Source organism: Ammoniphilus resinae (assembly GCF_017873965.1).
Taxonomy (GTDB): Bacteria; Bacillota; Bacilli; order Aneurinibacillales; family RAOX-1; genus Ammoniphilus_A; species Ammoniphilus_A resinae.
In genome coordinates this window covers 230,687-283,712 of sequence record NZ_JAGGKT010000004.1, presented here as the reverse complement: position 1 = coordinate 283,712, position 53,026 = coordinate 230,687, and the positions used below count along the sequence as shown (strand labels likewise).

Here is a 53,026-nt window from a genome sequence, read left to right as displayed (position 1 = left end):
GAACTTAAAAAAGATGACCCCTATTCAATACAGGAATCATCTTTTAGTGGCTTAATCTCTTTTTTTATAGTGTCCTTGACATAGGTGCCAGTTTATAGCATGTTTCTTTTTTTATTTAAGTCTTATATACAAACCCTCCTGCATAGGTAATTAATAGTGAAAAATTGTCAACAATACTATTAAGTGTCCTACTATAATCGAGGAGAGGTTCAAATGTTTGGTATGTTTAAGAAAAGAGTTACTCCTGCTGAATTATATCGAAAAGAAAAGAAGAGCCATTCAGGAATATCTCCTGATCGGTTAAAACGTGGAGCAGATCGTCAGTGGAGAAGACTCCATGATCCCGAATTTCAAACGAAGGAAATGATAGAAACCCTTAATCGTGTTGTACCTCCTAAAAATAAGAGATAACACACCTACAATCGTATCATTCGAATTTACCTAATTTCTCTCGTAATTTAATCATCATTTGAACCCAACGATCATTCCATACCTTACTAGGTCGTTCAAAAGGATTTTCACAACTCCAAAAATCATCTAGTCCCAATGGATAAAATGGTCTTGTTGTTCGTTTTAAGTTTTGGCTTTCGAAATTTTGAATAGGTTGCTGAATTTTCCCAAATGGATCCTTATTTAAAACCCATATTTCATGTTCTTTTTCATCACCAGTAGTACATGTCGGATAATGAAGTGCATCGTAATGAATTAGAATTTGATCAAAGGGTACATCCATGGTTAATAATACATTCTTTAAGTAAGAACCGAGCCAATTCTTATCTGCAAATGATAGAATTATATTAGTTTCAAATTCAATTACTGGTTTTTTGTCTAGTATTTGATTAGTTACCTGTGCTTCCTCTTCAATATTTAAACTTCTTTTAATTTTAATTGATGATTGACCAGAATATGTTTTATGTAAATATTGTTGAGTAAATTGATATAGATCTTCCAATTCTTTTTTTGCCTGTTGAAGCCGTGCAGGTGGAAGCGTTGAAAAAGCTTCTCGCATACGGGCATGATATCTATTACGATAAAATTCATCAAAGCCAGAAAAACGGTGAATTGAAAAAAGCTCCTGTGTTAAGTAGGTTAATAGTGCTCTGCCGAGGCTAAATTGATCCTTATTTATGTATCCATTTATATTTCTATCAGCAAGTAATCCACCGAAAATCGCCAAGTTTAATATATCATCAGTTATTGGAATTGACCGTTTATTATTTTCCCCAAGTGTATTCTCCTAACCGCTATATCTGAGTGCTATGCTTTATTAATCGTGTTTTTTCATCTATTTAAAATATTATATCATTATAAGGTTTATTTTGGGAAAAATGTCTCCCTAGATAATCAAACCGATTGACTTAGTACAAATTTCTTTTAACATTTTATTCAACATGGTAAGATAAGGTTATATTGATTTTGACTTCTTTAATATACTCTTGCCCATGCGGACGAGAGGATTAATCCTTTGGAAAAAAAACTCGCTGAGTGACTAATTCTACCTTGGTAGAACATGCCTATTTTAGGTTCTTAGTCATTGGGCGAGTTTTTTTATTTATAAAAACTCCCAATACCAAACCACCAAAAGGAGTGATCATTTTGAAATTAAACGCTGCAGCAATGTTAGAGGTTATCAAACCTGAAACAGAGGAATTCGATCGTATTCTATCTCAATTAGGGTTAAGTCACTTGAAGTATTTATCACAACCAAGCTGGGAGAAATTCATTATGACTTTACCGGATCGGGATATTGATGGTTTTAATCAAAAACTTCAAGCATGGTTGTTTGATTTCGGAAGTGCTGGTCCTATGGAGCTGAAGCTGTATAAGATCCCCGGGAATAACCCACTCAGATGGGCTAGAACCGCTTACGAGGTCATTTCGGATGTTACGTGTTCAGATTCTTCCAACCTTCTCATGCTGGCCATTTCCAATGTATTAGCTCAGTTGGAGGAAAGGTAAGTATGGCAGACGTAAAACTGATTCGAAATATTTCCATGTGGTGCTATGGAGTAAACTAGGAGTTTCCCTCTTTATCATAAGGGAAGACTCCTTTTTTCATTAAGAGGAGGGAAGATCAATGGTAGCTATTCCAGCTATAATGATCGATGAGAAGTTTGAACTAGTGAAAGAAGAAGAGGAATATTATCAATTTAGGGACGTGAATACAAAAATCGCCATTCAGGAACAAATGAAAAAACAGACCAATACCACTCGGAAAATTTGGTCGTACCTTCAAAAGAAGGGATTCCATTTTCATGGTGTGGTAAGGGATTACACAGCGATTTTTTCGAATTCCACGCATTACCTAGTTATTCACCATTTCATAGAGAAAAAACCTAGAAGAGAATTGATGGGGGAACGATCTCCTTATTTGTGGGGGGATGTTTTAATTGAGGATGAGGAATTTCCAATTTGCCTTTTTCTATACGGATTGGAAAGATTCATGGGTTTTCGGTCCTATTTACCAGAGCAGGTGTATTTGGATGCATTTGAACAATCGATGATTCGGAAAGAAGTAGATTGGCACTTGCATTCACCAAAACACAAGCTGCTTGTATGGATGGAATCGGAGGAGGTTACACTTCTTGTAGAGACCTATTTCAACCACCAATCCCTTCCACCCTACGGAGTGAAAGATCCATTAGAATGGCCAAACCTAGAGTTGGAACGTGAATTTGAGCAATACGCCTTGTTCGATTTCCCTTCACCCATTGAAAATGAGCCGCCAACCTCTTTTTCAGGTATCACGGCAGGAGAATTTATGGGGATTGAAGAAGAATTACGTAAAGGTATATTGGAGGAAACGGAAAAAGCTATTGACCGGATTTTCCGTGAGCAAAATAAGGTTGTATGTGCTTGGTCCGGTGGTAAAGACTCAAGTGTAATCTTGCAAATTTGCACAAATTACTTGTTAAATCATCCTGAATATCAAGATAAATTCTATATTATTTCGGCTAATACAACGGTAGAAAATCCGTTAATTTACCGACATATACAGAGTATGAAAAAGGCAGTGGTCGGACATCTCAATGCAGCATTTGAAAAAGGATTTTCGAAGGATCGGTTTATTATTGTTGAGCCAGATCCTGATCAAACCTATGTTGTTAATTTGTTTGGTAAGGCCTACGCTCCACCTTCCGCACAGTTTAAGCACTGTGTTCGTCGTTTAAAGATTGATCCTGCAAGGAAGGTACTATCTTCGTTTGTTCAAAATGGAGAGAACGTATGCCAGATCTTAGGAGTAAGAGAGAGCGAGAGTACCACCCGCGGAAATTCAGTTCGTAACCACTACGGTGAAGATGAGTTTTATGGTCTTCACGATGTACAGGGAATACGGACCGCGGCACCCATTAGACAGTGGACAGCAACGGATGTAGCCACCTATCTGGTTCAAGTTCAACCGATTTGGTGGAAAGAGTATTCCAATTACCAATTAATCAATCTTTACGGCCACGCAGCTGGACAAATGGAGTGTCCCATCGGCGCAATGATTTCTAATGAAAATGATGCAATTAAAGGATGTTCTGGTTCTTCAGCTCGCTTCGGATGTTGGGCTTGTACCGTCATCTCGGAGGACATCTCCCTGAAAAACCTTGTGGCAACTTATGATGAATTGGGTCCATACTACGAAATGAGGCAAATCCTAAAGGAGGCCCAGGATATTCGTTACGGTGGGATGACCGGTTATCAACGGAAGCGAACATTCGGGGTATTCGAGCCCGGAATTGGTGACCTGACCATTGATATTCGGACGATCCTATTAAAGCATTGGAAAAGACTTGAGATACCCATGGCTGAAGAGGATGTCATGATGATTGATACCATGGTTAAAGATCGGGAGATTAAAGAAGGGATTGCTATTTCAAATCGATTCCGTGATGCCCTGTATGCTTTACTCCCTGTTCACCCAGGTGTTATATCTTCTATGAATCATCCCATTTGGGACCCTTGGGGTTGTGGCGTTGACCGTTTTACCCAAGAGGATATCGAGGTTCTTACCAGATTGGGAGTATGGAATAAATAAAGAGTTGAAACGAGCCTGCTTATTAAGTGGGCTTGTTTTCTTTTCAAGAAGGAGTGTATGGAATTGATTATACCACCCGAAGAAGTCATTGAAAACATCAAACAATACGCTTTGCTGCCGCTACTTTTATCGGTGTTTGAAAAGGATAGAAAGTTAATCTATTCATCTGGAATTAAAACGATGGAACCATATGTGAGCCTTATGGAACAGACGATCAAGAGGGTAGAAGAGGATTTGAATGAAACCAAAAGATACTTTTATAAAAATGGGGTTAAGGTTTATGAAGAAGAACGAACTTCCGATGGAATACAATTAAAATACTTGTACCGGGGCTACCAACATACAGCGAACTACCCATTAGAGAATCAAAAAGGGCCTTTTATTTTGTTGATGAAAAAATATCTTGGGGTAGAATAAAAGCTATTTCATCGTATATCGTTTCCATCTTTCTCATATTTACTTATTAGCCACCCGTGTTACGCTTTAATTGGGTGATTAATTTGTTAAATACTCCGATTAAACCAATGCTTCTTCAACCATCCCCTATACCACCATCTGGTGATGATTGGTGGCATTCTGTCAAATTTGATGGATTTCGCTGTACACTCCATTATGTGAGAGGACAAGGGCTAAGACTGTGGACCCGCCACCTTACTCCGTGCCATCTCCAATTCCCCGAAATTCAAGGGATTACTCTCAACGCGGCGAATGCAGTGCTTGATGGAGAAATGATTTGTCTTGATGAAAATAATACCCCATGTTGGGAAGACGTTTGTGCTCGTTTGAATACATCTAAAGCGGATAGTATTAAGCGGTTATCTCAGACAAAACCATGTTTGTTTATGGCTTTTGACGCTCTTCTGGTTGATGGTAGGGATATCACTAGAAAACCGTTAATTGAGAGGATCGAGCATTTGAATAAAGTGGTTGTTCCTTCGGATCACATAGCCGTCGTAGACAATTACTCCGATGGTGAACAGCTATTTCAGGCAACGAAAAAACTCCAATTGGAAGGTATAGTGAGTAAGAAAAAAGGTTCCATCTATACCTGCAATGCCAGGCCGCAGAATACATGGTATAAGATAAAAAATTATACTTACGATATCGTTGAAGTAGCAGGAATAAGGAAGAATTCTTTCGGTTGGCTTTTGACACAGGATTATGGGAACAAATACGTGGGGGTTTGTGAGTTTGTACCCCCTCAAGAGAGGGTTGCTTTTTCGCGTATTTCAAAGCAATTGATCAAAAAAGAAGATAAAAACTATATTTATCTTGATCCATTGATCCGTTGTCAAATTAAATTTCAAGGGCGTACAAAAAACGGACATCCTAGGACACCATCATTTGTTAAATTCGTTTTTGATTAAGGGCGCCATGGCTCCCTTTTACATACTACGTTCCATGTTAGCCCAGTCTAATCATTAAGTTATTAATTGTTTGTAATTAAACGGGAGATCTTTGTTTAGGAGCATTTTACTTGCTCTTTTTTTATGGGATTTAGGGTGCATTGCTTGGGGGAGGAAATAGAAGCGTTCTAGTAGAAAACAACTTATAGAACAAAAATGATACTTATTGGAGATATTATGAGTGACTTTCTTAAAGAAATAAAGCAATGTTATCAATCGCATGACCATTCGGGTTTCATTAAAACACTAGCAAAGTATGATTATCTTCCAGGTACAGTATTACCGTTTAAGGTGTTGGATTTAGCCTTTGGGTACAGGAAACTGGATTGGGCCGACTACATCATGGATACCTACCGTATTGATAACATGAATGACGAGAAGGATCCGATCATCACATCAGCAGCATATTGCGGGAACAAACAACTCTTCGAGAAGCTCATCACATTGGGAGCCAACATTAATGCATTAAACCATGTTAAAAATTCAGCTGTCGGTGTGGCCCTTGCTTTCCAAAATTACAGCGGAATTTATGATTTATTAGAATTAGGTTTTCAGATGAAGTCGTATGCAGGAGGGCAAGCTCTCCGAAGTGCAGCCTGGGAGGGGGAATTTGAATTTGTCCGTTTGTTCGTCGAGCATGGCGCCGACGTGAATTTCAATGGCGCGGATCAAGTATTTCCTTACTGCACAACCCCGGTCCAAATGGCCGCGTCTAAAAATCATGATGAGATTGTCAAATATTTAGTAGATCATGGAGCGGATGTTACTATAAAGGATAAGTATGGGAATCGAGCGTATCTAGAAGCAAAAAGAAATAAGAATAAGGACTTGATGGACTATCTGAAACGATTGGAACCACCAAAATGGCATGAAGCAGACAAGCGTATGGCGGAACTTAAAAAGTGGGGCTTACCAACTGAAATCATGAAATGGTTAGGTATTGAAAATAGAAAGATAGAGCTTCCTGATACTTGTTCGTCTGCGTTCGTTGAATTTGAAACGATTTTTGATTTGAAAAGGATAGAATGGCAGGATAGAGTCTTTATTGATCTTGTTAAAGAAATTGAAGGATACGATAGCACCGGTTTTCTTGTATGGATTAAAGACCAGAAATGTTTGGGGAGCTTAGATGTGGAACATGATAATCTATTCATTTTTGAAGGAACGAAGTGGAATAATTTTATTAAGAAACTCCCGATCGTGGTTAACCATGTTTTAGATGGAACACCTATAGATGAACTGTACAAGTGACTTGGTAGTAATAATAGGGTATGTGCTTTTTTATTTTGATAAAAGCTCAATTTATGAAAAAGTTTAAAAGGTAAATTTACATCTTCATTAGGCCAAAAATCCCGACTCGATCTCCGATCTTCATCCCTATGAAAGTCTTTGTCGGAGAGTATTGGAAAAACTATATGAAATGTTGGGTGATGAACAGCAGCGGCTCACTCAGGGCAAGCCGTTCCCTTTTTACAATTGGCTTGAATATTATAACGAGCAATTAATAAGATTAGTCGATTCAAAAAAATTAACGCGTTAAAATCGATCCTACAGCAAATAAGGAGGGAACGGTCTTTGTACGAAGTTCAATCATTTGAGCCAATCATAGCCAATGAATCAGAAGTTTTAATATTAGGAACTATGCCGGGTGAGCAGTCTTTACAAAAAGGGGAATATTATGCGAACACGCGCAACCAATTTTGGAAGATTATTTATTCCATTTTTGATATTAAACCGGATGTCGAATACAAGGAGAAGATTCTATTTTTAAAATCTAAAAGAATAGCTTTATGGGATGTTGTTGATATGTGCGAGAGACAAGGTAGCCTTGACTCAAATATTAAAAATGAAAAACCAAATAATATAACGAGCATCATTTCTCAATACCCTAACTTAAGATGTGTTATTTTTAACGGTTCAAAGGCCCATGAATTGTTCAAAAAGCATATTGGATTGAAGGTTTTAGAACCACTAGTTTATAAAACATTACCTTCTACTAGTCCAGTACCAGGGAAATATGTTAAATCATTAGATGAAAAAATTGATCAATGGAAAGTAATTAAAGACTATTTGAGTTAATTCAACAGACATGCCTAAAACGCGCATAGTAGGGATCCGCGACAATTTATTAGGAATATTGCATCATTTGAACCATGCTATTTGCCCCTTTCATCTAAGAGTGGAAGTATACTCGTTTTTCCTGACAGTGTGCAATCACAGCTTCGGATAGAGGTTCTTTGGTATGCTCATCAATAAACGATTCTGTTACATAAGGATTGTAATAAGCTACCCGATTGGCAGTAGATGGGATGGGTTCATCAGCGCAAACAAATTCACCAATGACAACCGCATGGACATTTTTTCTTCGGTCTCGCAGAACTCGGTTACGACCAGCTAAGGAGACCTTAAAAATAGGCTTTCGCAAGGTGACGGAAATGGCATATCCAATAACTCGACCTATTTTGGGATCTTTAATTGAGAAGCAGTTTCGATTGAGATTTTTATATACAATAACCTTCTGGCCGATGGCTATCGAATAATCATTCAGGAATACCATGTCTTTCACCCTTCCTCCTTCAATTATTCTAGTTCTATTATCCGGGCAGCCGGATGATGGAGCAAAAAATAGGATAGTAAACTATTAAATATATTGAATTCATTGCCAATATCTACTAGAATAAAGGTATGATTTATCCTGATTTCTTTGATTACTGTCGTCCATGCGGACAAGGCAGGATTGATTAGCTGTTTTGCTAACGTACTATACCTTTTTTACAGGATAGGTCTGATGTTTTATAAACAACGCCCCTTGGGGTGACTGATGATTTGATTGACTTACTGTCAAATCACATGTCACATCCAAGGGGCTTTTTTGCGTTCCCAAAGGAGGTGAAAAGGAAAGGGAACGTTTTTTGAATACTTAACCCAACCATTACTTTATTAAAAGGAGAGATTGTGATGTTTAAAATTCAATCAGGAGTACTTCAAGGTGTTGTTTCTCAGTTGGCAAAAGGGGCAAGAAAAGCCAAGTTAGGAGAACTCCTTATTTTCATCCGTACCCAAGGTGAGCATGTGTCTTTTTATTTCAATGGCGAAGATGTTTCCGTTGAAAAGCGAGTCGCAGTGGACATTCAGGGTTCTTTGGAAGTAGCCACTTCTGTAAGAGAGTTATCGATAAAGGTATCTGCACTCCCTTCGGATGAAGAAATTATTTGTCAGTTAGAAGGGAATTTGTTGAAACTTTGTTGGGGAAGAAATTCCGAGATTTCCGTTGAATTAGTTCCAGAAACGTCACCGTTAATTGAACTCCCTTCCATTGTGGAAGAAGTGAAATGGGGTGCAGGGACGCTTCACGGTATATCCAGATTAATGCCACCGTTTACGGCAAATGGGAATAGCCAGCAAGCAAAAAGTATTCCGTGTGTAACGGGACCTAATTTTTCAAAGGATCCCGATACGGGGGAAGTGTTTGTTAGGGCTACCGATGCTTTTAAAGCAGTTACGGTTCGAGCAGCAAAGATTGATTGGTTTTCTGAACCTTTCTCAATCGAATCTGGCACCTTAGGAGCTATTGCAGATGTTCTACCAGAGGATGCAGAAATTACTGTAGGACTGAATGAAGTGAGAACGATGGTGGTCTTTAAATCGGGTACAACAACGGCAGTTGCTCGGACTTTGATTGGTAATTTTCCAAACATCGATCGTAACTATTTGACCGATGCAAAATCCAAATGGAGATTTGATCGTTTGGATTTGATCGATCTGTGCCGACGTGTTCGTATTCTTTCTCCTACGAGACCTGTCATCGAATTCCGCTTAATGAAGGGCAAGGTTCATGCTATGATTCCTAAGGCCTTAAATCAACAAGTGGGAGTTTGTATTGAAGGAGATCCTATCGAGTTTTCCGTCAATGCTACTTATTTAGAAATGGCCGCTCAGTTATTCCGGTCAGAGGAAATTATTCTTTATGTGAATGCTCATGACAAACCAATCTCGATTTTGCAAGAAGGTTCTATGGATATAAGATCCTTGGTCTTGCCGACTCGATTAGTTTAGAGCAATTTAAAACACAAGAGAGTGAGGTGAATTCCTCCACATGATTGAATCATGTGGAGGTTTTTTATTATGAGATTAAACTACAATAGCGAAGGTTTAACTTTTGAGAGCCAGGATATCCATGAGGCTTTGTTAAAGAGTGAATGTTTTAAAGCAGAATATATTCATGAAAACCATATGACATGGCATAAAATGATTGTTCATGATATGGATATTTCGGAGTTAGAGGCATTGGAAAAACTTCGTATATGGGGAATACCACCCGAAGAAGGAGTAAACCAAGCCCAACATGTTCTTCGCTCCCGACAAAGGCAATATCAGTGGCATATCATGTCCATTGAAGAGGTAAAGGAGACACCTCAATACACTAGGGCATTACAGTTAGTGAAAGATTGTTTTGGTGGACCTTTGTTGGACGGAAGTACACTGTTTCCCTATCAGATGGAAGCAGCAGCGGTCATGATTGCCAAAAAACGCCTTCTACTGGCCCTCGATATGGGGCTTGGTAAAACGCGCACCAGCCTAGTTGGGATGTTAGCGGACCCGTCTAATAAGAAAGTCCTTGTGATTACTATGTCCAGAAATATTAACGATTGGGTTCGAGAGGTTAAAGTTCTTGGATACGAGGATGATTACATCATTTTGAATAGCCCTTCTGATCTTCATTCAGAGAAGAGGGTTCATATTGTTTCTTATGAAAAATGGAGTGCGGATCGAATTAAATTCAGACAAAAACCGCTTCTTGATTGTCCTTCTTGTGGAACAAAGCATCATTCTTTGTGGATCTCCCATTTGGGATACTGCAAAGTGTGTAAGAAATCTCACCCAAGGCTTCAGGAAGATACAAGATGGTCAGAAGATGATCTGCCAAAAAAGTGTCCTGCTTGCCGCGAGGATTGGAAGGGACATTATTCCTGTGAATGTGGTTTTTCCATCATAGAATCACGTAAGAAAGCCCTTCACTCTTATTTTCACCATGGGTATGATGCGGTTTCAGTGGATGAAGCTCATTACATGAAGAATGGACAGTCCAAGCGAAGCCTCTCTATCCAACGTACCAAGACGGATAAACGCTATTTATTGAGCGGAACGCCTGCAGAAAATGGGGCGGAGGACTTGTACTGGTTACTTGGATGGTTAACAGGGTTTACAAGCCGATTTGAGGATCCTATTCTATCTGTTCCCTTTCGTGGTTATGGAAAGGTAGGAGAGGAACATTTTCGGGAGCATTATTCTGGTGGGAAAAAACGCCGAGTTCTGGACATTGACAGCATCGAGGCGCGGGCGAGTCATCATGAGGAGTTATGGAGAATCTTAGACTCATTAATGATCCGCAAAAAGAAGTCGGATGATGATGTTCAGTCTTTGATTGAAGTCCCGCTTCCTCAACATCACCGGGTCCATTTAAATCTCCATGATGCAGAAAGAGAGCTCTATGATCAAATCATGGAAGATTTCAGGACATGGTATGAGTTGGAATTGGCAAAAAAGGAAGCAGCCGAAACGCGCGGTGACACCTACCGAATTAGTACAATAGAGATTTGTACCTGGATGGACAAGCTCAGAAAAGCAGCGAGTAGTCCTTGGCAATTCGAAACCTATGACTATAAGAAATCCAGAGGGACAACAGCGAAGCTGGAGTATGTTCGTAATAAGGCTAAGGATTTACTGCGTCGTGATAAAAAGATTTTGATCTTTAGTGGACATCGTGAAACGGTTGAGCAACTGGCTTTGCTTTTGGAAGGAGTTCTTCCAGGAAAACAGGCTGGATATATCCATGGTGAGGTCAAAATGGCTCATCGTTGGGATCTCATGAATCGTTTTCAAGATCCAAACGATCCGTTAAGTATATTGATTATGTCACATCGTACTGGTGCAGAATCCTATACGTTGACCGAAGGAAAAGCTGTCTTTTTGTTCGATTTGGATTTTAACCCCAAAAAGATAGAGCAATGCTATAGCCGTGCGGTTCGTCTAGGGCAGAAGGATGTCGTGGATATCTATTGGCGTGCGACACGTTCGCTTATAAGCTCTACGCATAGAGCGAAGTTGCGGGTCTCATAGATTATGAGACACAACTGATAGAAGGATATTGGGAAAGAAAGCCGTCATGTTGAGCTGAAACCAATGCCTAATACTCCTACGTGCGCTGCTTTTTGTTAGAAGAGTGGGGTACGAAGCTAGGTGAAGTCGGCTGAAGATAAGCTTCTCAAAACTTGTTTTGAAAGGTTATTGATAGGCCGGGGTGCTATAAAATACCTATGGTGAGAATGACATTAGAAACCCTAGTGTCCGACGAACTTGCGAATGAAAGTGCCTAGAAGATGACTGCATAGAAATATGTAGACCGCGGACGCGGGGTGAGATACCGATGAGTAAAACTGCCAGTTATGAAAATCGGGATAGTCAACAATGAGACTATAAGGCTCACAGGCATAAAGTAAGCACCTAAGGGTATATGTACAGCTACTTCTATCGGAACGTGGAAAGCGGTGAACCTTCATACTAAACGACTAACATCGGAAGGATCGCTATAAGGAAAGCAATTTCTGAAATGCGTTTATCACCGTGATAGTGAGGTCATGTTACCTATGATACGGCTAATCACCGTTGAGGGAAGGACCTTAGTCTACAAAAGTTGTTAATCACTTTACTTTCAACTGCGGTTCATCTTTCGGGTAAGAAGGTGAGTTGGAATCCCTCGAAAGGAGCGATTCTGCACCAATGGACGCAAAGAAAGCAAGACAGAGAGTTTACTATAATTTCAGTCAAACACAAAACGGATTATACCAATCGAGTAAAAACGGCAAAAAGAACTTCAAAAATCTAATGGAACTAATCTTAATGGACGAAAACATCCTCCTTGCCTACAGATCCATAAAAAGCAACTCTGGATCAAAAACAAGGGGATCGGACGACGAAACTATTGTCAACTTGGCAGAAACAGATCAAGTTGATTTCATCTCTAAGATGAAATCAATGGTTTCAGACTACCACCCCAAAGAAGTCAGAAGGGTATGGATACCAAAACCCAACGGAGAAAAAAGACCATTGGGAATACCGTCCATAACCGATAGGATAATCCAACAGATGTTTCTAAACATTCTAGAACCTATCTGTGAAGGGAAATTCTATGAACACTCCTACGGGTTCAGACCATTAAGAAGTACACACCATGCCATATCAAGAGTCCAAACGCTAATGAATAAGAAATGGCATTACACCGTGGACATTGACATAAAAGGTTTCTTTGATAATGTCAACCACAATCTTCTCCTTAAACAACTATGGAATATAGGGATTAAGGATAAGAGGGTAATCGCTGTTATTGGTAAAATGCTAAAAGCAACCATCAAAGGAGAAGGAATCCCTTCTAAAGGAGTTCCGCAAGGTGGTATTCTCTCACCTCTCCTGTCCAACATCGTACTAAACGATCTAGACCAATGGGTTGCTGGCCAATATAGTGATTTTCCAACCAAAAATGCTTATTCATGCAAGGATGCAAGAATAAGAGCTATCAAAACTACGAACCTCAAAGAGGGTTTCATAGTTAGATATGCCGATGATTTCAAGATAATGGCAAAGGATTACGACACAGCCACTAGATGGTTCTATGCTGTCCAAGACTTCCTAAAACATAGGCTTAAACTTGACATATCCCAAGAAAAATCGAAAGTTAAAAACCTTCGCAAGAAGCACACCGATTTCCTTGGGTACAAGCTAAAAGTCTATATAAAGGGTAAGAAACTCGTAGCAAGAACTTCCATGGCAGACAAAAAGGTTGATCAAATAGCCAAGAGCTTGAGAGACCGAATAATAGCCATACAGAAGAATCCTATACGAGAAAATGTCACTCGATACAACGCATTCGTCCTTGGAATACAAAACTACTTTAGATTCACTACTTCAGCATCAGTAGTATTCAGGGACTTGCAATATAAAATCCGTGGAACACTTAGATTCCGTCTTAGGAAAAGAGGAAAATATGGATATCCTACTGGATTAACAGAAAACTCACTATACACGAAGCATTACACCACCAACGTGAAAACATACACCATAGATAAAATACCAATGTTTCCTGTAAGTCAAGTCAAAACTGTTAATATCAGGAATTTCTCACAGGATAAAAACCCTTATGAAACAGAGCTATTTGCATGGGACACAGAGATTTATAAATTGATGATCTCTCGCTTGCCAAATCGATCTGTCGAGTATATGGACAATCGGCTTTCTAGGTACTCCATGCAAAAAGGGAAATGTGCAATAACTGGCATATTCCTATCTGCCGAAAACGTACATTGTCACCATAAAGTCCCTGTTCACCTTGGAGGAACTGACAAGTTTAGCAACCTCATTATTATTCATAAGGAAATCCATACTCTTATCCATGCCAGCTAAAAAGAGACAATTGACAACTATCTAAGTAAACTCGAACTCAATAAGAGTGAAATAAAGCACCTAAACCAACTCAGAAAACTTTGTAAGTTGGATAAAGTGGCTTAACAACCTAGTAGATGGGGAGCCGTGTGCGGGGAAACTTGCACGCACGGTTCTAGCCGGGGGAAAAGGTAGAGATTACCTCAAAACCTTACCTATCGGAATTACTTGGACTAGATACGATTGATATCAATCTTCACGGCTTGGTTTTATCAAAGGCTTCGGGAGTAGATCTTGCCATTGACCGAAAAGAGCTTGATTTTAGTGAAATTGCAAAAGAGTTTGAGGGCGACGGCTCCAGTGGTACAGCTGCACATGCGTTTGACTATGAGCAGTTTGCAACGGATATGTTATCTCGGGGTAATAAACGCTCCGAAATTGCCTAAATAACCAAAGGGAGTGACGAATATGCATCCTCATTATGAGCAGAGCACCAAACATTTAATCATAGATTGGTATGAAAAGAAGAAAGACGGGAGCGGAAAGGTGACGTCCTCCTCTCCTATCCATCACTATTTTTCTGGTATTCCGAGTGCATTGCAACTCCATCCAAAGGACCCTAAAAAGGTGGTTCGGGCGACTTTTACCGGTGATACGCACGGGAAAATGCCTGGATGGATGGAAAAATACGCAAAGGAACATGACTTCCAATGCCAGCAGGTCACTCGGAACGGGGAAGTAGGATGGTGGATTGCGAACTGGCGAATCTATCCAACGGGAAGTAAGCCATTAACCTCTCCTCATCTAGAGGGAGCAATAGCCCAAATGTCGCACTTTATTCCTGAGGTGTGCGAGGATTTAAGGGAGAAATTGTTGGAAAATCGCGAGGTTATCAAAATGAATCTTCGCAACTACCCCGACATTTATAATCCTTTTGGTTTGTATTTTCGTCCGGAGGAGATAAAGGGAGAAGGGGGAAGCCTTTTAATAGAGGAAGATTTTATCCTAAAACGTGAGGATGAAGAGTCAGATCATGATTACCGGTTGCGAATCGAAAAGGATGGCCGTTTAGAAAGGTTGATTTACGAATTAATTACGCCATTACCGGAGCCGGTTTCTGCTCAACCAGAAGTGATCGGAGAAGATATCTTGAATGATGAATGGACCTTTGATTTTGATGAACTAGGCGAAATTGAAGATGAATCACCAGGAATACCAAATGATCAAGTCGATGAAATCCTTGATTTTCAGTTTGAAGATATTGAGGAGGATGAGCTATTCGACCTGGAGGAAATCGTCTTCGAAGATGACCTGTCAGCCAATCAATTAGATGAATTGGTAACGGAAGGAGTCAAAGAATTACCAGAGAAATTGCCAGAAAATGAACTGTTCACAAAGGGTAACGATGATTCCAGTGACCATATTCCTATGGTCGAAGAACTAGAAGAGGAAACAGATCCCGAAAACGTTGTCGAAGTAGAGGAAAAAAGTCTTGGGGATGCAACCGATGTTGGATTGGATTCTGAGGACCCTGGTTCCATTGTCCTCCCAGCACCTACAACCCCAGAGAAACGTTCGAACCTAAGGGTAATGGAAGGGAGAGACAAAAAAAGCGGAGCTTGTGATGGTCAATTCGCTTTATTCTAATGCAAAATAAAGATACAACATTTCGTTGTATCTTTATTTATATTTCTGCAAGGGATTGATGAAACTCTTTTAAAATGTTAATATAAACATATATTTATTTATGATTTCCATTATTTTAGTCCTCCGTCACGCGACATGAGGATTTTGTAAGAAGAGCCACGCGGCCTTTCCATTCATGCTTGTTTTTATGGGAATTGTATGCCCACATGACCTTTGGGTTTTCTATTAATTTTATTTAAAATTCAAACGCCTATTGGCGGAGTTATAGTGATTTTTAAACTATGATCTCCCGCTAATAGGCGTTTTTTATATATATACGCCTAATACTACTAATTTTTAGGGAGAGATGGGGAGTGCACATTTCGAGGGAGTTAACTGAAAACTATTCTATTTATAAGGGGCTTAATGAACTTCAAATTCACTTTTTACAGGAAGAATTGAAAAAAGATCACCGGCGCTCTCAGCTTACACTTCGGAGAATTGCTAAGAAAAGAGCCATCGGACAACGCATTAAATGGATGTTTGAAGAGACTCTTATAATGTTTAGTATTGTCGGCTTTTTTGCTGCGTGTGTTTTATCCATAGTGGTTTGGAACCTTTAAGGGGGAGAACAATGGCTATTCAAATCATTGTCGTTGCCTCGATTGTTCTAACACCATTTGTTATCGGGATAATTGGCGGAATCTTCTCGTGGGGAAGAGATGCAACTCACATGCCGTTGGCATGGAGAAGTCCGGTAGATCCGGTTTTTAATGAGGAGAAAAAAGGCGAGAAACTTGCAATGGATCAAGTGGATGAACTTCTTAAAGAGGCAAGTTCTACTACTCCTTTAGTTGTAGACTATGGAAATAGTACCCCAACACCTGAAATGGATAAAGGGATTGATGATTTATTAAAAGCTGTCTTAAATGATGGTGGAATTGAGGAAATCAAAACTGAGGGGGATGAAGGCTTATCCTTGGACAATCAGGATACGGATTCTTCAAAAGGGGACTCCACTAAGGATTCTCTACATACCTTCAGCTTGGAAAAGACTCAAGAACCCATTGTTTCAGAAACCAAACTGGTTGAAAATGGGGAGGATTGCAACGAAGAACCGAGAAATTCTCCTTCTCAAGGTTCGGAGGAATTGCAAATCACTGATTTGAAAAATAGTAATGTGATTCCGTTTAACTCGTCGGTTTCTCCCAATGTTCAATCTTTAAACACTCAAGAGGATGATCGATTTGTTGAACCGATAGACATGGATTTTCCGATGGATTATGTTCCAATATCCATTCCTATGAAGGACTACCAGGCAATAGCAAAACGGTACGGTACATCTATCGCTTCTCAAGTTACGACAACACCTGGGAATGGAGCGACGGGAACAATGGACGTAATGATTGGTCGGTTAGTAAAGAATGTGGTTGGATATGTTCTTAAGTACGGGGATTATCACATTCCGTTAAAAGGGAAATTCCCTGTCGATCAAGAAGGGAATGTGTTATTGGTCATGGGCCAATTCCAATCTCCTGATCAATTTTACGTTTCGCAATCCATTGATCCAGAATCTCTTATAAATTCGAACCTTCCAGTTTTCGAAATGATTGTTTAGCAAAAGGGACGAAACGGAGGAAACTCTCCTCTGTTTCTTTAGGGCTACTATTGGAAGTTTATAGTAGACCTAAAGAAGTAGAGGAGTTAGTGAGATTAAATGCAAAGTTCAAGAAATAATTGGTGAATTTTGTCGAATAAACCCACTTTTCACAACTCTGTAAAAATATTCTTGTCTAATTTTATATTATGTAGTATGTTGGAACTACCAAATGAACAGTTCATTTTTATGAGCACTTATATGCCATTTTGACATTAATACGTGTACATCTATTGCAAATATATGGCGTTTCCAAAAAAACTCTTGCTGCTTCATCGAAAATATATTGGAGGGTACTGTATGAAGAAGGGAAATGCGGAATTAATTGACCAAATCAAAATGCGAATTATAGATACCTATGCGGATCAGTTGAAACGGAACAAAGAGGATTCGTTGGAATTTTTTATTCGTGAAAATAAGGTTCAAAAGGTTTTTCCCGAAAAGACGGTATACTATGAGCGTGGTATAGAGCAAAAGATCAAGGAACAAGGGATGAATCGTAAGCAACTAAAAAGTTTTTTGGACATGGTTGATGAGGCCATAACACGAATGACAAATCAAGGCTGGGAATTATATTATTGCACCTTAAACATCAATTATGAGATTTATGGTGGAGGAGAAAAGGAAATTAATTTTTATGTAACTTGCCGAGACGAGAAGCACTTCTCCTGGAAATAAAAAGATTGACATCTAAACCCACCAGAAAGATAATAGGATTAAAGATTAATAGATTCATAGAAGAGGGAGCACCTCTTAGTCTAATAGGATAACTATGTCCATTAGTGCTAAGAAGGTGCTCTTTTTGCGTTGGGGGTGATTTTCTTTCCGTGTTTAAGTTAGGACATATGAAAATGGAAAGGGGTATATAGTTTATGATATTGACAGTGACAAAGAGGTTTAAATCCTTCATCCCTATTATTGCATTTATGCTCATTTTGAATGTGTTCGCACCAATGGCTAGTCCTTTTGTTGATTCAGCCTCGGCAAGCACTATAGGGAGCGAAATCTACAATACGGATGGGGACAATATTTTAGCTAAAAAAGTTGAGAAAATCGTAAAGATTGTTGGCGGTGTTGGAGGAGCAGCATTCGTATTAGCTATCTTAATTGTTGCCTTGTTTATTATTTTCGGTTCAATATCTGCTAATCAAATGGGAACCTATTGGAAAGCACTATTTTCGTGTATGGCAGGGGCTTTTATTTTCTTTAGTGCCTATGCGTTTGCTCCAGCCATTGCAAAGTTAGCTCAAGGGTAGTAGGGAGGGGATACCCTCCCTATTTTTGTAGGAGGAATGATGAAATGTACGAGATAATCGTCCCTGTCGATATTACAGGTGAAGAAAAAGATATTCTAGCCATTTTTAGTAGAAGGCAGTTCATGTTGATTTTTCCACCAGGGGTGGTTAGCCTGATCTTTTTATTATGGGGTAACATCCCTTTCATTCCCCCATGGCCAGATTTTTTTATACGTTTATTCCTCTTTGTTGTCATGATGGGAACGATGGTTTGTTTAGCTTATGTAAGGTTGGATAAATACCAACAATATCTCAATGAATTTATTGTTACTCAATGGAAGTATCGAAAAAGCCAGAAGACCTATACCTACTTGTGAGGATGAAACTATGCAAATATTTGACATTTTTATTTACATAATGATTGGGATTTTTGGTGTGATGATGATTTTCCTATTCTACGCGAAGAAAAGGATGGACAATAATGAACCTATTTTCGGATCCCAAAGAAAACAATTTCTTGAAGAACAAGGAGGGCCGCAAGATCCCTCAGCTAAAAAGGATAAAAGAAAAAAGAATCGTAAGGAAAACAACAGAGAATCTTTAAAAGATTTAATTGGAATTAAAGATATCCGCTATGGAATATTTGAGAAGGAAAGAAATGAGTATTGTTTGATCATCGCTACTGACTCTGTAAATTTTGATTTATTAAACGAGACGGCAAGATCTTCTATTATCATGGGATATCAATCTTTATTCCGTGTCGTTCGATTTCCGGTCCAGCTCCTCGGTCAGGCTGTTCGTCAGGATCTTCGTAAGGATGAGCAACGATTCATGAAAAACTTAGAAAAATGCAATCCTCAAACAAGGGACTATTGTATGAGGGTGATCAGTCATATTAAAGAGCGTTCAGAAAAGGAGTTTCGAATTGCTAGGAAAGCCTATTATGTCGTGACATATATTTACCAATCGAGCAGAATTGCTCAGCTAACACCGGAGCAAAAGGAAAAGAAGATTGTTCAAGAGCTATATATGCGTGCAAGAACGGTGGTACAGATGCTTAAACGTGCCCGAATCGAATCAGAAATCCTCGACTCTCTTTCGGCTATGGAAGTGATGAAAAGAGCGTTAAATCGGGATCGTATGTTGAGTAACCCCATTGAAGGGGTGGTAGAGCCGGGAAGAGAAAAATTGTCCGCTTATGTTTCGGCTGATGTGACGACTTTACCAGGTTATGAGGACCTAATTAACGTTAGTGTAGAGGAGGTAAGGGGAATTGTTCAAGAAACTGAGAGAGAGTTTAAAGAAGAAAAAATCAGCTAAGGAACCCATTGAAAAAGAACAAACCGGTGAGATCAATTTAGATGAATTAGATCAAGGAAATAATCGACCTCTCACGTTCCCTACTCTTATAGATAATATGTTGAACGATGGTTTGACCTTTGAAAAAGATCACTTTGTCATACAAACCGGACTGGGGAATATCCGATATGGTCGATCCTTTTTTGTGAAACCTTCCGGATACCCGAGAACGGTGCGAATTGGTTGGTTGGAAGGATTTTTTTCGGGGGATGATTTAGACGTTTCGGTTCATATCGACCCGCTCGATAGAAACTCCGCCATCAAATCATTGCAGGAAAAAATTGATGAGTTAGACACCGTGATATACTCTGCTGCTAAGAGGGACGACCAAGGTAAACTTGAAGATGCCTATCAGAAAAAAGCGGACACCAAGGATCTTCAGCAACAAATAAAAAATAATGTAAATGGACTTTATTACGTGTCTGTACAAGCTACAGTGTATGCCGAGAGCATTGAAGATTTGAATGAGAAATGTGTGGAGCTGGAAGGAATCATGGGTGGGGAATCCATCGAATTGGTTAATGCTTATGGAAGGCAAAAAGAAGGTTTTTTATCTACGTTACCACTCGGTAAAAATTATCTGGAGAAAACGAATCGAAATCTGGATCAGCGAAGTTTAACAGCTATTTTCCCTCACTCCTCAAGTAAACTAAACCACACTGGCGGTATGCCTATTGGCCGTTACGGTCGCGAGTATGTGTATTTCAATCAGTTTGACAAAAGACTGAATAATTACTCAATGGGCATCTTTGGGGAATCTGGAGCGGGTAAGGGAGTTTTTGTAAAGCAGATCATTGGTCGTGGACCAATGGATGGGATTAATCGGCATATCATTCTGGATGTAGAGCCTGAATACCTAGAACTCACCAAGGCTTTAGGAGGAATATGTATTCCCATTCGTGCAGAAAAAGGAGATGCAGCAGTAAATCGTATTAATCCATTTGATATTTACCCTGAGAAAGAAGTGATTAATAAAGGGGAAGCAGATGAGTATATTCTGGAAAGAATTAACCTGAACGAAAAAATAAAAGAGTTGATTGAATTCTTTAGGGTAATGAAAGAAAGTTGTAGCCTTGATTCCAAAGGACTTACTCCTATTGAAATCGGAGTTCTTAACGACATCCTTGAAAAGTTATATCAAGATAAGGGAATTACCGAGGATCCTGAATCAGTCTTTCGTCAAGCTGAAGCCATTAATGATACCGGAAAGATTATATGGCAACGGCATTATATTGAAATGCCTACAATCTCCGATGTCTACAGAGATCTAGAAAAGGAAAGACAGTCTGGTTATGACGAACTGAAAGAATTGTGTATGGTTGTAAAATTATTTACCCGCGATAAAGCGTTCGGGATGTTTGATGGCCAGACCCGCATCCAAACGGAAAGTGGTGCGTCTTTGGATGATGCTCCCATCATTACTTTTGATATTTCCAAGTTAAGTGCCAACGGGATTGAACGTCCTCTTGCACAACACGTGATTATGACTTGGGTGTGGAACCGATTTATTGTCGGCAATCCAAAAGCGAAAAAAAGGGTCATTATTGATGAAGCATGGATGATGTTGAAGTACAATGCCATGATGGAATTTTTAAAGCTCCTTTCCGCACGGGGGAGAAAGTGGAATACTAGTTTGACGTTGGTCAGCCAGAGGTATGAGATGTTTTCACGTAATGAGGCCTCGCGCGATGTCATAGCCCAATTGAATACGGTTTGCTTCCTCAAACAATCGGATGAGGATATAGAACCTATCTTAGATACGTTTAAGTTTTCCTATGAGGTTGGAGAGATGATCCGGACCGCTGAAACGGGTGACGTTGTTATGAAAGCGGGGAAAGAGATCGTTGCTTTTCGTTCTGAACCTACTCCTGATGAATGGGTCTATCTGAATACGAACCAAAACATTGAAATTCCAAACACGAATAAACCAAAAAAATCCAGGGAAGATGAAATTTATTTCCTTGAAACCCCTGTTGAGGTCCCTGAAGAAGAAAAGGTGGTAGCAGGATGAAATCAGGGTCCAAAATCCTCGTTACTTTTTGTTTGATCTTTGTTCTCGGATTACTTCCTGGGAATGTTAATTTCGCTGCTGCGGAAGGGGAAGTGGTAACTCCAGAATTTCAATCCAAGGTCAAGGAACTGAAGGACAATTCGGGAATCTTGGATGGGTTTTTAATTGGGCAGGCGGAGAATCTCTTTTACATTAAAGGTATCAATTCCATTCAGAATCTAATCTTTGGGAACCCTTATCAGGTTTGGATGGATGGGGATGGGAAAACCGAAACTGTTCACTATGGACTTTTCTATGATAAGGAATGGAATGACGTAATTAAGCCTTTAATCAATTTCTTTTCTGCTTCTTATGTAGGGTTTGTTACGTTGTCGATACTTATTGCTTGTCTTAAATTCGGCTTAAAAGCATATTCCCCTCAAGCGAAGGCAGACTTTTGGACAGATATTAATATGTGGGTCTTGAGCGCTTTCTTTATGGGGACTTTTGGATTGATCAGTGAAATCATGTTTGGGTTAAATGAGGGAATCACACAAGGGTTAAAGGAGTTGCTCATCTCTAAGGGAGTGGATGTAGGAGGTTTGTCCATAATCGCCTTTGCGGATGGTTTTACGGTAGGGGATATCTTTGTATTTCTTGCAGAATGGGGTCTAGCTTTATATCTGAACATCGTGTATATCGCTAGAAAGATTATTATCTTACTATTGTTAATCCTTGCTCCTGTGGCTGCAATATCCTTGTTGTATGCGAAAACAAGAAGCTTTTTTGGTAGCTGGATCAAAGAATTGGCAGGAAATGTGTTTTTACAATCCATTCATGCCGTAGTCATAGGAGTATTTGCTGGACTTGCTACATTAGGTGCTGGAACTATATTTAAGCTTGGATGCATCATCATGTTTATTCCAGTGACAGGTCTGGTTAGCAAGTGGTTACAACTTGGAGATTCTTCAACAGCTCTAGGTAGGACAACGACGATGTTAGGGTTGGGCGGTGTCGCTGGTGCTATGATGTTAGCACGATCCGCAGGATCGGTTGTAAAAGGTGGAAAAGCTGGAGGTTCAGCTGTAGGAGGGGGATTTGGTGATCTCTCTTCTGACACATCGGGAACCAATATCTCGGAAGGCGCAACTGGTTCAAATTCGAAAGGATGGCAATTCGCTAAAAAAGCGGTAGGTGTTGCTGGCGGTGTGGCAGGAGCTACGATGGGACTTCCTTTTGGTGCAGGTGGGGTTGCTGCAGGTGGCCTCATTGGAAGTAAAGCTGCTCAATTCGTAACTCAAGGAACACGAAATTTGACATCAGGAGGAATGAATTTCGGCAGGACATTGGCCCGAACCCCTATGGAGTATTCAGGGGCTGATCCGGGCAAAAAGTGGAATTTCTCGGATTACAAGCGAGGCACCCAAGCGATGTGGGGGAACTTAGCGGCACGTAGACAGTTTATGGGGAATTTAGGTGAATCGCTCGGGAGTGTAGTTGGTTCCGGAGAGATGGGGCGATCCATAGGTCAAATGGCATCGGGTGTGAGCCGAAATCGTATCCAAAAGGAGCAGTTTGGTGGAAAAACACTGGACGACTATGCCAAAGAACGCCCTGGTGCAAATGTGGAGTGGAGGCAAACGAATCAAGGTTCAGCTTTCTATATGGACCACGGTAATGGGGAATGGAGGCAAATAAGCGCTTTTGGAGCGGCAGACTCTTCCCTAAAAAGAGGTGAGGTTCGTTCAGTTGGTTATAAATTGAATGACGGAACGCCTTGGGTTCGGCAGGAAAACGGCACGTTTATATCCAAACCGACAAATAATAGTGCAACAAACGGATCAACAACTTCTCAAACCCAAGATAGACAATTAGTGGGATTATCGGGATCAACATCACACCTTGGAAGGACATCGGGGGTTCAAATCGTAGGTGCGGATGGGAAAAGATACGAAGATCCTCGGGTAGAAGCTAAGAACATCAATCCTGACCAGTATTTTTCTCACAACGTAGCAGGAGCAAGCGCGCGCCGTTCAACGACTGATAAAGGGGCGGATCTTGTTCATGGTAGTGCCAAAAGAGCCCAACCCGTTTTAAGCCAGTTTAATTCCTGGAGAACAAACTCTGTGATGAATAAAAAAAATAATCGTCATAGCGGGGTAGTTTAAGATGATGTCTCTTTCTGTTTCTAAGGAGGTGACAGCATGGATCAGAATGCTCAAGATATTGGAAAACAATCCGCAGACCAAATGGCATCAATGGGGAAGTCTGCTGGTGGGCGATTAGCTCGGTTAGCAAAATCTAAAGCTGCTAAATGGATGAAAAAGATACTCCTTGGTTTCTTAAAGGCGATGGTTACCAGTATCGGAAAAATCCTATTAGCAACGATCGGTCCATGGGGGATTGCTATTCTAATTGCTGTTTTATGTTTTCTAGCCGTTTTAGAAAGCATCCCCGGAGCGGATTGGTTTCTTCAAGGAGGAAGTCGATCCGCAGAAATGCTTGGAATTGATGTAGAGTATGAAAATAAATTCAAACAACTAGCTGAAGAAAGTGTCAAAGAGGTTGAATCTTATCGGGCCGATGAAGATTGGCGAAAAGAGTTTAAGGAGCTCATCAAGCCTAGTTGGGGTATTCCGGCTGCATTGGCTCGGTATCAGATCATGAGAGCAGATCCTAGCCCTTCCGTTGGGGGAGCAGGAAGCATTCCGGCATATAGTCCCTCCTTTCCAACGGGTGAGAACCCATTGTCATCTATGATCATGGTTGCCACCGCTTATGGGCCTGACTGCCCGGGGTGTTCAGGAATCACAGCCACAGGGATTAATGCAAAAAGCAAACCTACACCAAGAGTTATTGCTGTGGATCCAAGAGTAATCCCATTACATAGCCGTGTTGAGTTAATTGTAAACGGATCGAGTTTAGGTGTTTTTTCCGCAGAGGATACAGGAGGGGCGATTAAAGGAAATCGAATTGATATTCTTTATCCCTCCCAAGCAGATGCAAGATATTTCGGAAGAAAAACAGTCACTCTAAATGTTCTCCAATGGGGAGGAGCTTTTTCGGGACCTGTCGGAACCTGGACTCCTTCTTTAGGGGTTGGGTTGGAATTACCTGATGTGAATGAAATGTATCAAGAACTTAAACCTAGGTTGACATACAAAACAATAGCGGATGACGTAGAACGATGGAAGACGGTGGTTAGAGTCTGCTCACCAGGAGGCGGTTGTAGCGAATATATTTCTTATCGAACAGAAACCCGCCCGTCCCATCAGGTATTAGATTGGGTTTGGACTCCTTATGGAGATATTACCGTTCCTTCATTAAAAAAATATTGGACAAGTCCACAATTAATTGGAAGGAAGATTGTACATCCGCAAACCAAGGAGGAAATTAAAGGCCCCCATACAGAAGAGGAATGGAGAAATAATAAAGGAAGTACAAATAGTGAATCCTACCTTCATTTATGGACGATATGTTCAGAAGATGGCGATGGAGGGGGTAGTAGTTGCACCTCTGAATACTACCAATTTGAAAACACGGAAGTGGATGATCGGTCCATGCCTCCCTATAGTATCAATACTGATAGATTACATGACATTCTAGTAGCTAGAGGGGTTAAAGAAGTCGATGTTCCTATTGTCTATCAATGGTCTGCTGCTACGGATCCATCGGACAAAGATGCCTTCTTTTATGCCGGTCAATTTAAAGGAGCAAATATTCGATCGCGTTTTACCGATTACACCAATATTTCAACTGCACTTGATTTTGAGTTTTCAGGGGAAATAAAAAATGGATGGGCCTGGCCGATCCAAGGAAATCAAACGATCACCTCCACTTTTGGAGCTCGATGGGGAACGTTTCATTATGGTGTTGATCTTGGTGGACGTGCAGCGAATGGACTTCCTGTTGTGGCAGCTAGAGAAGGTAGAGTAATACGCGCGGAGTATTCATCTTCTTATGGCAATGTTGTTTACATTGCACATGATAATGGGTTACAGACCCGTTATGCCCATATGAATTCTTTATCTGTAACAGCTAATCAAATTGTGACTGCGGGCACGATGATAGGAACTGTAGGATCGACTGGTGACTCCACAGGCCCCCATCTTCATTTTGAAGTTTTGAAGCCAGGAAAAAAATCAGCTTTTTTAAGAGCGCGGGATATGGAAAGAGCTTATGATCCTATGGTATTTTTAGGACCCCTTATGTAAATAAGGATATTCGGAAGGAGGTGATTCGTTTTGGTCAATACCCATGCGGTTCAAACGGTGATAGAACAGGCAATCCGTTTAATTCAACTGGTCGGATTACCTGTGATGGGTGTCCTTTTAATTATTGGCTTAATGATTCTACTCACATCTGGGAAAAATCCACGGCGGAAAAGGGTAGGGTATACCTTTACGATTGGATTTACAATTCTCATACTTTTGGTTGCGTTTATTCCTGCTTTTTTCTTCTTTTATTATGGAGATGGACCTAAAGCGGCTACAGGCAACGAGAGTATTGAAGGAATGGTCAATGATACGGCGGGAATAGGGGGGATTCTTTTTAAGGCTGTACAGTATATTGCCTCACCGCTTACTTTCTTTGTCTTTGTGTTAGGTATTTTGATTGTTCTCTGTGCCGGGAAAAATCCTCAAAGGATACGTTTAGGTTATGGAATGATGTTGTTCTCTCCGATCGTACTAGGGGTGGCATTCGCTATTCCATACCTCATCTCCATCTTGTAAATTTGTGATTTTTCATTCTGGGTGAGAAATATTTCATTTCAGGTGAGAATTTTGTTTCAATTTAATTGATAAAACATGATTACATTCATAAAGATAAATAATTATACAATACCTAGCTGTTCATTAATCAACTTTTCAAACCATGAAATGGATGATTAGTAGTGTTTAATAATGGCTAGGTTTTTTATTAGTTATTGTTTTAGCGAGGAGATCATCAATCGTTCTATCCTGGCTACAGATAATTACACAAATAAGGTAAACTAAGAAAATCTGGTTGACCCGATAATACGACGGAGATCTATAATGTATAGTTGTTATACATGGCAGCCATTTTTTCGTTACCCTACATTTGCAGAATAACTCAAAATATGTGATAAGATGTTGTAGGGAAGTCATGACATAAGGAGGGAATGATCATGTCATTTACATATAGTCTACCGTTCGAAAATGAAAAGTTATTAGATGGGATCCTTTTTGAGCTGAAAAGAAGAAAGGAATATGAGTTATCTCAACTTTTAAGAGGTTCTAGAATATCAATTGAAGAGGGAGGTTATTCATATTACGCTGGTGGAGGAAGACACAATGCCCATGCAGCGTATGTTACTTTATATGTGAATCCAATGAATATCGATATATTAGAGGATGACACAACCAAAAAGCTATTAACCTCTATTTGTGATACTTTAATCCCTGCTGAAGTAGGATTTGATGTGAAATCAGTATCGTTTTCAATTGATCTAACCAAGGACTACGAATTGGAAGACGATCTAATCATTGACTTAGAGAAACAATCTGATCGGATATCCGGAAAAATTTTAGCCAAAATATTACCACAAGATGTAAAAGAAAAAGGCTATTATATGTCAGAAATTTATACTTATCTTTATGCTGTTGAAAACTCATTAAGATTGTTTATTGAGGATGTTTTCAAAACTAAATATGGGGAGGATTACTTTGAAAAAGTCACCGTCCCCTCTGCGCTTAAACGTACATTAGAACAAAGAATAAATGACGCGGAATCGAAAAAGTGGTTAAGTGTAAGAGGAGAATCCAAACTTTTTTATTTAGACTTTAAGGATCTAGGTACCCTAATTAGTAATAATTGGGACGTATTTAAAGATGCTTTTCCAAGCCAAGAATTCATTTTATCCAAAATCAATGAGATGGCGGATTGCAGAAATTTGATAGCACATAATAGTCTTGTTAATGAGACGGAAAGAAACGTTATAAAAACATACTATAACGTGATACTAAAACAAATTTCACAATTTTTGGACAGCTAACTCTCTCCAAGTGTCCTACTGTGGATCTATAAAGTGAGCAGTACTTGGTAGTATGCGTAAAGATGAATAATATAAATTGCTTTTTTTCTCAAAAAATATGAAATAAATTTACGTGTATGGTTTTCTTTTTAATTTTTTCTCAATCAATTTGAAACAAGTGAGATGTGTCTATAGGATTTTTCAATATGTTATTCTCACCTAAGATGAAAAATCACAAAATTTGTGATTTTTCATTCTGGGTGAGATAAATTTCATTTAAGGTGAGAAATTCGTTTCAATTTAACTGATAAAACTCGATTACATTCACAAAGGTGAATAAATTTTAAAGTCCTAGCTGTTCCTTAAACCGATATTTTCCATGCCACGAATGGATGATGATTCGCGTTTAAAGATAGCTAGTTTTTTTATTTTCCCGGATTTAAATTTTCTTTTTCTGAAAATGATTCTACCGAGATTTTTTCTGAACAGTGTGATACCTTTGATAGATTAGTCTTACCAATATAGTGAAAAAATTATTGAATTAAATGAATCCATTGGTAGAATAAAATGGTATTGTCACTTTTTACTAGAAGAGGGAGAGGTTTGGTTGAAAAAGAGAATAGTCTATAAAATATTTAATAACTTGCTTTTAAGTGGTTTGTTAGCTTTGTCTTCATTTTCGTTGAGTGCCCTTGCAGCAACTCCTTTAGCTGATATCAACAACTCTTACGCTAAAGATGCTATCCAGGGGTTAGTAGAGAAAGGTATTTTAAATGGTAAAGGTGATGGAAAGTTCGATCCCACGGGGAAAATTGAAAGACAAGATTTTGCAATTATTTTGGCAAAAGCATTGAACTTTGATGTAACTAGTGCCCCAGCAACTGCAACGTTTTCCGATGTACCTAACACACACTATGCCTTTAAATATGTAGAAGCTGCAGCCAAAGCAGGTTTAATTAAGGGTACTGGGGATGGAACATTTGGAATTGGAGCCACTCTTTCTCGCCAAGATATGGCTGTTCTCTTTGTACGAGCATTAGGCATAGAAGCAACTGGTAAGGGAGCTAACTTAACTTTCTCTGATGCGGGTCAAATTGCTGATTACGCTAAGGATGCCGTTGCAACCGCTGTTGAATTAGGGTTGATTAATGGTATGGGAGATGGTCATTTTAATCCCCAGAATAATGCAGATCGTCAAGCTGTAGCACTCGTTGCGTCAAATTTTTTAAAGGCTCAAGATGAAATTAGTCCGAAAATAGGTACTGTTACACAGATTGACAACAAAACCATAACAGTATCTTTTACAAAAGAACTTCTTGAGTTATCTCCTGAAGACCTAGTTTTTATAGACGAGAACGGAAAAGTTATCACCATACAGAATGTTACTCTTTCTGAAGATAAGAAAAGCGTTACTATTAAAATAGAAAACCTGCCTTCTGAAGGTAAAATCCGCGTAGAGTACAAAAAGAATAAAACTTCTAATGGATCTTTTAAAGAGATTAAAACCGAAAAAATAAATCCTTCATCACCTTCGAGCGGTGGTTCAAGTTCTGGTGGGGGAGGGGGAAGTAACGACAGTAATGACAATGATAATACACCAGTAAATCGTTCTCCTCTAGTGGTTAGCGGATTTACTGATCGGGAACTACTTGTAGGGAGTATAAAGTATGTTGAAATAGACAATCACTTTAGTGATCCTGATGGAGATGTATTATCTTATTCTGTAGTTTCAGATGATGTAAAGATCGTTACAGCAGACGTTTTTTCGGAGAATGGTTTGAACAAGATTAAACTTACACCTCTTAATCAAGGGGAAGCAACCATAACTGTAAAAGCAGATGATAAAAAGAATGGTACGGTATCCGCTACATTCCGTGTTTATGTCGGCTTTTCACAACCAGTTAATCATGATCCTAAATTTATAGGGGATGAAAGCACAGAACCAATATTATTAAGTATCGGTGAAAATTACCTTATAACTGATGATTTAAATTCTCTTTTTTCTGATGAAGATGAAGATGATCTTCGTTATGAGATCATTTCAAGCAATGAAGATGTAGTTAACTTTTATAATGACGGTGGTTTTTTCATTAGAGCTGTAGGTGAAGGGACAGCTTCAGTTAATGTTACAGCTTATGATGGTAACGGAGGGGAAGTAAGTGTTTCATTTAACGTAAGTGTTCAGCAAACACCAAATCAGGCTCCAACAGCAACAGATATAGAAATAAGTGGAACACCGCAACTTGGACAAACATTAAATGGGATCTATACATATTCAGATACTGAAAATGACACACAGGGAATATCAACATTTAAATGGATACGTGCCGATGATTCAACAGGAACAAACAAGGTAGCCATAGATGGGGCGACATCAAGTGAATATACTTTAATAGCAGAGGATGTAGGGAAGTATATCAGCTTTGAAGTGACCCCGCTGGCAAGTACAGGAACTCTACAAGGAACACCCGTAGAAAGTAATCCAGTAGGTCCTATTGAGAATCTTGCTCCGCCAACAGCAACTGTGTCACTTGGTAGCACTTTACCACTCAATGTTTTTTCATCTAAGTCTCCTGGTAGTATCGATTGGGAAAATTGGCGTTTAACAGTAGATGGAGATGTCTTTAAATCTAGCCTTATAAATGAAGAAACTATTGTATTCGGTGGTGATTTTTCCGGATTAACTTTTAATGGATATTCACCTCCTGGTAATCCATTCTTCGAACAAGGTCAAAATGAAATTATTTTAACAAACGTAACTGGAACAATTACTAATTTGCAAGGACAAGGAACGATTACTATAAAGGGAGAATTGTTAAGTCGAGATTCAGATGTAACGATTACTATCACGACGAACCCAGTGGCTCCGGATAATCACGCCCCAACTGTTGAGAGTATGATTTATGAACAAGTTTTAACGCCCGATGTTACCAATTCACGAACATTCGACCTTACACAATTGTTTGGTGATGAGGACGGCGATACATTGGAATTTACTGCTACTTCAGGCTCAGCTGCGTTTGTTAACGTTTTTGTGAATGGCAATGATCTGACGCTCTCGCCGGGCAATGAGGCGGGAAGCACGACGGTTACAGTCACTGCTAATGATGGTAAGGGTGGTGTCACACCTTACACGTTTACCGTACGCACTGCACCACTTATCCCCAATGGGATGATAGTGGTTCGCAGCGGGGATCCGTTATATTATGATCTGTCGTCTTTCTTCCCTGGGCAGACACAGTTCAAGGTGTACATGGGAACTCCAGATAATACATTTAATGGCCCGACAGAATTAAACGGTATGGTACTTTCACTCCACGCAATCCCTATTTATACGTGGGTAGTCGGAGCGGATGGAAAAGCGGCGGTCTTTCAAGTGGTTTACGATTAAATTAAAGAAAATTTCATAATGGGGTCTGAAATATGTGTAAAAATGGGTCACAGCGCGGATTTTATTTCCAGTTTGTGACCCTTTTCCAAATGACTCTCCATTGAATAGTGGATAACGCTCCTCATCCCACTAATAAATTACCCTCCAAATTTTTTCAAGTACTCCACATCAAACCATTCTATTCCTGGGACCTCAATTTGTATTGATTTGGTTTCCGTTACAATTAGTTGCGCGTTATTCATGATCGCTGTTGCTACAAAGACAGCCTGGTCAAAAGTTAATTGATACTTTCTTTGAACATTTGCGGTTTGTTCGGCAGCCTTAAAGTCAAACGGGACAATCGTAAGGTTAGGGAAATGAGATAAGAGCATTAATATTTTTCTTGCCACTTCTTCATTATCATAATGGCCAATAATTTTCGCATAAGACAAAGCGGAAAGATACGCTTGCTCAATCTCTCCTTTCTCAATTCGCTCCAAAATCTTCAATGATCCGTTGCCGTAAGTTTGATCTCGTTCCAAAGCAAAACAAAAAATAGACTCATCCAACATAATTCGATCATATTTCATTATTTCTTGATTCTCCACGTTCATTTTCTCCTCTCTTTTACTTTGTCGTATCCAAACCATCTTTGTTTAGTAGTGATCCCAATTCCCATAAGCTATCAGAAAAACTCTTTGGCTTTTTAATTATTCGAATCTCATCTTGCTCTTTATCATACGACCAAAGTAAAGAATCTCCGATTTCCAGCCCCATCTTTTCTCGTATATCTTGGGGTACTGTTGTTTGATACCTCTGTCGAATATCACTTTCAGATTTTAGATTTTCACTCATTGTCAAACTCCTTCAAATTTCTTCTTACATAAATTCATCATATCACTAAATCTATAATTTGGAATTAACATGTGTAACTTTTGTCCAAGGACAACATAGTGATTTCTTACAATTATTGATAAGCGTTTAGAAAACAATATTTTAGGAAATAATGTATTCATTTTTTTGTCCTTAAAAAGAGACACCAATATGGTTCATTAATTTAAAAGTGACAAAAAAGTGTTTCTATAAATGAGAATATAGATATTAAATCAATGGCGAAAATTCCATTAAAAAGTACGGGAAGGCATGTCCTAGCTCTTGCTTTGTTACAAATGTTTTGTATGGTTTAAATTCCTAAAATTATAATTACTATTCATTTTATGATCTGCATTGCTTGGTGAATTGAGGAATCGCAAAAAATGAGGGGACCTGTATGTTGATACAGCTATACATATTAAGGATAATGATACATTCGAAAATGTTAGTAAAACGTAATTCATACCCTTTCTATTTTGGTCAAACAATCAATAATAAACAATGTAATTATTGAAGTAATGGTATTCAATAGCTGAATAAGCAATTAATGGCTGCTATACAGGCGGCTTATTGTGTGATTGGGATAGCTGAGTAGTTTCAGTGTCTTGTGTTAAAATGTAATTGTAGGTTGTAGAAATGGTTAACTTCAGAGAAAAAGGATTACATTATATCTTTCGGGATTATCCTCATAATTTTGGTTATAAAATATTATTCATCAATAAAACATTGTTGTAATACTTAAAGTTATATTTGCAATTATTATTAGTGCAGTTGTAAGCTTTTTGTTTCGAAAGAATTATTTCTAACTAAATGGATCGTTCGTTCTTTTTTTGCTGTTGAAGTATTGGCCAATATGCATACAAGGAAGTGTAAATATTGAAGAATGTTTTTTTTGTTGTTTTGGTAGCAATATTGATGATTTTTGCAGCTTGTTCTAATTCTATAGATCAGAGTGTTCAGTCATCTATTAATTCATCGACCACAAATAAACAGGAAGATAATACGGCTTTTTATGACTCATTCAATACAGACAATAATAATCATGAAAATATAAACGAATCACAGTCCATAAAAGCGGATGATGAGTCAGAACAAGAAAAAAATCAGAATACAAATTCGATTGAGTCTGATAATAGTGACTTAAATGTAGGTGGTAAGGAAGATAAAGACCCGCTATCCCAGTATTCGAGTAGACAAATTGAATATGCTCGAGTTTGGTTGCAACTGGGGTCCAATCAAGACATAGATAGATTGAATGTTCAACATATTTCAGCTGGCACACCACTGGATACTAAATACTACACGAGTGTTATGTATCCTGAAGATGTTATCCAGTTAACGGGTGATCGCTTATTAGATGGGTCGGTGACCTATAGTGGTAATGGGGATGGTACGATTAATGTATACAACGTTCCATCACGTTGGTACGGAGGTTTTCCCCCTCCTGATAATATAGATAAAAACAAAATTATAGAAGAAATGAAGGATATAATTAAAAATACAAAATTATTATATGTTGACCCAGGAGACGATGAAAAAATAATAAAGTTAATCAAATTGCTACGTTTATTAAGCTAACGACTCAGTGCAAAGGGAACAGGACCCGCATCATTACTTAACTGGCAGGTTTCATCAAAAAGGAGAATTGTCTTTTTTAACTGAAGTATATCATTAATTTGAGGAGATGGTTTTTTGGTTAATCTATTGGAAAACATATTCCAACTTTCGGCAATAATTCTACTCTTATGTTCATTTTATTATTATAGACATTTTAAAAAGGTTAAAAGGGAAAGAAAACTAAATTCACTTGAACTTTCAATTTATATTATAACTCGAGTAGCATTTTTTCTTTGTGCAGGCAGTTATCTACTCCTGTTTTTGGATAGAAATTATTAAACAAAGGGCGCGTTTATTTGCCAAAAAAATTTAAATAACAGGTGTTGATCTCATATAAAAAGTGAAGGAGATGGAGATTCTATCATGGGGTTAGTCATGGCGATTGTACCTGTTGTAATAGTGGGGGTAATTGTAGTATACGTAATTGAAAGGCTGAAACAGAAATATAACCAAGGCAGCCTAGGTAAGAAAAAGTCAAAAACCACTCATATTTATTTAAATAGTTTGATACCAATAGGAATGCTTTTTGGTTGCACCCTCGGTATAATCTTAGGCATATTTTTTTCAGTCTCTCCAGTGGTTACTATTAGTCTAGGAGCTGGAATAGGCTATTTATTTGGATTTTTTGCTTATGAATTTTATTGTAAGGAAGGTAACAATTCTTCATAAATAACTATTATCAGGTGCGGTCGTTGAACGAGAAAGGGTGGTACATATTCGTTATGTATCACCCTTTCTTTTTAAAACCTCTTCCAAAATAGGTCTTAATGAATTTCAAGACAACGATTGATTGTAATATATAGTTTACATATTGTAATGTATGTGTTACTCCTAAAAGGATACGCTATGAAAAATAACGTAAAGCTTGCCCGTGTAAAGCTGAGTTAACCCAACAGGAGCTAGCCAACGAGGTAGACATTACCCGATAGACGGTCAGCCTAATTGAAAAAGGAAAATATAATCCAACATTACAATTGTGCCTGCAAATTTGTTATGTTGTAATGCTATATTGGACGAAATTTTTTGGATCGATAGGGAGGACGTGGAATGAAAAAAATCACAGATGAACGACTGATAGTACGGAATCTACAGCATATAAGAATAGCTTATATAGTACAAACAACAGGAATTCTCTGTATTCTTGGCTATGAGGTATTTAAGGATGGGATAGAGGGAATGACGAATAACCCGCTATGGTTTGTCTTCATGCTAACTACGATTGTCTACGGTTACCTAAACATGAGTGTAAGTGTGGAACAAGAAAAAAAGCCAAAAAAACCGGTAAGGTCGCTTATTATAAGTCTTGTTGTAGTAACAATCATTGCCGTTGCTTTTGCCATCCTTACATCTATTACTCCAAACTTCAACTGGAGCGATGGCATACTGATCGGGGGAATTATATTCATTTGCGGGATTATTCCTGTTTCTTATGTGTATCGTCTCAGAATAAAACAACAAAAAGATTTGGAAGAAGATGAGTAAATTAGTTGGACTGGATGATCTTAATTGTATCTAAATTTGTTTGCTATTAAGTCAGAATGTAATAAAAAGCTTACTCAGTAATCGGACACTTATCTGGAATAGGGATCCTTTTTAGAAAAGGGCCCGATTGCGGTACAAAAGAACTGAACAGAAGGGAATGAGTATTTCTATGTTATGGATTGCTACACAAGACAAACAAAGTTTGATGAATGTGAAAGAAGTTACTATAAACGGGAAAAAAATAGATGGGTTTATCGGCAGTGGATTTTTAGATAGTAAAGTTTTGGGGAAGTATGATTCAAATGAAAGGGCATTAGAAATCCTTAATGAAATCCTTATGAAAATTGAAGAAAGCAATGGATATTCTGTGACATTTACAATGCCTCAAAATTAAGGCATTTTAGGATTAGGCGTACTTATCTGCGGAACAATAGGAATCTTTAATATAAAGTGATCTGTAAAACAAAAATGAGGGTGGACGGATTAAACAAATGGACACGATTATTAAATAACATTATTTTTTCTAAAGGTCTGTTTTGCTAAGGCATTCTTTAGAAAATTTAATACTTTAAGTTACCCCCCATCCAAAACAGGACAGGGGTATGCGTGTTAAAAGTATTTAAACTTAAACAATTTGATTGTAGTCTTGACATTTCCTTATTGTGGTAGGTGACAACTTCGCTGGTATTTACCCCCTATATAAAAAATAACAAATAAAATACTTGATTTAGAAAAGAAAATGATTTCGGATACCCTGGTAAAATTGTTGATCGATGGGAAAGAAGCATTATATTAGTTACCTTTTTATGCACGTTTCCGCTTTTTATTTCAAAGGATAAATGTTCAAAAGTGGTATTGGATACTCTATTTTGTTATAACAATGGCATTTAAATCAATTCTGGAGCGGAAGTATTTGAAGAAGTCAAAACAATATGTCACAACACTTATTTTTCTATTGATAAGCATAGCTATTATACAAACGATTTTTCTTGCTGTAATTATTTAACTTTCTAAGCAACGTAGAGGGCAGCACTTTAAAGATAAGGGGTCTCGAGAAGTTATGCAGAAGACCTAATCAACCGGTAGTGTAAAAACATTTTGACACGCAATAGTTGGATATTTATAATTATGGTGTAAAAACATTTTTACAGGGGGTCACGCTTAAATTCTAATGGAAAATAATATACGTGAATTACGTGAATCAAACGGCTGGTCGCAAGGGGAGTTAGCAGAAAGATGCAATGTCACTCGCCAAACAATAAATGCTATAGAAAATAACAAGTATGATCCTACCTTACAACTAGCATTTCGATTGGCAAAAGCTCTGAAGGTAAAGGTCGATGAGTTATTTTATGTTGATTGAGGAGGAATAAATAAGTGACAAAGAAGCAAAAAAGGTTGGTAAAATTTATTCTTTGGATCTGCATTTTAGCAGTTGGTGGAAAAATTACATTTACATACTTTAACTCTCACACAATAGATTCCTATGGGTTATTTACGATTAGTATTTTCATAGCATCCCTATTGGAACTCCACACCTTTGGAAAGACAAGTTATTTGGGTGGAAATAACGTGGAAGAACAGAAGGATGAATTAGAGGAACATATAGTAAAAGTTAGTAGTAAGATCAGTTATTTTGCTTTGATGGTGGTCGTATTAATCATTTTGGCTGTTTCCGAATATGGAAAGGGTGAAGAAGACAAAACTAATGTTCCTTTGATGTTGGTATTTTGTGCTACCATTGTCACCCTACCATTTGTTCAATTTTTGGTTTCAAAAAAATACAAGTGAACGAGAGAAATATTTTTCCACTTTTGGGATTCGATAGTTTAACAAATCAAAAGCCAGTTATTCTTTGCTAAGATAAGCATAGAATAACTGGCTTTTTAATTTCCAAGAAATGTATTAGCTCACCCCGCGTTTATATTGGATCTAACCAGTAATTTACTGCGAACAAAACTAATCAATATTTTATATTTACAAAAGAGAGTTTGCGAAGTAATGTTATGTTATACGATATATCGCAATACATAATAACCAGAAAAACGAAAGAAGGAATTAAGAAATGGCATATAATGGGGGACCAATGACTGAAGCAATGTATTATGTATTACTAGCATTAATGCATCCTAGCCATGGGTATCAGCTTATGCATGCAATTACAGAAGTTTCGAATGGCAGATTAAAAATGGGCCCGGGGACACTTTACGGAGTGCTCTCACGAATGCAAAAAGACGGCCTTATTTCATTGGCAGAAGATGATGGTAGAAGAAAGACCTATCAAATTACATCAGAAGGAGAACAAGCGCTGCGTACAGAGTATAGTCGATTAAAATCATTGATCCAAGACGGAAGTATTTTAGAGGTAGGTGATAAAAATGAATAAGAAAGTTCGTAAACTACGTCCTAGTGATTATTGGCGAATCGGTGAGCATGAAAGCTGGTTTCAAGATATGGCGGCAAAGGGACTCCATCTAAAAAAGATGGGGATGTATTTTGCTCATTTTGTTAAAGGTAAACCCCAAAAAATGAGATACAGAATAGATGTTTCACTAAAAAAGAAGATGACACCAGAACAGATTGAGATGTATGCGGATAGTGGATGGGATTATGTGACAGGCTATCAACGTTTTCATGTGTTTTCATCACCTGTTGAGCTGGAAGTACCAGAGCTACATACAGACCCCGCTGAGCAATCTTTTACATTAAAGGAACTGGACAAGAAATTGGTCTTTAATGCTGGTATGGTTGCTGTTGCAATTATTTTAATGATCGGTATGTTGTCCGCTATTTGGTTTCTTGATGGAACGCCTACCTTTGTTTTGGTCGAAGGAATGGCTATTCAACAAACTATTATAACCATTTTCATTGGCTATTTGGCCTATATCTCACTACAAGCGGCCATATCAATTCGTGCTTTGCGGAAGGATCTTACAGCAGGAAAACCGATCGATCATCATGCGCCTTGGAAAAGGCACTATCAATTAAATTCTATGATCGCTTTAGTTTTTACAATCGTTGTTGGATCGAGTGCTATACTTCCATTCGCACAACTTGTAAAAGGTGAAACGAAAACATTACCAGAATCAAGTCTTGACTTACCGATTGTCAGGTTAGCAGATATAGAGCAAAATCTTGCCTTGGTTCGAGGGGAATCTTCATATATGAGAGACGGTGTAGATTGGGATAACCGGTATACGTATAATTGGAGCCCGTTGGCACCCATCCAATATGAATCAGATGAAAACGGGGTTGTTCCCGGTAAAATGTGGGGGGACGGGAGTGGCGAATATTCCCCAAGTATTTATACAAGGGTTTATCAGCTCAGTATACCAGCTATGGCGGATAATCTCATTGCTGATTTAATAAAAAGATATAGGTATGAATATAGCGATGATGATTTTGTTGAATCAAAGCATTCAGACCTTGATCTCTTAATAGTTCATGACGAAGATGATTTTAAAGAAGTATTTGCTTCGAAAGGAAAAGCTGTTATATATGTTCGTTATTATGGTTATGCGGATATAAATTCTGTAATAGAAAACATATTAGATAAGATTAAGTTGATTACGGAGTAATACTTGAATATGGTTTGGATTCTAACGTGGGATGAGGATTTGACTGATCTTAAAGAACTTATTCATTATCTTAATAAATAAGAGCAAGCAGTAGATTTTATAAACTGAACAAAATGTGAAATGAAAGTACTATGGTTGAGGTAGCTGTACCAGGTCAAGGGTGAGAAATAGAATGTATGGCAGACGTACAGTAGATATTGATAAGCTAAATGCACAGCATAATGTTCAATTGCTATGGGTGAATGTATTTATACTATAATAATAGATGGAGGGATATTGTGTTTATCGATAATGAACAGCTTCGGGTCATTGTAAAAACCATTTTTCCGATACCCAAGCATTACTTGCTAGAGATGGAAGACAGTATTCCGAAGGGCAATGAGCAAGAACGGTGCTTCATATGGGAGGATCCCGAAAACCGTGACAACAAAATAGAGATAGCACTAGATTTGACGACCGGACTACTTACGAGGTTGGAGATAGATCTTGAATATAAGGATGAGTCCAAGCAGAAACCTAAAGAATTAAACGGAGATGAGGAAGCAAAAAATATTGCTGATGCTTTCGTTGCGAAGCATGCCCCCAATTCTGCTGAGTTTACGTCTGTCATTGTAAAAAAGAGGCCTGATGGAACGGAATTTATATTTCGTCAGGAAGTCGGTGGACTACCACTTCCCCATACTGGCTGTGACTTAATATTGGATAGGGAATTAAACGTTGTCAGGTTCCGGCTGAAAGGGCGTGGAAATCAAAAAACTCAAAAACCTGAATGGCCAGACGCCATCGTAGACGAAAAGACCGTGACATGGTATATACAAAATAATTTACGGATGAAATTAGCAATTGTTTCCTTACATCCTACTTTGTATGAGATGAAAGGAACCGAACATGAATATCGGCTAGTTTACGAGCCGATTCCAGATCGTCCATTTCTTGATGCCGTTACTGGGGTAGATATATTTGGGCCGGAACATTACGTCATGCCACCAAGCCATCCCTTGCCGCCGATTGAGTCTATGCCGAAACCTAGTTATGATAAAGCGCTGTCTTTGGAGCAGCTACTCGACATCGACATTGAGCGTTATGTGCTCGAGAAGTCGGAGGATGATGGTGAGAGAATAAAATCTTTGTATCAGCTTAGGGAACGGGAGGAAAAGAATCCGGAAACCGAAGCATTGACCGCAGATGCATATATGGAGAGGAAGTGGGGAGACAAACTCCGTATTTTTAGGGAATCGGCGATCATGGTACAACTAGAAAAGAAAACTGGACGTCTTGTCGGGTTTCACCGGATGGGTTGGAATAAGGTTGGGATACCATCGCTGAGCCGGGAGCAGTGTTGGCAAAAGGCGGAACATTTCCTCGGCATCGTATTTCCAGACTACGCCCGTTATCTTCAACTTGAAATCGATAATGAGAAATTAGATGGGGAACCGCGTGAACGTGAATTTTTCTATTTGCCAGTCTATATTGATGGAATCCCTGTGAATCATGAACGGATCACAATCAGTATCAATACTTCAACAGGGGACGTCTGCACATATATTGGCGTTTCTTATGAAATGATTCAAGAATTGTCAGATCGAAGTTTCCTTCCGAATATCACACCGGAAGTTGCATTTGATCGCTATATCGAAAATCTGCAACTTCGTCTTAAATGGTTCTTGGACAATGATCAGGAGGTACCATTGTATCGGTTGCTGTATGTTCCGACTACCCTTTCTGCTAATGATCCCGAGGGTGATCGGACTTTGCGGTATATTGATGCTGTCACGGGTGAACATATTTGGAGAAAGTAGAGTTGAAATCGTATTATTCGACGAGGGATCGAGAGTAAAATTACGATCAAAAATAAGCTACCCTTACTGGCAGCCTATCTTATTGAACGAAAGGTTAGTATAAGAAGAAAATATTATTAGAAGAGATTTACTATAATGGTTTAAAAGGTGATTTAATGGAAAAATGTATTCAAAAAGGGTCCTTTTATGGATTTTTAGTTTGCTTAGCTTTAGCATTTTTATTTGTGGATTACAAAGTAATTACTCCTTTTGATGGTGGTTATACAACGGAGTATGTTCCTGTTTACGATTATATCGTTTCTATAATTCGATTTGGTGTATCTGGAGCTTTTATAGGTATGTTTGTGGGTTGGATGATTAGCAAAATAAAGAATGAAGATAACAAATGAAACCTATTTTATGCTGAAAATTTTTATTGGGGTTTTCTTACAAATAATAATTGTATATCGTTCTTTGTTTAATTAACAGGTGTTAATAGTTAATGGGGCCATTCATTTGGCTCTTTTTTTTGTGTGTGAAATGGCCGAACGGGGGACTGAGAAAGCCTACCGTTAGCCAAAGTCAAGGTGTCCTCCGTTAGGCGAAATCTAAAGGAATACGGAGGCAAATGCTCGACTCTGAAGTTCACGAATCCAATTGGAGATCTTTTCTTGAATATGGACGTTACAACACAATTTCTGACATAGTAATGCAGTAAATGGTAAATATAATAAACGTATACATTTTGACAATAAAAGTTTTAAAGGGGCTTTTGTTGTAATGAAATGGTTCCGGTTTATTGCTTTGTTAGTCTGTATCTGCTTTATTGTTCAAACAAATACTTCTGCAAAGATGATAAAGAGAAAGGAAATTGAACCAACCGGGCAGGTTATTTGGGATGTTCCTACCCAGAAAAAATTAATTGCATTAACATTCGACGATGGGCCAAGCCCAATTTATACTCCTCAAGTTCTTACTATTTTAGAGCATTTTGGTGCACATGCCACCTTTTTCCAAATTGGAAATCGAATGGAGCGTTATCCAGAAATCGTTGAACAAGTAGTGGAATCAGGCCATGAATTAGGGAATCATTCGATGACGCATTCTTATGAAAATAAAGTTGGTTTTCAGAAGTTTCGTGACGAGATTACACACGCTGATCAAATCATTCAACGTTACCAGCCGAATCACCCTAAGTTATTTAGGCCACCGGGAGGATATTTAGATAATGCCCTTTTACAGGAAGCAAGAAAGCAAGGATACAAAGTCGTTCTTTGGTCTTATCATCAAGAATTAAAGGATTGGTCTATGCCAGGGGCAATGGTGATGGCTAATCATGTTATTCGCAATGCAAGAAACGGCGATATCATACTCTTGCACGATGGCGGTGGGGACCGGCATCAAACCATTCAAGCCTTAGGCATCTTCCTGCCGGTGCTGAAGAAACGAGGATTTGAATTCGTAAGCGTTTCAGAGCTGCTCTCCCACAAAAAATAAAATAGGTACCAGCCTCCATAACTGCCCACGTTAGTATTGTTTTTTGATGGCAAGTGTACCTTTTATTTTTAATCCTCAATCTGTAAAGGATCTAAAGGGATTTATCAAACGGAATAACCTTAAGAAACTCGAGGCATTAAGAAGAGTAAATCAAGCATGGATTGTGAGATTGGAAAAATTAGATATGAGGATGGCCATTATGATTTATCAAATATTTATTTTATTAGGAAGTAAGTAGTGTAATCACTGTATAATAATAGATTTGAGATTTCAGAAAGGAGATGTTCATTTATCTATTTTAGCAATACCTGTGAAATTAACCTTAATGTATTTTATTTCAACTGGTTCGCCAACATAGAAAATACACTAATTGCCCTCTTATTGAGGCTTTTTTATGTACTTCTTAGCATTTCAATGGTAGTATAATACGACTTTTAGTAAAGTGAAAGAAGCATTTGTTCCACACGTTTGTAAAATGTCAGATTTTCACCAATATCAAGCCATCAAAACCAATAAAGGTAGTTGTCCAAGTATTTAGTTGCCACACCTTGAAAACGCTCCATCCAAGTTTTCAAGAAGTTTCAACGAAGTATCTGGACAGTTATCGCTACTGGTTCCGCTGGCTTGATTTAGGGAAAAGCGAGTCGAGCAAATGCTTGTTTTCTAGTTTTGTCCACAAAAAAACGAACTTATTTAGGAGTTCGCTTAGTAACCCATAAAAGGAAAAATGATACATTTATTTAGTTTCAAGTTTTAATGCATCAACATATTGCTTGGCTTCTAACAATGGAAGTCCAAAGGTTTCCCTGACTTTTTTGACTGCTTTGACATCATTTCCCTCATTAATTAACTTTCGCAATTCATCGTTTATTGGGTGGTTTTCAGGTATATTATTTTCTTTGGTAAATTGGGTTAAAGTATATTTCAAACTTTTAACACGACTATCAAGTTTGCTGACAACAATAAGTAAATAAACACTAATAAACATTGTCAATACCTCAACGAAATTAAATTCCACAAAATTACCTCCTTTCGGCTAAGCGATTTGTTCTTTTTCAAATAGCATAAGATTTTATCGGACAATCCTTTTAAAGTATTCTATTTAGTCATTCATAGTCCGATTCTATCATAAAACTAAATGGTACCGAATAAATTGCAAAAAGCAACAATCTTTTAGAAAACAGCCATTACGAAAAAGGATGGAAAGTATTATGTCTTTATAGAATCAGATGGGGCAAACATGAAAAAGACCTATGATGATGAATCTGAATCAGGAGTTTGGAATGAAAAAGTTGACTTCGGAGCGGTTTGTATAAGGTATCCGATAACAAAATTACGACCACCCTTGCAGGTACTGTATCCCCAAGCATCTTTCCTGTAGAATCGGAAGTCGAATAAGGGGTAGATCTTAAGGTGAAGTACATCTTGTTAAAATTGAATGAGTAAATTCCAACTCATTAAAAAACTGCCAAAAAAATAGTATTTACGGCGCTAACAATGGTTGGTTGCTCCATGTAAAGGATAAGGGACTGTTGAGACTTCAGTCCCTTTTTCTGCGGAAAACTTGATGATTTGGGGTATTAGTGTTATAGATGGGATGGAAGAGTTTTTAGAATTGTTAGGTGGGAATTAATTTAATGATTAAAAAGAGGGGCTTTTTTATACTAGGTGTTCCCTTTTTACTTCTATCCATGCTATTAAACTTTCAATTTCCAGACGTTCAACCATTAGGAGAAAAACTTTTAACCAAAATAGGAATACCAACTCATCAAAATATGGAAACAAAAACAGGACTTCATTATGTAGGTGTGACTTCCATTGCTCTATTACTAGCCAGTTTATTTTTGTTCAACCATTCGCTTGCAAAGTATAACGGTCGAGTTATCTTTTTAGCTTTTTTGACCGCTATTTTCGGTCCCTCACTCATCATCAATAGTTACCAACAAACCTTTGCATCCGGTATTTATGCCATATCATATGAACGGGATGCAAGTGAATGTCGCTTTGAGTTAAATGAAGAGACCAACCTCTTATATGGGGATTGTTCCGTTTACTTAGAAAACAAAAGTTCTAAGGATGTTCAATTTTCACTTGTATTTATAGATGATATTCATTTTAAAGATGATATACCTTTACAAAGCCTCATGAACGAAGCGGGTCCCTATTTTTTAACACTAAAAGGAAGGCAATCCAAGACTTTTAAAATTACTGCTAATATCGATGTTACTTCTTTACCTAAATACCCTGCGGGTGGAAGCTCGAGAGGGTTTAATGTCATTATTACAGATGGTGAAAGGCAAAGATTCTTGTAACTCCCTAAAATAATCTTTAATAAACGATTAGTCAAAAAGCCCTAATTTGGGCTTTTTTTAGTGATCAAGTGGACACAAAGAAAGACCGATGACACAATAGTTAGAGGTCTGGTTTTTAAAGAGGGGGTGTTGAATATTGCTCAAAGGCTTTTTAGGAAAGCAAAGTGAAAAGGATGAGCAATTCCAAAGGATTTTATTTGAGATGTTCTATCAACGGATCTATAGGATCGCTTATTTCATAACCCATGATCAGGATTTAGCGCAGGATGTGGTGCAGGAAACCTTTATCAAAGCATTTAAAAATCTGTATCATCTCGAAGACGGGAATAAGATGGCGGCCTGGCTAGGCACGATTGCAACCAGAACAGCCATTGATTTTTTAAGAAAAGAAAAAAGATGGAACGATTTTACCACAGAAGACGTCTACATTGATAATCAAGTAAAAAACCAAACAATCTCCTCTGTCGAGCGCAAGGTGGAGAACCGGTTTATTAGGGAGTTGCTTCGTGGAGAGATTATGATATTAAAACCTGAATTCAAACAAGTGATCATTCTGAGGTACGAATATGAGATGACGTATGAAGAGATGGCTTCGGCATTAGAAATAACGGTGGGAACAGTTAAAGCCCGTCTTCACCGTGCAAAGCTCAAATTAAAATCTTCCTTAAAACAACATCCAGCGATACAGGATGGTGACATAGTGCGATGAACAATAATCATTTTGATTACTTGATTCAAGATATCGTTATCGAGGAATTGGCAAATAGTCCTTCACCCCGTTTGTCTTCTTCGGAAGCATGGGAAAAAGTACAACAACAATTGGGTCAAAAAAATCATTGGAATCCTGGAAATGGAGAGGCTTTTCAGAGGCTTATCCAAATGTTCCATTCGTTACAGGGAGATACTTCCCCCATGTTTATTAAGGTAGCAGATACACCTTCCAACAGTGAAACAGCCCCCCCTTCTGAGGAGTTTAGCATCGTGCCAGGATCGGAGGCTGTACCGACAGATATGACTTTGGAGGATGCACAGAAAACTACTCCATTCCCAATCATGTTACCGAAGGAAATTCCACATCGATATAAGTTAGAAAACGTAACAGCTATGAAAAATGAGATTGAGGAAAAGAGCAAAGATATTACGTTGAACTACATGGATGGTCAAGATAAATTCTTTCAGATTCATCAGATGACAATAGGTGATCAGTTTGGTGCCGGAGCTACCTATGGCACTAAACATATTGAGGAATTGAGCATCGGAGGACATCAGGCAACCCTGGCGTATTTTCCTGAACACGGGTACAGCACACTCACATGGATAACCCAAAATTATTTTATTAGCATATCGGGGCATCTAACAAAGGAGGAAATTATTATGGTTGCAAAATCAATGAATTAGCTGTGTTGTGGCAACAGATGTGACGAGTTGCTGCATCTTTGATATATTTAACAATTCACCCGAATTAGTCGACAAATCGGGGTTCATATAAAAAGTAGCAATTTTGAAACTTTTACCCAGTTTTTCCGTATAAACAAAATGTAAGGAGTTTCTTTTGGGGGAGGAGTTGGATGCTTGAAATTTATTGGGGATGCCTGATTGTTGGTGTTTTGTTTGCTATAGTATCCGTTGTTTTCGGCGATTTTATTGGTCAATTTCTTGATGGAATGCTCGATTTTCTTTCGCTCGAAGGACCTGATTTTTTCCATCCGATGGTCATCATAGGCGGGATCACTGCGTTTGGCGGCATAGGGATATTGCTGACTGAGTACACCTTTTTCTCATTTTGGATCATCCTTCTATTGTCCTTTCTTATTGCCATTTTTCTATCCATTCTTGTTTATTTTTTCTACGTAAAGCCCATGCAGAATGCGGAAAATTCGACAAGTTATTCTATTCAAGAACTATCAGGAAAAATTGGTGAAGTGACAATTCCGATTCCCCGGGAGGGCTATGGGGAAGTGGTGATAAAAGTCGGGTTGTCCAATACCAATCAGATTGCTGCCAGCTTTGACCGCGAAGAAATTAACTCGGGGACCCGTGTAGTTGTCGTTCAGGTCAAGGAAGACACTCTCTTTGTTTCCCGTTTTGAAAAAATATAGAAAGCCTCATTGAGGCACTGCAATAAACTTCTGAGTTCGATGCTGATTCGAGGAGTTCAGAAGAGCAGATGAAGGAGGAGAAAGCATGTCAGGATTTCTATCAATTCCCATTCTTATTATCTCAGTTATCGTCATATTGGGATTGGCCTTCTGGGCACGGTATAAGACGGTTAGTCCGGATGAGGCAATGATTGTCACTGGATCTTTTTTGGGAACAAAAAATGTACCAACGGATGAATCAGGTCGGAAAATCAAGATTGTACGTGGAGGCGGAGCGTTTATTCTTCCTATATTCCAGAAAGCGGAATTTCTCTCTCTGCTCTCGCATAAACTGGATGTTTCCACACCGGAGGTATACACGGAACAGGGTGTACCGGTTATGGCCGATGGGGTTGCGATTATTAAAATTGGTGGGTCTGTCGAAGATGTGGCAACAGCAGCCGAGCAGTTTATGGGAAAGCCGAAGGAAGATTTGAAGGGGGAAGCACAGGAGGTGCTTGAAGGCCATCTTCGAGCAATCCTTGGCTCCATGACAGTAGAAGAAGTTTACCGCAACCGGGATAAATTTGCGCAGGAGGTACAAGGGGTTGCTGCCAAAGACCTGAAAAAAATGGGGCTAAATATCGTCTCCTTCACCATTAAGGATCTTCGGGATAAGCACGGGTATTTGGATGCACTTGGTAAACCGCGGATTGCCGCAGTGAAGCGCGATGCGGAAATTGCCGAAGCAGAAGCTGTTCGCGACGCGAGGGTGAAGAAGGCTATAGCGGAAGAGGAAGGCCAGAAGGCAGAACTTCTTCGAGATACCAATATTGCCGAAGCGACCAAGGAAAACCAACTGAAAATCGCGTCATTTACACGTGAACAAGATATGGCAAAGGCAGAAGCTGATCAAGCCTATCACATTCAGGAAGCTCGTTCTAAACAAACAGTTGTCGAGGAACAGATGAAGGTAGAATTGGTTCGGAAAGAACGAGAAATTGACCTGGAAGAAAAGGAAATTAGTCGTAGGGAGAAACAGTATGATGCTGAAGTCAAAAAGAAAGCCGATGCCGATCGTTATGCCGTAGAAATGTCTGCGGAGGCTGAGAAAGCCAAGCGAATGCGGGAGGCAGAGGCCCTTCAGTACAGAATAGAAGCAGAAGCAAAAGCAAGCGCTGAGCAAAAACGACTTGAGGGGTTGGCTGTGGCTGATGCGGAGCGGGCAAAAGGGAGTGCTGAAGCGGAAGTTATCAAATTGCGTGGTTTAGCCGAAGCTGAAGCAAAAGAGAAATTAGCTGAAGCTTTTGCCAAATTTGGTGAAGCTGCCGTGCTCGATATTATTGTTAAAATGCTGCCAGAGTTGGCTGGAAAGATTGCTCAACCAATAAGTTCCATTGATAAACTGACCGTTGTTGATACGGGGAATGGCCAGGGCGCAGCAAGGGTCAGCAATTATGTGACGGATCTTATGGCCACTGCACCAGAAATGTTAAAGAGCGTTTCCGGGATTGATGTTGAACAACTGATCAAAGGATTGACACAAAAAACGCAAACACAACCTGTTCCTGCGTCTTCAAAAGGATTAGAAGGGCCTGATCCACAATAGATAAGGAGGAAAGACCGTGTCCATTTTTAAAAGATTGAAAGATCTCACCCTTGCCAATATTTATACGCTGATTGAAAAAGCAGAAGATCCAATAAAGATGACAGATCAATATTTGAGGAATATGCAGGAAGATCTAACTGATGCTGAAAAGGCAGTAGCTGCCCAAATTACCTTGGAGAAAAAGTTTAAACGTCTCTATGAAGAACAGCAGGATCTATTTAACAAGCGGGATGAACAAGCTCATTTGGCGGCACAAGCGAGAAATGTAGAGCTTGCCCGGCGGGCATTGGAGGAGAAAAGAGCAGCTGAGCAAAAAATGAACGCATACAAGGCAAGCTACGAACAAAACAAAGGGCTCGCCGACCAATTACGCGAAAAATTTAACGACATGCGTAAACAGTATACTGAATTAGGGAATAAACGGGAGATGTTGGTAGCCCGTGCGAATGCGGCGAAGGCACAGCAAAATATAAACAGAACTCTGTCCGGATTTGCAGGGGATTCAGCACTGGCGGATATCCGACGAATGGAAGATAAGGTCTTGCATCTGGAAGCCGAAGCTCAAGCTAGTGAAGAATGGCAGAAAAAAGAAAAATCGCTGGATGAGGAGTTTGAAAAACTAAGTAATGACCAAGCAATAGATAAGGAATTAGGCGAATTAATGAAGAAATACGAAATCTAGTCGAAAATACCTTTTTATATGGAAAACCCGAATCCTGTTGGATCGAAAATAGAGAATTTATTTTGGATTTAAATTGTCAAAGGTTATAAAGGTAATCCAGATTCTATACGAAAGAGGCTGCTATGGCGGCTTCTTTTACTTCTTTAATAGGGTGATTTACAGATATATATTTTAGAAACAAAACTAGTCAAATCTTGGTCAATCTCATTGTTGCAGTTGATGATAATAAGAAAGTTGGTTCAATAATAACGGCAGAACTAGAGTATAAATTTGTTTTTAAAACCCCAACAATTGATGTGCAAAATGGAGAAAAAATCCCTTATGATCAGATATTGAAACTCCATTACTAGATAGGTTTAGAACTATAAAAGGCGATGTTTCCTTTAAAACTGGGTCTAGGAGTGAAATAGATATAAAAGAACCTGAAATATTGAATCATCACGTTAGTTATGAATTAGCATGTAAAGGAACAGGAGTTGAAGAAGGAAAATATGAGGAATATCATTTTCCGAATGATGAAGAAATAAAAGAAGTTAAGAAAAGTGCTTTAAAAGATGCCGTACTTGTAATTAAAAAGGATGGAAAGGAAATCAAACGTTATAATTTGTGGGAGTTCAAAAACGTTAAAAACTAAACTAAGGAATATCAAATAGTAATATAAAAGAACGACTTATAGAAAATTGTTTGGAATCGTATTGGGAAGGAGTGAAATAATGAGTAGGAGAAAATCAAGACGATTTATCTTGTGGGGAATCTTGGTTTTATTCCTATTAATGTTTTTTACTGTACCTAGCACGCAATAATATCATGAATGGTTGACAGAAAAATATCGAATCAATTGTGATTCAATTGATTGTATTCATTCAACAATAGACCCTATGACAGAATCGATCGAGCATTTGCCGTTCATAATGATTGGCGAGACATACATTTTTGATGATACTAAAAACTCAATTAAGGCGATTGGAGTTTTCAATGTATTTATAACCATTAGAAATAATTTAAAAAGCAAAGATTAAGTATGCTTACGCTATCAAGATTGAATAGCAAAGTAAAAGGATGGGGGATATTTACAATAAAATACCTAGTTTGATTAAGTAGTCTAAGTAATAGGAGGTGGACAAGTTGATAAATCGCAAAAAAGTTAAATTATTAGGAATAACGATAATGTCAACTGTAATTGTTGCAGGATGCAATTCAAGTGGTACAAGTGAACAAGTAGCAACACGAACCCACAAAGGTGAAGAAAATAAACAAACTGCTAAAACTGAACAAACCAATACAGAAATAAAGACAGTTGATAAGATTGAATTGAAAGTACCAATAAACAAGTCACAACAACATATTATGTCAGGTGATATAGAAGATAAGATACCTAATGAAATACGAACACAATGGGAAGAAGCAAAAAATAAACTTAACGAAACAATAATCTTAAAGCACAATGGTAAATGGTATATTCATCCTAAAAAGGGATACCTTGTGGACAGAATTGAAGTGAATGGACATGAAGGGATTGTTATTTTAGCAAAGGCTTCTTCCTCTAAAGCAGAAGGAACTTTCCCAACTCTGGCAGAAGGTTATGACATTGATTCACTTAAAGTTGGTTTGGAAGAAGAAAGTAATAAATTGCTGAATGAGAAGAACACCAAAGAAAATATAAATATCAAGTAATGTTTTTTTGTTCTTACGACATAAAGCACAAAAGGCTATCTATGACAGGTCTATGTAGAGGGGTGGCTTATTTATTTATAAGAATGATTTCATACATTATACAGATACCACCAATGGGTATCTTTTTTTCATTTTTTAAAAACCAAATCCTATGCTCAATTGTCTAATAAATAAAGGAGTCTGATTTGGAGGTTATATGGAACAAGTAATACTTGCCCAAAATGGTGATGAAGAAGCATTTAGAAAACTAATTGAAGAAAGTAAATCAATGCTCTATTGTACTGCTTTTTTATACAAGAAATGAAGATGATGCATTAGAAATTGTACAAGAAACTGTATACAAAGCATTTATCTCTATTAAACAACTTAAAGAACCTGCCTATTTTAGAACTTGGCTAACACGAGTCCTAATTAACTGTGCAATTAACTACATAAAAAAACAAGAGCGTATCATTCCATTTTCAGAACCTATACCTAACCGTGTAGCTTCTGCAAACACAACTCATGTTGAGGACAAGATGGATTTATCTTCTGCCATTGACCAACTAGAAGAGAAGCTGAAAACAGTGGTTATTTTAAAATACTATCATGATTTGACTATAGTGCAGATCGCTGAAATTTTGGAATGTCCAGTTGGCACAGTAAAAACACGCTTACACAATGCATTGAAAAAACTTCGTGTAGAATTAAAGGAGGTGTGTGTCAATGAGTAGGGATTTAACCAAATGGAAAGATGATCTGAATGATGTAGAAATACCTATGGGGAAGTTAAATATGGCAATTGGCAATGCCATAGAAAAAGGAAAGCAAAAGCAACAACACATGGAACATACAAAAGGTAAACGATTTTGGAGAAAGCCATTGTGGAAAAAAGTTACCTTTTCTGTATGTGGGTCTTTCTTGTTAATGGGGACTGTAATATTAGTTTCTCCTTCTGCCAAAGCATTGGCAACAGATATAATGTCTAAAATTTTCTCTGAATATAAATTTGAAATTAGAAATGGAATTTTCGTTTTAGAAAAGGGAAAGCAAGATGAAACTAATAAAAAGGATGTAATTAAGGGGCTTCCTATAGAATCTGTACAATATAAATCTGTTGAAGATGTAATACAACAAATTGGAATATCATTGACTTTGCCATCTTATTTACCCAATAATACAGAACAAAAATTGATTTCAGGGAGTAAAATCAAAGATATACCATTTGTTACTTTTCATTACGAAACAAATTCAATTGATTGGATATTTTCGATTGATTCAAGTTCCAGTGCTAAGCATGTGACAAGGCAAGGTTTGGCATACAATGAAAAAATCAAAGTAGGAGATACAATAATTTATGTAGGTAAAAATCCAAGAGTTTCTTATGATGAATCCACTCAAAAGCCAAGAGTTGAATATATAAATAAGGTTGATTGGAGTGATAAAAATGGGGTTTTGTATACCATTACAGGACACCTGCCAGTAGATGAAATGAAGAAAGTGGCTTTATCAATAGTACAACAATAATAAAATATAAGGTGTATCTACCTGTATGGGTACACCTTTCTTAAATGAAAGCACGATTTTATTTACTGAATAATCCGTTTACATTCTAATTCATGATAAGATGATATAGAGGAGATAGCGAAATGAATGATTATAAAAAGTTCTCTGAATCAGAAACAGAAGTTAAACCATTCAATGACGTTACTGATCACTATCAAAAGCATGTCGGATTACACAACAAAAGTGTAAATTTGAATACCATGACGAAATGGTTACAAATATTTTGGTACTTTATTATGGGGGTTATGGCAATTGAATTTATTCTTTTGTTGATTTCTTGGATGATAAGAGGATGAAGCTACTCAAACAGGGTGGCTATTTCTATGAATGGAGGTTTTGTAATGGAATTTTTATTGGTGGTAATTATTATACAATTGGCATTTATAAATCATAAATTATCTAACTTAATCCCCCCTAGCACGAACAATTTAAAGAAATCTAAATGGAGTTGGAGGGTTGATAAAAGACCTACCAAAGAAGATGAAGAAAGAGAAATTCATTAAAGGGGGAGGAACGCGAATGAAGAATCTCCACTTTTTTATATTAGAAGTTATCTTTAGCATATTTTTAATTTATTCTGCAATCTTATATCTCTTAAGTGGGGCAGGTTCTTGGGTTGTTGTGGTTTTGGCAGTTACCTATCCAATTAATACTTTAAGATCATATTTCAATATTTCTGAATCAAAGGCTTGGGGAGAAAAATTTTCATTTCTTAGAGGGTATAAATATTGAATTAATTTTCTTTGAATAGTATTTTACGGAACCAAATTATAAAGGAGGGAAATAGCTTGTATCATATCGAATGGGGAACAGCGATATATCAACTATTTATTTTTCTATTGGTTATAGGTGTTCCAATTTTGATAATTGTATTTTTTCTTATGAAAAGAAGTAGCAAAATTAAGGAATTGGAACAAAGGATTGAAAAACTAGAAAATGGCAGAGATTAGCCATCTATTTTTCATTACTAAACATCTTTTGTAATTGGGGATAAGGAACATGTGGTTTCTTTATATATATTTTGTTTTCCCAATAGTTGTCGGAATACTTTGTTTAGTCTTTTTATTTAAATGGTGGCTTACCAATAAAAAGGAAGGGAAGCATTTAACCATTTCAATTACTTGCATCATCTTATTTCTCTTGTACATGCTGTGGCTTGAATTTAATTAAGCAAATTGTATCTTTGATATATTGTTCACTTTG

General features: G+C 38.2%; 55 protein-coding genes and 2 pseudogenes. 51 read left to right on the top strand and 6 right to left on the bottom strand.

Going from position 1 to position 53,026, the window contains the following annotated elements:
- Positions 1-213: 213 nt before the first annotated feature.
- Complete coding sequence (locus J2Z37_RS10000; protein ID WP_209810103.1) at positions 214-411, top strand: hypothetical protein; 198 nt, start codon at positions 214-216, stop codon at positions 409-411.
- Positions 412-427: 16 nt separating this feature from the next.
- Here the strand turns inward: J2Z37_RS10000 and J2Z37_RS09995 are convergent, their stop codons facing one another.
- Positions 428-1,177, bottom strand: a complete 750-nt coding sequence (locus tag J2Z37_RS09995; protein WP_209810102.1) for a hypothetical protein — start codon at positions 1,175-1,177, stop codon at positions 428-430.
- 419 nt (positions 1,178-1,596) lie between these two features.
- Here J2Z37_RS09995 and J2Z37_RS09990 point away from each other — a divergent pair, with 419 nt between their 5' ends.
- From J2Z37_RS09990 to J2Z37_RS09965, 6 genes are all read left to right on the top strand, one after another.
- Positions 1,597-1,959, top strand: a complete 363-nt coding sequence (locus J2Z37_RS09990) for a hypothetical protein (protein ID WP_209810101.1) — start codon at positions 1,597-1,599, stop codon at positions 1,957-1,959.
- 118 nt (positions 1,960-2,077) lie between these two features.
- Positions 2,078-4,024 carry a phosphoadenosine phosphosulfate reductase domain-containing protein gene (locus J2Z37_RS09985; RefSeq protein WP_209810100.1) on the top strand — a complete coding sequence of 649 codons (1,947 nt, stop codon included), beginning with the start codon at positions 2,078-2,080 and terminating at the stop codon, positions 4,022-4,024.
- A gap of 63 nt (positions 4,025-4,087) precedes the next feature.
- Entirely contained in the window at positions 4,088-4,441 is a 354-nt protein-coding gene (locus J2Z37_RS09980; protein WP_209810099.1) for a YhjD family protein, read from the top strand.
- Positions 4,442-4,548: 107 nt separating this feature from the next.
- Positions 4,549-5,391 (top strand): ATP-dependent DNA ligase, encoded by an 843-nt coding sequence (locus J2Z37_RS09975; protein WP_245203720.1) that lies wholly within the window; start codon positions 4,549-4,551, stop codon positions 5,389-5,391.
- 216 nt (positions 5,392-5,607) lie between these two features.
- Positions 5,608-6,681, top strand: coding sequence for an ankyrin repeat domain-containing protein (locus J2Z37_RS09970; RefSeq protein ID WP_209810097.1), 1,074 nt, complete (start codon positions 5,608-5,610; stop codon positions 6,679-6,681).
- A gap of 324 nt (positions 6,682-7,005) precedes the next feature.
- Complete coding sequence (locus J2Z37_RS09965; protein WP_209810096.1) at positions 7,006-7,509, top strand: DNA-deoxyinosine glycosylase; 504 nt, start codon at positions 7,006-7,008, stop codon at positions 7,507-7,509.
- 94 nt (positions 7,510-7,603) lie between these two features.
- Here the strand turns inward: J2Z37_RS09965 and J2Z37_RS09960 are convergent, their stop codons facing one another.
- Positions 7,604-7,987 carry a hypothetical protein gene (locus tag J2Z37_RS09960; protein WP_483413496.1) on the bottom strand — a complete coding sequence of 128 codons (384 nt, stop codon included), beginning with the start codon at positions 7,985-7,987 and terminating at the stop codon, positions 7,604-7,606.
- A gap of 401 nt (positions 7,988-8,388) precedes the next feature.
- On the opposite strand from J2Z37_RS09960, the gene J2Z37_RS09955 reads away from it, so the two are divergent.
- The 17 genes from J2Z37_RS09955 to J2Z37_RS09870 all read left to right on the top strand — a co-directional run bounded on the left by J2Z37_RS09955 (position 8,389) and on the right by J2Z37_RS09870 (position 31,119).
- A complete protein-coding gene (locus J2Z37_RS09955; protein ID WP_209810094.1) occupies positions 8,389-9,486 on the top strand; it encodes a beta clamp domain-containing protein in 1,098 nt (365 codons plus the stop codon).
- 69 nt (positions 9,487-9,555) lie between these two features.
- The gene (locus J2Z37_RS09950; RefSeq protein WP_209810093.1) at positions 9,556-11,550 is read left to right on the top strand and encodes an SNF2-related protein; all 1,995 of its coding nucleotides are present in this window, start codon (positions 9,556-9,558) and stop codon (positions 11,548-11,550) included.
- A gap of 660 nt (positions 11,551-12,210) precedes the next feature.
- On the top strand, positions 12,211-13,887 hold the full coding sequence (gene ltrA, locus J2Z37_RS09945; RefSeq protein WP_342453808.1) for a group II intron reverse transcriptase/maturase: 1,677 nt from the start codon (positions 12,211-12,213) through the stop codon (positions 13,885-13,887).
- A gap of 242 nt (positions 13,888-14,129) precedes the next feature.
- The gene (locus J2Z37_RS09940; RefSeq protein ID WP_209810092.1) at positions 14,130-14,312 is read left to right on the top strand and encodes a hypothetical protein; all 183 of its coding nucleotides are present in this window, start codon (positions 14,130-14,132) and stop codon (positions 14,310-14,312) included.
- A gap of 22 nt (positions 14,313-14,334) precedes the next feature.
- Entirely contained in the window at positions 14,335-15,513 is a 1,179-nt protein-coding gene (locus J2Z37_RS09935) for a hypothetical protein (RefSeq protein WP_209810091.1), read from the top strand.
- Between the two features lie 353 nt (positions 15,514-15,866).
- A complete protein-coding gene (locus J2Z37_RS09930) occupies positions 15,867-16,115 on the top strand; it encodes a hypothetical protein (protein WP_209810090.1) in 249 nt (82 codons plus the stop codon).
- 11 nt (positions 16,116-16,126) lie between these two features.
- The gene (locus J2Z37_RS09925) at positions 16,127-17,110 is read left to right on the top strand and encodes a hypothetical protein (protein WP_209810089.1); all 984 of its coding nucleotides are present in this window, start codon (positions 16,127-16,129) and stop codon (positions 17,108-17,110) included.
- A 339-nt stretch (positions 17,111-17,449) separates the two neighbouring features.
- The gene (locus J2Z37_RS09920) at positions 17,450-17,827 is read left to right on the top strand and encodes a hypothetical protein (protein ID WP_209810088.1); all 378 of its coding nucleotides are present in this window, start codon (positions 17,450-17,452) and stop codon (positions 17,825-17,827) included.
- Between the two features lie 194 nt (positions 17,828-18,021).
- On the top strand, positions 18,022-18,405 hold the full coding sequence (locus tag J2Z37_RS09915) for a hypothetical protein (RefSeq protein WP_209810087.1): 384 nt from the start codon (positions 18,022-18,024) through the stop codon (positions 18,403-18,405).
- 44 nt (positions 18,406-18,449) lie between these two features.
- A complete protein-coding gene (locus J2Z37_RS09910) occupies positions 18,450-18,761 on the top strand; it encodes a PrgI family protein (protein WP_209810086.1) in 312 nt (103 codons plus the stop codon).
- A gap of 10 nt (positions 18,762-18,771) precedes the next feature.
- Positions 18,772-19,704: a hypothetical protein gene (locus tag J2Z37_RS09905; RefSeq protein ID WP_209810085.1), complete on the top strand. Its 933-nt coding sequence runs from the start codon at positions 18,772-18,774 to the stop codon at positions 19,702-19,704.
- Positions 19,658-21,754 (top strand): VirB4 family type IV secretion system protein, encoded by a 2,097-nt coding sequence (locus tag J2Z37_RS09900; protein WP_245203700.1) that lies wholly within the window; start codon positions 19,658-19,660, stop codon positions 21,752-21,754. Before J2Z37_RS09905 ends, J2Z37_RS09900 begins: the two co-directional genes overlap by 47 nt.
- A complete protein-coding gene (locus J2Z37_RS09895; RefSeq protein WP_209810084.1) occupies positions 21,751-23,901 on the top strand; it encodes a hypothetical protein in 2,151 nt (716 codons plus the stop codon). Before J2Z37_RS09900 ends, J2Z37_RS09895 begins: the two co-directional genes overlap by 4 nt.
- A gap of 36 nt (positions 23,902-23,937) precedes the next feature.
- On the top strand, positions 23,938-25,947 hold the full coding sequence (locus J2Z37_RS25515) for a peptidoglycan DD-metalloendopeptidase family protein (protein WP_245203699.1): 2,010 nt from the start codon (positions 23,938-23,940) through the stop codon (positions 25,945-25,947).
- A gap of 30 nt (positions 25,948-25,977) precedes the next feature.
- A complete protein-coding gene (locus J2Z37_RS09880; RefSeq protein ID WP_209810083.1) occupies positions 25,978-26,466 on the top strand; it encodes a hypothetical protein in 489 nt (162 codons plus the stop codon).
- 416 nt (positions 26,467-26,882) lie between these two features.
- Entirely contained in the window at positions 26,883-27,749 is an 867-nt protein-coding gene (locus J2Z37_RS09875) for a Swt1 family HEPN domain-containing protein (protein WP_245203698.1), read from the top strand.
- A 586-nt stretch (positions 27,750-28,335) separates the two neighbouring features.
- Complete coding sequence (locus J2Z37_RS09870) at positions 28,336-31,119, top strand: S-layer homology domain-containing protein (RefSeq protein ID WP_209810082.1); 2,784 nt, start codon at positions 28,336-28,338, stop codon at positions 31,117-31,119.
- Between the two features lie 137 nt (positions 31,120-31,256).
- Here the strand turns inward: J2Z37_RS09870 and J2Z37_RS09865 are convergent, their stop codons facing one another.
- Together J2Z37_RS09865 and J2Z37_RS09860 are read right to left on the bottom strand one after the other, a co-directional pair.
- Positions 31,257-31,706 carry a type II toxin-antitoxin system VapC family toxin gene (locus J2Z37_RS09865; RefSeq protein ID WP_209810081.1) on the bottom strand — a complete coding sequence of 150 codons (450 nt, stop codon included), beginning with the start codon at positions 31,704-31,706 and terminating at the stop codon, positions 31,257-31,259.
- A 19-nt stretch (positions 31,707-31,725) separates the two neighbouring features.
- Positions 31,726-31,953 carry an AbrB/MazE/SpoVT family DNA-binding domain-containing protein gene (locus tag J2Z37_RS09860; RefSeq protein WP_209810080.1) on the bottom strand — a complete coding sequence of 76 codons (228 nt, stop codon included), beginning with the start codon at positions 31,951-31,953 and terminating at the stop codon, positions 31,726-31,728.
- An 894-nt stretch (positions 31,954-32,847) separates the two neighbouring features.
- Between J2Z37_RS09860 and J2Z37_RS09855 the strand changes: the two genes are divergently transcribed.
- The 13 genes and pseudogenes from J2Z37_RS09855 to J2Z37_RS09800 all read left to right on the top strand — a co-directional run bounded on the left by J2Z37_RS09855 (position 32,848) and on the right by J2Z37_RS09800 (position 41,923).
- Positions 32,848-33,549 (top strand): hypothetical protein, encoded by a 702-nt coding sequence (locus tag J2Z37_RS09855; RefSeq protein ID WP_209810079.1) that lies wholly within the window; start codon positions 32,848-32,850, stop codon positions 33,547-33,549.
- A gap of 402 nt (positions 33,550-33,951) precedes the next feature.
- Complete coding sequence (locus J2Z37_RS09850) at positions 33,952-34,257, top strand: hypothetical protein (RefSeq protein ID WP_209810078.1); 306 nt, start codon at positions 33,952-33,954, stop codon at positions 34,255-34,257.
- 177 nt (positions 34,258-34,434) lie between these two features.
- A pseudogene (locus J2Z37_RS25505) lies at positions 34,435-34,639 on the top strand (helix-turn-helix transcriptional regulator).
- On the top strand, positions 34,636-35,070 hold the full coding sequence (locus J2Z37_RS09845; RefSeq protein ID WP_209810077.1) for a hypothetical protein: 435 nt from the start codon (positions 34,636-34,638) through the stop codon (positions 35,068-35,070). The pseudogene J2Z37_RS25505 and the gene J2Z37_RS09845 overlap by 4 nt, the downstream one beginning before the upstream one ends.
- 169 nt (positions 35,071-35,239) lie before the next feature.
- On the top strand, positions 35,240-35,464 hold the full coding sequence (locus tag J2Z37_RS09840; protein ID WP_209810076.1) for a hypothetical protein: 225 nt from the start codon (positions 35,240-35,242) through the stop codon (positions 35,462-35,464).
- A gap of 441 nt (positions 35,465-35,905) precedes the next feature.
- Complete coding sequence (locus J2Z37_RS26130) at positions 35,906-36,076, top strand: DUF4181 domain-containing protein (protein ID WP_425340314.1); 171 nt, start codon at positions 35,906-35,908, stop codon at positions 36,074-36,076.
- Positions 36,077-36,241: 165 nt separating this feature from the next.
- Positions 36,242-36,433: a helix-turn-helix transcriptional regulator gene (locus J2Z37_RS09830; RefSeq protein ID WP_209810075.1), complete on the top strand. Its 192-nt coding sequence runs from the start codon at positions 36,242-36,244 to the stop codon at positions 36,431-36,433.
- 14 nt (positions 36,434-36,447) lie between these two features.
- Positions 36,448-36,861 (top strand): hypothetical protein, encoded by a 414-nt coding sequence (locus J2Z37_RS09825; protein ID WP_209810074.1) that lies wholly within the window; start codon positions 36,448-36,450, stop codon positions 36,859-36,861.
- A 274-nt stretch (positions 36,862-37,135) separates the two neighbouring features.
- The gene (locus tag J2Z37_RS09820; protein ID WP_209810073.1) at positions 37,136-37,456 is read left to right on the top strand and encodes a PadR family transcriptional regulator; all 321 of its coding nucleotides are present in this window, start codon (positions 37,136-37,138) and stop codon (positions 37,454-37,456) included.
- Positions 37,449-38,648 (top strand): DUF2812 domain-containing protein, encoded by a 1,200-nt coding sequence (locus tag J2Z37_RS09815; RefSeq protein ID WP_209810072.1) that lies wholly within the window; start codon positions 37,449-37,451, stop codon positions 38,646-38,648. The genes J2Z37_RS09820 and J2Z37_RS09815 overlap by 8 nt, the downstream gene beginning before the upstream one ends.
- 278 nt (positions 38,649-38,926) lie before the next feature.
- The gene (locus tag J2Z37_RS09810) at positions 38,927-40,447 is read left to right on the top strand and encodes a YcdB/YcdC domain-containing protein (RefSeq protein WP_209810071.1); all 1,521 of its coding nucleotides are present in this window, start codon (positions 38,927-38,929) and stop codon (positions 40,445-40,447) included.
- Positions 40,448-40,602: 155 nt separating this feature from the next.
- Positions 40,603-40,836, top strand: a complete 234-nt coding sequence (locus J2Z37_RS09805) for a hypothetical protein (RefSeq protein WP_209810070.1) — start codon at positions 40,603-40,605, stop codon at positions 40,834-40,836.
- 370 nt (positions 40,837-41,206) lie between these two features.
- Positions 41,207-41,923: a polysaccharide deacetylase family protein gene (locus tag J2Z37_RS09800; protein ID WP_245203696.1), complete on the top strand. Its 717-nt coding sequence runs from the start codon at positions 41,207-41,209 to the stop codon at positions 41,921-41,923.
- A gap of 434 nt (positions 41,924-42,357) precedes the next feature.
- On the opposite strand, the pseudogene J2Z37_RS09795 reads toward J2Z37_RS09800, so the two are convergent.
- Together J2Z37_RS09795 and J2Z37_RS09790 are read right to left on the bottom strand one after the other, a co-directional pair.
- Positions 42,358-42,498 (bottom strand): annotated as a pseudogene (locus J2Z37_RS09795) (IS1595 family transposase); the annotation flags it as partial.
- A gap of 161 nt (positions 42,499-42,659) precedes the next feature.
- A complete protein-coding gene (locus tag J2Z37_RS09790; protein ID WP_209810069.1) occupies positions 42,660-42,941 on the bottom strand; it encodes a hypothetical protein in 282 nt (93 codons plus the stop codon).
- Between the two features lie 619 nt (positions 42,942-43,560).
- Between J2Z37_RS09790 and J2Z37_RS09785 the strand changes: the two genes are divergently transcribed.
- The 14 genes from J2Z37_RS09785 (at position 43,561) to J2Z37_RS09720 (ending at position 52,773) form a co-directional block, all read left to right on the top strand.
- Positions 43,561-44,235, top strand: coding sequence for a hypothetical protein (locus tag J2Z37_RS09785; protein WP_209810068.1), 675 nt, complete (start codon positions 43,561-43,563; stop codon positions 44,233-44,235).
- A 136-nt stretch (positions 44,236-44,371) separates the two neighbouring features.
- Positions 44,372-44,944, top strand: coding sequence for an RNA polymerase sigma factor (locus J2Z37_RS09780; protein ID WP_209810067.1), 573 nt, complete (start codon positions 44,372-44,374; stop codon positions 44,942-44,944).
- Positions 44,941-45,633 carry a DUF4367 domain-containing protein gene (locus J2Z37_RS09775; protein ID WP_209810066.1) on the top strand — a complete coding sequence of 231 codons (693 nt, stop codon included), beginning with the start codon at positions 44,941-44,943 and terminating at the stop codon, positions 45,631-45,633. The genes J2Z37_RS09780 and J2Z37_RS09775 overlap by 4 nt, the downstream gene beginning before the upstream one ends.
- A gap of 170 nt (positions 45,634-45,803) precedes the next feature.
- Complete coding sequence (locus tag J2Z37_RS09770; RefSeq protein WP_209810065.1) at positions 45,804-46,334, top strand: NfeD family protein; 531 nt, start codon at positions 45,804-45,806, stop codon at positions 46,332-46,334.
- 85 nt (positions 46,335-46,419) lie between these two features.
- A complete protein-coding gene (locus J2Z37_RS09765; protein ID WP_209810064.1) occupies positions 46,420-47,922 on the top strand; it encodes a flotillin lipid rafts scaffold protein FloT in 1,503 nt (500 codons plus the stop codon).
- Between the two features lie 16 nt (positions 47,923-47,938).
- Entirely contained in the window at positions 47,939-48,604 is a 666-nt protein-coding gene (locus J2Z37_RS09760; RefSeq protein WP_209810063.1) for a PspA/IM30 family protein, read from the top strand.
- Between the two features lie 430 nt (positions 48,605-49,034).
- On the top strand, positions 49,035-49,238 hold the full coding sequence (locus J2Z37_RS09755; RefSeq protein ID WP_209810062.1) for a hypothetical protein: 204 nt from the start codon (positions 49,035-49,037) through the stop codon (positions 49,236-49,238).
- Between the two features lie 491 nt (positions 49,239-49,729).
- The gene (locus J2Z37_RS09750; protein WP_209810061.1) at positions 49,730-50,278 is read left to right on the top strand and encodes a hypothetical protein; all 549 of its coding nucleotides are present in this window, start codon (positions 49,730-49,732) and stop codon (positions 50,276-50,278) included.
- Positions 50,279-50,529: 251 nt separating this feature from the next.
- A complete protein-coding gene (locus tag J2Z37_RS09745) occupies positions 50,530-50,991 on the top strand; it encodes a sigma-70 family RNA polymerase sigma factor (RefSeq protein ID WP_245203695.1) in 462 nt (153 codons plus the stop codon).
- On the top strand, positions 50,984-51,784 hold the full coding sequence (locus J2Z37_RS09740; RefSeq protein WP_209810060.1) for a DUF4367 domain-containing protein: 801 nt from the start codon (positions 50,984-50,986) through the stop codon (positions 51,782-51,784). The genes J2Z37_RS09745 and J2Z37_RS09740 overlap by 8 nt, the downstream gene beginning before the upstream one ends.
- 122 nt (positions 51,785-51,906) lie before the next feature.
- A complete protein-coding gene (locus J2Z37_RS09735; RefSeq protein ID WP_209810059.1) occupies positions 51,907-52,119 on the top strand; it encodes an amino acid transporter in 213 nt (70 codons plus the stop codon).
- 27 nt (positions 52,120-52,146) lie between these two features.
- Positions 52,147-52,326, top strand: a complete 180-nt coding sequence (locus J2Z37_RS09730; RefSeq protein ID WP_209810058.1) for a hypothetical protein — start codon at positions 52,147-52,149, stop codon at positions 52,324-52,326.
- Positions 52,327-52,342: 16 nt separating this feature from the next.
- Positions 52,343-52,555, top strand: coding sequence for a hypothetical protein (locus J2Z37_RS09725; RefSeq protein ID WP_209810057.1), 213 nt, complete (start codon positions 52,343-52,345; stop codon positions 52,553-52,555).
- 56 nt (positions 52,556-52,611) lie between these two features.
- Positions 52,612-52,773 carry a hypothetical protein gene (locus J2Z37_RS09720; protein ID WP_209810056.1) on the top strand — a complete coding sequence of 54 codons (162 nt, stop codon included), beginning with the start codon at positions 52,612-52,614 and terminating at the stop codon, positions 52,771-52,773.
- The last annotated feature ends 253 nt before the right edge of the window (positions 52,774-53,026 follow it).

Bases quoted from the DNA above. Each gene is read 5' to 3' on its own strand.
- J2Z37_RS10000 (WP_209810103.1), top strand. From the start codon at position 214: ATGTTTGGTATGTTTAAGAAAAGAGTTACTCCTGCTGAATTATATCGA.
- J2Z37_RS09985 (WP_209810100.1), top strand. From the start codon at position 2,078: ATGGTAGCTATTCCAGCTATAATGATCGATGAGAAGTTTGAACTAGTG.
- J2Z37_RS09975 (WP_245203720.1), top strand. From the start codon at position 4,549: ATGCTTCTTCAACCATCCCCTATACCACCATCTGGTGATGATTGGTGG.
- J2Z37_RS09970 (WP_209810097.1), top strand. From the start codon at position 5,608: ATGAGTGACTTTCTTAAAGAAATAAAGCAATGTTATCAATCGCATGAC.
- J2Z37_RS09960 (WP_483413496.1), bottom strand. From the start codon at position 7,987: ATGGTATTCCTGAATGATTATTCGATAGCCATCGGCCAGAAGGTTATT.
- J2Z37_RS09955 (WP_209810094.1), top strand. From the start codon at position 8,389: ATGTTTAAAATTCAATCAGGAGTACTTCAAGGTGTTGTTTCTCAGTTG.
- J2Z37_RS09950 (WP_209810093.1), top strand. From the start codon at position 9,556: ATGAGATTAAACTACAATAGCGAAGGTTTAACTTTTGAGAGCCAGGAT.
- ltrA (WP_342453808.1), top strand. From the start codon at position 12,211: ATGGACGCAAAGAAAGCAAGACAGAGAGTTTACTATAATTTCAGTCAA.
- J2Z37_RS09935 (WP_209810091.1), top strand. From the start codon at position 14,335: ATGCATCCTCATTATGAGCAGAGCACCAAACATTTAATCATAGATTGG.
- J2Z37_RS09925 (WP_209810089.1), top strand. From the start codon at position 16,127: ATGGCTATTCAAATCATTGTCGTTGCCTCGATTGTTCTAACACCATTT.
- J2Z37_RS09920 (WP_209810088.1), top strand. From the start codon at position 17,450: ATGAAGAAGGGAAATGCGGAATTAATTGACCAAATCAAAATGCGAATT.
- J2Z37_RS09915 (WP_209810087.1), top strand. From the start codon at position 18,022: ATGATATTGACAGTGACAAAGAGGTTTAAATCCTTCATCCCTATTATT.
- J2Z37_RS09910 (WP_209810086.1), top strand. From the start codon at position 18,450: ATGTACGAGATAATCGTCCCTGTCGATATTACAGGTGAAGAAAAAGAT.
- J2Z37_RS09905 (WP_209810085.1), top strand. From the start codon at position 18,772: ATGCAAATATTTGACATTTTTATTTACATAATGATTGGGATTTTTGGT.
- J2Z37_RS09895 (WP_209810084.1), top strand. From the start codon at position 21,751: ATGAAATCAGGGTCCAAAATCCTCGTTACTTTTTGTTTGATCTTTGTT.
- J2Z37_RS25515 (WP_245203699.1), top strand. From the start codon at position 23,938: ATGGATCAGAATGCTCAAGATATTGGAAAACAATCCGCAGACCAAATG.
- J2Z37_RS09875 (WP_245203698.1), top strand. From the start codon at position 26,883: ATGTCATTTACATATAGTCTACCGTTCGAAAATGAAAAGTTATTAGAT.
- J2Z37_RS09860 (WP_209810080.1), bottom strand. From the start codon at position 31,953: ATGAGTGAAAATCTAAAATCTGAAAGTGATATTCGACAGAGGTATCAA.
- J2Z37_RS09850 (WP_209810078.1), top strand. From the start codon at position 33,952: ATGGGGTTAGTCATGGCGATTGTACCTGTTGTAATAGTGGGGGTAATT.
- J2Z37_RS09845 (WP_209810077.1), top strand. From the start codon at position 34,636: ATGAAAAAAATCACAGATGAACGACTGATAGTACGGAATCTACAGCAT.
- J2Z37_RS09840 (WP_209810076.1), top strand. From the start codon at position 35,240: ATGTTATGGATTGCTACACAAGACAAACAAAGTTTGATGAATGTGAAA.
- J2Z37_RS09830 (WP_209810075.1), top strand. From the start codon at position 36,242: ATGGAAAATAATATACGTGAATTACGTGAATCAAACGGCTGGTCGCAA.
- J2Z37_RS09820 (WP_209810073.1), top strand. From the start codon at position 37,136: ATGGCATATAATGGGGGACCAATGACTGAAGCAATGTATTATGTATTA.
- J2Z37_RS09815 (WP_209810072.1), top strand. From the start codon at position 37,449: ATGAATAAGAAAGTTCGTAAACTACGTCCTAGTGATTATTGGCGAATC.
- J2Z37_RS09805 (WP_209810070.1), top strand. From the start codon at position 40,603: ATGGAAAAATGTATTCAAAAAGGGTCCTTTTATGGATTTTTAGTTTGC.
- J2Z37_RS09800 (WP_245203696.1), top strand. From the start codon at position 41,207: ATGAAATGGTTCCGGTTTATTGCTTTGTTAGTCTGTATCTGCTTTATT.
- J2Z37_RS09785 (WP_209810068.1), top strand. From the start codon at position 43,561: ATGATTAAAAAGAGGGGCTTTTTTATACTAGGTGTTCCCTTTTTACTT.
- J2Z37_RS09775 (WP_209810066.1), top strand. From the start codon at position 44,941: ATGAACAATAATCATTTTGATTACTTGATTCAAGATATCGTTATCGAG.
- J2Z37_RS09770 (WP_209810065.1), top strand. From the start codon at position 45,804: ATGCTTGAAATTTATTGGGGATGCCTGATTGTTGGTGTTTTGTTTGCT.
- J2Z37_RS09765 (WP_209810064.1), top strand. From the start codon at position 46,420: ATGTCAGGATTTCTATCAATTCCCATTCTTATTATCTCAGTTATCGTC.
- J2Z37_RS09740 (WP_209810060.1), top strand. From the start codon at position 50,984: ATGAGTAGGGATTTAACCAAATGGAAAGATGATCTGAATGATGTAGAA.
- J2Z37_RS09735 (WP_209810059.1), top strand. From the start codon at position 51,907: ATGAATGATTATAAAAAGTTCTCTGAATCAGAAACAGAAGTTAAACCA.
- J2Z37_RS09730 (WP_209810058.1), top strand. From the start codon at position 52,147: ATGAATGGAGGTTTTGTAATGGAATTTTTATTGGTGGTAATTATTATA.
- J2Z37_RS09725 (WP_209810057.1), top strand. From the start codon at position 52,343: ATGAAGAATCTCCACTTTTTTATATTAGAAGTTATCTTTAGCATATTT.